The organism is Nitrospirota bacterium (assembly GCA_030684575.1).
In the GTDB taxonomy this organism is placed as follows: Bacteria; Nitrospirota; Nitrospiria; order Nitrospirales; family Nitrospiraceae; genus Palsa-1315.
The window spans coordinates 230,687-288,357 of record JAUXVD010000023.1 but is presented as its reverse complement, the minus strand read 5'-3'; the positions used below and the strand labels follow the sequence as shown (position 1 = coordinate 288,357).

Here is a 57,671-nt window from a genome sequence, read left to right as displayed (position 1 = left end):
CAGATAGAATTCCTCCATCTACATCGCTTTCAAAATACTGACCAAATAACCGCCCTCAAGATAGTCTGGATCCTTGGTCTGCTCATACACATCCAGAATAACTGCCGACGGGTAATAGACGGACGAGAGCAATGCAAAGAACTTCTGCGGCTGCAGATGGGACTGTTTCGCCCTCAGTGACCCTTCCTCGAACTTGGTCGACAACTGGTCGAAGCACTTCAAATCCCGCCTTCCGGCTTGACTATAGTCCACGCGCACACAGAGGCCCCCCTTGCGCAATAGAAGGCGCAGATTTCTCGATACCACACGGCTCATGAATAGGGAATCGTAGAGATTCTCGACATCCTCAACCTCCCCTTCCTGTTTCATCGCTAACAGACCAGCGAGGGCTCGATCTTTGGGAAAGCGCGTTTCAAACTGACGACGCTCGCTGGGGACTGCCACGATATTGGGAAAGGTGAAGGCAATGATGTCGGCCTTTGGTCTGGTCACGGAGAAGTCCGGCAGCTGTGCGCGGCGAAACTCGATGGGTGCGGGGCGGCCCTTTCGTGTGGCGCGAGCCCAGGCCTCCGCCTCACGCAGCATCAATTTCGACCCATCGATGCCGAGGAAGTCCCAGGCCGGGAGGAGATTGACGAGCTGTTTCATCAGAAGGCCGGTACCACATCCGTAATCGATGATCAGACCGCTCTCCTTTTTTGCGTACTTGGCCACCTGGCTCGCAATATTCGTATACGCGGCCGCATGCGCCGCATTACGCGTCTGATCCACCCACCATTGACCGACCTTTGAATTATAGGCCCCAAACCCCTCAGCCAATTTTTCCGTAAAATCTATCTGTGACATAGGTCTCCCAATCCTCAATGAGTGTTCGCAGGATGTTGTAATCGCCGGTCAATCGTCGAGGCTTGGACGGAGAAGGAACGGGCCATAGATGAGGGCAAAGAGTAGATAGGCGCCGCTCCAACTCATCGCGGCGAGTCCCAGCACAAGGTGGGAGGAGTCGAGGGACGGCCCGAAGACCCGCAACAACGCACCGAGGTTGACCAAGAGGTAGATGCAGATCGTCAGGGGCCCCGCATGTTTGGGGCGTCCCGTATGGCCCAGGCTGGCGCGAGTCATCACGGCAAGGGTCATCACACCCACGGCGCCGGCCGTGAGCGCATGTATCGCATCTGTTATTGGTAGGCCTACACCAAGAATGGCGCTTCCCATGACCAATAACGCGAACACCACCCACCCAAATCCCACATGTAGGGTCAGCACCAAGGGCTCACGCCAGGTCAGCCACCCGTACCAGCGTAATAGGCGAACCAGATTGAACAACCCGGCTGCACCCCACAACCAGCCTGTCATCAGAGCTTGCGGTTGAACAACCCAGCACAGAGCAGCAATCGCTACGAGCACAACCGACAGTCCATCAACAGGCGAAAAAGGCGCAGGCTGTTCGGCTCGCCCCTGTTCGATAAGAAAATCGCGAGTGAAACTTGGGGTAACGCGCCCACCGATGGTCGACAGCAATACCAGGACCAGAGCAATGCCCATTCGCTCGGCAGCGTCCGTCTCCTCGCTGTTCAACGTCCAGACATGAAACAAGACGTTAGCGCAGGCATAGAGGCTGACGAGCATTCCGATCGGTGCTTGAGGCCAACTCTTCCCTGCAATGATCTCTCGCCAGGCCAGCCCCGCCACGGCGACCAGGAACGCCCCATCAATGATTGAGGACAAGAGCGGCGAAAGAAACGGAACGGCCATCACCACCCGTCCGGCCAGCCACAAGGCCCACAACGACAACAGTTCGCTTCCTCTGATCGGCGTACGGTCGGTCCAGTTGGGAATGGCCGTGAGCAAGAAGCCTGTGATCACCGCAGGCAGAAAACCAAAGACCATCTCATGCACGTGCCAGTCCCGTACAGCAGAGAGGAGTTCCGGATCAGGAACTCCCATAAGAATGACGATCCAAGCCGGGATCGCCAGTCCAGCAAACAGCGCCGCACTCAAAAAGAACGGTCTGAATCCGTACGAAAAGAACGCTGGTCCCTGATACTGTGATTGGTCGTTCGTCTGGTCAGTCATAGAGCAAGAAGAGCATCCCTGAAAATCGCGGTAGTCTACGTGTTGTCAGGAGCCCGATCAACTGTCATCAGCTACTGACAGGGGATTTGCCAGACATGATTGTCAGGCCTACCTCGTCTGTGGTTTCATCACGACCATGGCTGCCTTCCCTACCCTCAGAACTGGACGTCTCTTGCTCAGACAATTTCATTCGAGCGATGCACCAGAGGTTCAACGGCTGGCCGGAGTAAAAGAGGTCGCGTCCGGCACATTTCTCCCCCATCCCTATCCAGCCGGCACCGCTGAGCAATGGATTGCGAGCCAGCAGGAGGAATTCGACGCAGATACATTCGTCAACTTTGCGATCGTGCTCCTCACGCAGGAGATCCTGATCGGATCGATCGGATTGGCCATCGTGGCCGAACACCAGCATGCACGCTTGGGCTATTGGCTTGGCCTGCCCTATTGGAATCACGGGTATGCGACGGAAGCGGTCGAGGCGGTGCTTGCCTATGGGTTCTACCAGCGACAGCTGCACCGGATCTACGCTCCGCACTTTCAGCGCAACCCCGCATCAGGCCGGGTGCTTCAGAAAGTCGGCATGACCTACGAAGGCAGGATGCGCGAACATTACAGGCGCTTCGGCGAGTTTGTGGAGATTGAGCTGTACGGGATACTTGAGCAGGACTTTCACCGCTGATAGATGGTCCAACCCTTTCGAAGTCCAGCTTCCGAATCGCTGGAAACATGAGTCTGCCGCCTTCAGTCATCGATTGAAAACTTATTCGGGAACTGAGCGGCCAATCCATAGTCAGGGTATCGACCACCACATACATATGTGACTTCATGCCCGTCCAGGTGTCACGCTCATGCGTGTCATCGCCTGCCTTCAATTGTTGAAACTGCTGGATGTGGTATGCGGCATGAGTCGTCAGCCGACCCATGACGGCATCCTGCGGCCAGTTTTGGTTGGGTCCACTCAAGAAACGTCGAGATCTCCACAGCATTAGCCGTGAGATATGTTGCCGCCGCTTCTTGCTGGAGACAGCATGTATCGCCCTAACTTCCGGCAGGTCCATCGCGCACAGATTTCTTGATGCTGTTCACGGAACCGCACCAGCGTTGACTTAACAATGATGTCAGACATATTTCTCGAACTAGCATCAGCGTATTAATTTAGAAGATTGTACTCATGCTGGCCCCTGCTTTACCGGCAATAGAAGCGTACTTCTTTGGCAGCGTTACCTCCAATTTCCGGCACAGGACCGGTCAGACAGGGACAATCGCCAGACAATTTCTGGCATCAAATCGTCAAGTCCCTGGATTATCGTGAGTATTAAAGACAACGAATCCTCGCACGATGGCATGGCGATTGCGACATCATGAGTTTCGTAACGAGAACGACCAGAACGTTGGAGGGGCAGGATGAAAGGAGTAATTTTCGTGGACCGAGGAAAGACCGGGGGCAGGCATCGATCGCCACCATGTTCACTCGTGCCACTTCCACATCTGGCATGGCTCCTGAGCCCAATGCTCATCACTGGGCTATGGGGTTGCGGGCCTGCTACGTCTGAGCACACCACGAATCAAGCGCCTCGCGCTAACGCGAGCCTGTGGTCACAGCCGCAACCAATTGTGCCACCAGCTCCATTGCCGGTCTCCGTGGTTCTCCACGTGCCTCCCACGTCGAACCTCGCGCCAGCACCAACAGGGCAAGAAGAGCCGCCACAGCCTGAACAACTGATCATGCCCGCCTGGATTGCGCAGGCCCTGGAAGATCCGGACGCCTCCGTGCGACTGCGTGCTCTGAACAAGTTGGCGCAGCAGGGATCTCAGGCACCTCTGGAACCGTTGATTGTAGCGTTGGACGACGAAGACGATGGCGTACGGACCAAAGCGATGGCGATCATCGAGCAGAACTGGGAGGCCGAGCAGGAGGGCGAGTTCGAGGCGAAAAGGTAAGACGGGATTGAGTGGTACGGGAATCGATGGACAAAGAAGCGGAAGAGACCAAGCGCGTCACGAAAGACGCGTGGGCCCAGTGTCTGTCAGTCAGTGCAATCACACGATCACCAAGTAGGAGGAGCATCATGATGCAATCTAGAGGAAGTAGATGGTTAGGTGGATTTGGAGCGGTGGTTCTCATCGGAGGCCTTGTCCTGTCGAATTACGGCGAGGGCGTCACGCCAGCAGAAGCACACAGCTACCAGAACCCTTTCAAGCAAATACTGGCCAAGCTTAACGAGATCCTGACAAAACTCAACAGTAGTGGCGGAAGCGGAACTGGCAATCATACGATGCGGTGGGACACTCAGAATCCATCAATGTCTCGTTTTACCGTCTTGACGGACTTTGGAGGCGCAGCGGTAAGGGATAATAATACCGGACTGGTCTGGGAGCAATCACCGACTATGCTCACGCCAGGGCCCACCTGGAGCGATGCCCGCCTTCAATGTGTCGACAAGAACGTCGGAGGCACAAGAGGGTGGCGTCTCCCCTCGGTGGTGGAGTTGGCAAGCCTGATCGACCCGTCGTTGCCGCCACCCTTCGTTCCAGCCGTATTTACAGGTGTCTACCAGGCTCCCTACTGGTCGGCAACGTCGAATGCAGAGAGCTCTACCACCAAGTTTGCCATAAACTTCCAGGATGGCCTCGTAGGTCTGAGCAGTAAATCCACTGGCAACCACCTCTGGTGTGTCCGCGGTTCGATGCAAGAGTCTGCCTACTGAACAATTATCATTGGATCTATCTGCTTAGGGGGCAGGGGGCATCTGCCCCCTGCCCCCTCGACGATCATCTCACCGCCTCAGGCCTTCGAGTGCATGACTGATACTGTAATATCTTACGTTTCTCTTGGAATTGCCTCTTCTCAGCTCCATAATACAGAAAACAATAGACTGAGGCAGACAGGGCCCAGGCGTTACTCACTATACTTGCTTGGTGCCGTTAGCTTTTCACCGAACATATCTATCTGATAATGCGGCATACCATCACTCTACGTACCCATCGTTGCTAGCTATCATACATTCGGAGTGTCTCGACCACAAAGGATCTTGAATCCCAGGCAATGGACTCCCCAAAAATACAATCTCGAAAGGCCCGTGTGCTTCTCCGTGTCCGGGTCGAATTCGAAGGAGGAGCCTCCGGCCAAGCGGTCAACGGCGAAGGCCACTCCACTGACCTGAATGTCACGGGATGCAGCGTGGAGAGTACTCATAGCCTCTCCCCTGGCATCTATATAGCCTTGCGCATCTACCTGCCTGATTCTGCTCAACCGGTGAACGTGACTCTGGCACGAGTGCGCTGGACCAATGACACCTCATTCGGCGTCGAATTCATTCAGTTGCCGCACAACGATCAACTACGCCTCAATGAGTTAACCCTGGACATCCTCGAGGAAGAGGCCACATCGTTACATCAGACACCGCTCAATCCTCAGATTGGTCGATACACGATCCTGCTCGTCGACGATGATCCCGCCATGCGTCACCTCTGCAGTACTTTGCTGGCACGAGATGGGTTCAACGTCTTACAGGCGTCCGGCAGTACGGAAGCCATGGCAATCTGTGCGGAATATGAAGGGGACATTCACATTGCATTGGTCGATGTGCTGTTGCAGCCACCAGCCGTTCAAAAGCTCGATAGCTCCCGGGTGCATGGCCATACCCTCGCCAAGCACCTCACGGCTACGCTCAAAGGACTCCGAACGATCATGATGTCGACCAATTCGAAAGCCTCACTCGCCAACAATGGCATCGATCTGAGTGAGGTGCCCTTTCTCCTCAAACCGTTCAGCCACGAAAAGATGATGGCCGTCATCCGGCAACAGTTAGAGAGCCGGACAGATTCTGTGGCTTCCTAGCCCGTCCCTATCGATTCCTACGACCCCCTCTCTTGCCTTCTACTCACCTTCCAACGAACAACACAGCTGACAGTGCGAGTCCTACGCAAAGACCGGCATGACCTATGCGGCCCTAGCGGGATGCCCAGGTTTCAAAAGAGTCTCCCCGTGATAGGTTCACTGTAGTCAGGCCTACAGGCAGGAAGACAATATAGTGCGTCCTCGCTCCATCCTCCTCATTGACGACAACGATCAGATCCGTACCCTCCTTCGTCGGGTACTGGAAGAGGCCGGGTACTTCGTCATGGATGCGGCCAATGGCCGTGAAGGCATTCAACAGTTCCGAGAAACTCCCGCCGAACTCGTGATCACGGACCTGCTCATGCCTGACAGCGACGGTTTGGAGGTCACGATGACGTTGCGGCGTGAATCGCCTCACGTAAAGATCATCGCTCTGACTGGCGGCGTGGGAAATCTCAACCTTCTTGAAGTGGCCAAACTTCTGGGCGCGCATCGCACGATGAAGAAGCCCTTTGAGATGACCGATTTGCTGGAAGCCGTGCAGCAGGTGTTACAGGAGGGACTACAGCACAAAGAACCTGGATCACAAGATATCCCGTGATCGACGCAGCCTGATGACAATCGGTGTTTGAGGAGACCAGACGCTAGCAGTCAGCGTCCCGCAGGTTCAATTTGCGGGCATGGACTGCAGTGGGAACGACCCCTCCCCCCCGCGCCCTACCGTACAACACAGGCTCACGATCCTTCTGTTTCTGTTTTTGTTTGCGAGCGAGAGCGGCAATCTGCTTCAAAACCGCCACTTCGTGCCGACGGCAAATGCCATGTGTGGCCATCGTATAGGGATTGGACTCGATCACGCCGATGAGTGCCTGCTTTCCTTCTTCTTCGCACCATGCACAGAGAATGTTCATCGCACCGCTGCTCCAAGATCAATATGTATGGACTCCACTACATACGGACTATGAGCAAGGCCGATGCCAACACTCGGATGCACAAATAGTGATGTAATGGAGGAACCCTAGGTCTGCTAACGAATGTGAGTTGTAACTTCGAAGGGTAATGAGTACAGGCACAAAGGAGAGTCAGACCTGCTCACTGGTCATACGAAGGGGAGAAGGGCTCTTCACTCAAGTACCGCATGTCAAAAGAAAAGAGCCTATGGAGTATGGTTGATCGTTTTCCAGCAGGACAAGTAGAGGATTGTCATCATCGTATTTACGCCATTCTGGATTAGTCCTACGTGAGACGAGTCTCATTTCCAGAGACAGAATGACCGCAGCTGAATTCACACAGGTATCGACGCTGACTCTTTTCCCCTCGTGATCACTCGTGCCGACATGTTCGTTGACGGTCTTCACGACGGCCCGAGGCTGTCATCAACCCGGGCAGAGAAAATTCACTTTCGCGATGAACTTCTCTCGCGCTTGTCGCTCCGAATGGAGCATTTGTCTTGCGTGTGCCCCTGCCTATTCAGCGAGTTTTGCCGGTCTTCTGACCCCTCTCCCGCGAGATCATGTTCATGCTCATGGCCGCCACGGCGAGGCGGTCGACAAGCAGCATTGATCCGTTCGATGTGAGCCAGCTCCTCTTCCCAGTAAGTCGGCAATCCATTCCAAGGATTGAGGCAAGAAGGCTGGCTGGGCCCGCAATCGGTCACGTAGACATAGCCGATGTTTCGCTCCACAGCGAGATCAATGGCATGCTTCATGTTCTTGATCCCTGTCACGTCATAGAGCAAGAAGGCAAAATTTTTGCGCGGGTATCGCCTCACATACGAATCGGGGATATAGGCCTCCCAGCCCAGGTTATTTTCGAAAATCACGGATGTCTCCGTCGCTGGCCTCGCAAAATACTCTTCATTCGTACGCGTACCAGGGCCGATCACCACCGACCTAAATTCTGGATTACTGAACGAGTGGATAGAGTCGTAGGCCAGCTTATAGTAGTTGGCAATCGCATTCGGATCAACACCAGTCGTGGGGTATCCGCTTGCGGCCTCATCAAGGAAAATCCCATCCACATTAAAGTGGTCATGATAGAGGCTCACGTCGGTATCCACCTGGCTCAAGGGCGCCAACCCATCACGATTCGCATAATTGGTGCGGACGTACCCCAACATCTTCACACCGGCCGCGCGTAAATCGCGCAGGCCGACAACGTAATCTCCGTTAGGGGGACCGCCGCCAGGCCCATTACTCGGATTGATGACAGCGGTGATCGGCACGCGACTATTTGCTGCGGCAATATCGTCCCAGATATACCTGTTGGGATCGTTGCTCCGAAGGCCCGCGTTATACCAAGTCGGATAGTTGTAAAGGGGAATCAAGAGCTCTGCTTGGGAAAGGCTTCTTGCGGGGACCCCGTATTCGACTCAGAACATGAAAGCACTGGAGTCACCAGCGCAAGACCGGCCATCAGTCTCGCAAACAGGTCTCCCCAATTCTTCCTGGCAATCCAGCTCATTCGCTAGCGGGTAGAACTCAAGACAAGATTTGCGTGAGACACTGCCATTGAATTAGCAGCACAGTCTTCCAGAAGCCTAGTCGTCAACTTGAAGTCCGTCAAAGCAAATGGCGGTTTCAGAGCAGTATTGGGATAGTGCCTCGCTAGTGGATTCGAACTAATGCCCTCATCAACGCTAGCCACGCCGATCTTCGCATTCTACCCGCCTGATTTCTTCTCAGTCTTCACCCAAATATGTACGGATCTGAAGAGCGTTCGACTGAGGCCCTCGAGTGAGGCCTTTCGAGGGCGCGCGGTGCCAGGCACAGGAGATCAACGGGCCTCCCTTCCCCGTAGTTTTCTGCCCTCCCAGATGATAAAACAGTAGCGACTCAGGTGTTCAGGCTGAAGGCTACAGGCGCTCAATTATCTCGCATCAAAAGCTTCAGTCTATAATCCTTCAGCCTATCTGCCTGAGCCGTTGCATAATAAAACAAACATCTCAGACCTCATGTAATAGCCGCATAAGAGAAGGACCGTCTATGTCTTTGCCGATCGAAAAGTCGTCGTCCGATGAACTGGCGCGGGAAGTCTCGCGGCGGCGCACCTTTGCCATCATTTCGCACCCGGACGCAGGAAAAACCACGCTGACCGAAAAGCTCCTCCTCTACGCCGGGGCCGTCCACCTCGCCGGAGCCGTGCATGCGCGGTCGAATCAGCGGGCCTCGAAATCGGACTGGATGGAACTGGAGCAGGCGCGCGGTATCTCCATCACCTCCACTGCCCTCCAATTCGACTATCAAGGTGTGCGAGTGAACCTGCTCGATACGCCGGGCCACCAGGATTTCAGCGAAGACACCTACCGCACCCTCATGGCCGTGGACAGCGCCGTCATGGTGCTGGACTGCGCCAAGGGCATCGAACCCCAGACCAAGAAGCTCTTCGCCGTCTGCCGCAAACGCAATATCCCGATCATGACCTTCATCAATAAAATGGACTTGCCTGGGCGTCATCCCTTCGAACTGCTCGAAGAGATCGAGCAGACTCTGAACATGACGGCGGTGCCCTTCAATTGGCCCATCGGGGAAGGCTCCGGGTTTCTGGGGCTCTACGACCTGCAAGACCCTCAAGTACTGTTCTTTCAGCGGACGCTCCATAACCAGAAACGGGCGCCGATGCGGGTCGAAACCTTCCCCCACCCAAGCCTGGCCGATACGCTCGGCGAGGCCTATGGCCCGCTGCAGGAAGAAATCGCCCTACTAAGCGGCGCCGGCACCAAGTTCGATCGCGATCGGTTTCTCGCCGGCCAGCTCACGCCGGTCTTCTTCGGCAGCGCCCTGACGAACTTCGGCGTCGAGCCCTTTCTGAACGGATTTCTCCAGCTTGCGCCTCTGCCTGGACCCCGCATGAGTTCGGAGGGACTGGTACAGCCGACGGAAGAAAAGTTCTCCGGATTCGTGTTCAAGATTCAGGCGAACATGGACCCACAACATCGCGATAGAATGGCATTTCTCCGTATCGTGTCAGGCAGATTCGAGAAGGACATGATGGTCCATCATGCTCGGCTGGACCGGAAGATCCGGATGACGCGACCGCATCGGCTCTTCGGGCGGGATCGGGAAACGATTGAGGAAGCCTACCCGGGCGATGTCGTAGGATTCGTCAACCCTGGTCTCTTTGCCATCGGCGATACCCTCTGCTCCGGCAGTCCCCGTTCCTTTGATGCCATTCCGCTCTTTCCCCCTGAATGTTTCGGCGTGCTTCGAAGCCAAGACCTCACGAAGCAGAAACAGTTTCAAAAGGGGCTCCAGCAGCTCGAAGAGGAAGGGGTCATGCAGGTGTTTTATTCCCCGGACCATGTGCGCCGTGAACCGGTCCTGGCTGCAGTCGGCGAACTCCAATTCGACGTGGTGGCCTCGCGCCTCGACAGCGAATATGGGGTCAAGACCACTGTCGAACGGATGCCTTTCGTCCTGGCCCGCTGGGTAACCGGCGATCCGGACGTGATCGCCCGCATATACTGGCCGCAAGACACGCGTCGGCTCGTGGACAAGGACGGCAGAATGGTGATGCTCTTCGGCTCGGAACGACTGCTGGCCTACTGCATGAAAGAATATGCCTCCCTCAAGTTTCAGCTGCGAGAGGAAGTTGGAAAGCCGGACAACGTACAATAATCCGTTGGAGCGCTTTCCTGCCTGGACGAATCCACAACGCTATCAACCCCTGGTAACCATATTTCCACTTGGATTTTGACCAAGACAATTTTGAAAAGGCTCGGTGTTTCAAATGGTTTCCCCGTTTCATACTTGAATACCGAGACTTAAGAGGATTCCAGCAGCTCAACCAATTTCAGCGGTTCTTATGGGTTCAAACAACTTTTAGCACAAACTTAGCATACACTTTTGGAGTGAACCCCTCGATTGAGACAGTTTGGAATAAGCACTCTTGGTGGCTCAATGAATGTTGATCCTCACACCCCTTCTGTTGCTTTAACATGATTTCTAGCTGCTGACGCCGCGTGAGCATGCGCTCAAGGCCTGAAAAGCCGCATGGTGGATCCGGTCGCAGTAGGCGCCGAATGCAACCGGTCGCGATTGTCGTACTGCTCGATGAACGCTGTCATGTTCGCATGCAGGTAATCGAGATCTCGACAGGTGCTGGCGTAGATCTCCCCCCGCTTAAACGTCTTCATCAAGCTCTCACAACTGGTGTGGTCATAGGGGTTGGCCGGCCGACTCATGCTCGGAATTATGTGGTGCGTCCGCAGCAGGGTCACGTACTCCTCGGACGCATACTGCACGCCACGATCGGAATGATGGACCAACCCAGGAGGTGGAGACCCCCAGCGTCAGTCAACTGGAGAGATTCAGATACACCTTTGGAAACTTTCCCACGTGTTTCTTAGCCACCGGCATCCCCTCCTGATGCCAAGTGTCCCAATTCGACGTGTCTCAATCTAGGGGGCAGTCCATGTCTATGTCGCAGAATCTCGCAATAATCATCAACGTATCCCCCCAGAAGCTGGTTGCAGCGAGGCAGGCGCGCTGACCCAGCGTCCGATGATTTCTTCCAACACCTTGAGTTGCACAGGCTTACTCACATAGTCATCCATGCCGGAGGCGAGGCAGCGGTCTCGATCCTCCTGCTGGGCGTTTGCCGTCATGGCGATAATGGGAACATGGCGAGAGGCTAAGGGCGTGAGGGCGGAAATTAAACTTCCCTCTAGTTTATTGTTCTGATATGCCAGCGCCTCACGTCGTCTGATTTCGGTCGTGGCGGCGAACCCATCCATCTCCGGCATTTGGCAGTCCATCAAGACCACGGCATAGGAAATGCGCTGCAGTGCCTCGAGTGCCTCCAGACCGTTCGCCACGAGATCCACTCGATAGCCCAACTTTTCCAGCATGTAGACGGCGACCTTCTGGTTGACGAGGTTGTCCTCGGCGAGCAGAATCCTAGCGGTGGACCGTGCGTTCGACTCAGCTAAACTATGACGCGTAATCAGCGTGGGTCTCGGGGACGCAGCGTTGGCCTGCGCGGGTGGTTTGAGTACGGTGATGAGACTCTCATACAGTTGCGCTTCACGCACCGGCTTGGTGAGATACGCGGCGTAGCCGGCCATCTGTGCCGCCTTGGCATCACCACGCTGGCCTTGGGACGTCAATAGAACCAGCCGGGTTGACGCCAGTGCAGGATCAGCGTTGATTGCTCTGGCCAGTTCCAGGCCATCCATTCCCGGCATCTGCATATCAATGATTGCGAGGTCGCACGCGTCATCATCCGCTGCCGCGGTGCGCAAGCGTTCCAGGGCTTGGTGGCCATCCTCTGCCAGCAGGCATCGGACACCCCATCGCTCGGCATAGAGTTCCAGGATGCGGCGGTTGGTGGCATGGTCATCCACAATGCACAGATACCGCCCCCGCAAATCCTGGGAGGCCAGGTCCAGTCCTGACTGTGCGCCCTGCAGCTGTGTGCCGAGCTGCACTGTGAACCAGAACGTGCTGCCGCCACCCAGCCGGCTGTCTACACCGATCTGGCCAGCCATGAGCTTCGTGAGCTGCTTGCAGATCGCGAGCCCCAACCCCGTGCCCCCGTACTTGCGCGTGGTCGAGCTGTCAGCCTGGCTAAAGGACTGAAACAGGTTCCCTTGCGCATCAGGAGACAGGCCAATGCCGGTATCTTGCACCTCAAACCGTACCGTGGCATCGTTCTCAGTGTGGTGATCCAGCTTGACGGAGACCACAACTTCGCCCTGCTCTGTAAACTTGATGGCGTTCGATACGAGGTTCAGCAGGATCTGACGGAGTCGTCCGGGATCGCCACGGAGCACTGTAGGCACGTCCGCGTGCACCAGACAGGCTAGATTCACCCCTTTGCCGAATGCGCGTTCAGCCACCAGATCCACGGTCTCGGCCACCGTGGTGCGAAGGTCGAAGTCGATGATTTCCAGGGTCATCTTGCCGGCTTCGATCTTGGAAAAGTCGAGGATGTCGTTGATGATGGCGAGCAGGTGTTCACCAGAACTGCGGACGATCTCGGCGAACTCCCGCTGCTCGGCCGTAAGGTTTGTATCGAGGAGGAGGCCGGTCATGCCGATCACCCCGTTCATGGGGGTACGAATTTCGTGACTCATCGTGGCCAAAAACGCGCTCTTTGCGCGACTTGCGGCTTCAGCTATGTCCAACTTCATCTCTAACGTTTTAACCGAGTATCGACGATCCACGGTTGAAGTTAACACGGAAACTATGAGAACGAACATTGTGCTGAGCGCAATACCCACTGTTCCAATCAGCGAAATATTCACTGAGTACGACAAATCAGAGATCTGTTCAGAAGGCAAAAAGGCAGCTGCTGCCATTCCAGTATAGTGCATCATGGGAATTGCGGCACCCATAACTATGGCGCTTATAAGCTTCCGCTTAAACGTTTTCTCGCTATCATCTCGAACTCGAATTGCCAGTTGAATTGCCACGAACGAAATGGCTATTGCCAGTCCAACGGACATAGCTACGGTGGCTAAATTATAGAGACAGATTGCTGCTAGGCGCATGGCCATCATGCCAATGTAGTGCATCCCAGCGATCCCGGCGCCCATACAAATGCTGCCTAGAACGGTGTGCCAGAATGTGACATTAGGACGACTCACGACGAACAATGCTATTCCCGACGCCAGCATTGCCGCGAGGAGAGAGACGAGGACTGTGGGCCAATCATAGAACACCACAATGGGCAGCCTGAACGCCAACATTCCGATGTAGTGCATAGACCAGATTCCTAGCCCCATCACGGCTGCCCCGCCTGTCAACCAATAGATCTGTGGCCTGCCGTGCGCAGCCGTTACTCGGCCAGCGAGCTCCAGTGCAGCATAAGACGCACAAATTGCAATAGTGACCGATACCCCCACGAGACGATAGTCGTAGGAACCAATGAGAGGCGCATTCTCAAACATTGTTCAGCTCCCGCACGTAAAGGTGGCCGTTAGCCGGAATGCCTAGCGGATCAGGTACTACCTGGGCGCTATAAAAGATCGACTGCAGCGGCATCTGTTCCGGCAGTCCGTGATGTTGCGTTTCTGAAACTCTTCCTGGAATTAGCACGTTGTACTCCGGATGCTCTGTCGAGCATAGAAGCTTACAGGAAATGCTCGACACCGACGGTGCTCGTCGTCAGCTGAACTATTCGTCTAAGGGAAGGTGTTGAGTGCGGTATTTAGAAAGGTTCGGGTAACGACTTAACCCACTGTAGTATACGCACAACGTCTTCTCGGTACTTTCCTGGTTAACTTGAGCTAGTGCTTGGGCAAAGGCTGGAATTTTTATTTCTTCAGGGTGCAGGATTATTTGGAAAGTATCTTAGTGATTTAGGGGCGGCAAAACCTCTCTGCCATGTTCATGTCACCTGGGGATGGACGGTCGGGTCTCTGTTCCTTCATCAGTTAATAGCGAATGCCTCGGTCCTCCCTGAGGCCCTAACCTCCATGTGCCTCTTCAAGAAACATGGGGCAGCTCAACTCTCTTCAATCATCACGCGACGCGTATCATGGTCGGCGCCAAGAACGATGTGGCCACACCGACTATCTCCTCAGGAATTCAGCTGCAAATTTCGGGTCACACCTCGTGCCATTCGAAACAGGCCACTTCATGATGGCCGAAGACCCTGAAGGTTTCCGGAGAGCCCTGGGAGGATTCTTTCACGATCTCAAGAAGTACGCATCATGCCACCAATGTTCTCCTGAGCGGTGACCTTTCACCACTACACAGGATGCGACGTCTGCATTTCGAATGAATCACGGGCTGAGTCACCGCTCTCTGCCTCTTTCTTCCCTGTTCTACCTGTATGCAAGCAACTTCAGCCCCTATCCTCCCATAATCATTAAGATTATCGCGGCAATCCTCTGTAGTGCCCTACAGTCTATCAGGTGAACCTTGGCACCTGTATTCCCGTATCCGATGATATTGCTGGTATTTCCCGTTCAGTCATTTTTTTCACCGCGGCACATACCTTGCGTAGTACCCACAGTGAAGGGGTGCACAGTCCCCTCATCTATTTCTCCTCGTGTGGCCGAGTCCGTTGAACAAACCGACATCGTCTGAAAACGAGAGAAGAAACCTTCTCCGGGAAAGATATGTCTGCTGCCGAGAAATACAAAATTAGGAGTCTCTGTATGAACTGGGGAAGCGCTTTTGCTGGCATACTACTACTGTGGTCGACTCCTGCATGGAGTGCCACGTTGACGTGGAATGCCAATCTCGAACCAGACTTGGCGGGATACCGTATCTATCAATGCAGTCAGCAGCCGTGCACTCGCGTATCTAGCAACGCCTCTCTTCTCGTCATTTTGGGAACGGCGACGAGTTTCAATATCGGGACTCCGGCGCTCACGCAGTACTACTTCATTACAGCCTATGACTTTTCCAATAATGAGTCCTTCGCGAGCACCCTCGCGATCTACACACCGGCTGGTGCACCCGCACCTGGCCCCGCACCCACACCCACGCCCACACCGACGCCCACACCGACGCCCACGCCGACGCCCACATCTCCGGTGATTGGGGCGAGTCCGACAAGCCTGTCCTTCGCTGCAACAATTGGTTGGGCCAACCCCGCGCCCCAGACCTTGAGCATCAGCAACATGGGGAGCGGCACGCTCTCGTGGACCGCCAGTGACAATGCGGCCTGGTTGACGGTGAGTCCGGCCTCGGGGACTGGAAACGGCGCCGTGACGCTGACGGCAACCAACGGCACGCTGGGCGCCGGTATCTACAGTGCCACGGTCACCATTACGGCCCCAGGGGCCGCCACGCGCATCGTGCCGGTGACATTCACCCTCACGACAACTGCCGGGGCGCCGCCCGCGGCATCGGCCATCGGAGCGAGTCCGGCGAGCCTGTCCTTCGCTGCAACAATTGGCTGGGCCAACCCCGCGCCCCAGACCTTGAGCATCAGCAACACGGGGAGTGGCACGCTCACGTGGACCGCCAGTGATAATGCGGCCTGGTTGACGGTGAGTCCGGCCTCGGGGACTGGAAACGGCGCCGTGACGCTGACGGCAACCAATGGCACATTGGGCGCCGGTACCTACAGTGCCACGGTCACCATCACGGCCTCCGGGACCGCCCCGCGCACCGTGCCGGTGACATTCACCCTCGCGACAACCGCCGGGGCACCGCCCGCGGCATCGGCCATCGGAGTGAGTCCGGCGAGCCTGTCCTTCGCTGCAACAGTGGGCGTCGCTAACCCCGCGCCCCAGACCTTGAGCATCAGCAACACGGGGAGTGGTACGCTCACGTGGACCGCCAGTGATAATGCGGCCTGGTTGACGGTGAGTCCGGCCTCGGGGACTGGAAACGGCGCCGTGACGCTGACGGCAACCAACGGCACGTTGGGCGCCGGTACCTACAGCGCCACGGTCACTATCACGGCCCCTGGGGCCGTCACGCGCACCGTGCCGGTGACATTCACCCTCGCGTCAACCGCCCCGCCTGCCATTGGAACGAGTCCGGCGAGCCTGTCCTTCGCTGCAACAGTTGGTTGGGCTAACCCCGCGCCCCAGACCTTGAGCATCAGCAACACGGGGAGCGGCACGCTCTCGTGGACCGCCAGTGACAATGCGGCCTGGTTGACGGTGAGCCCAGCCTCGGGGACTGGAAACGGCGCCGTGACGCTGACTGTCACCAACGGCACGCTGAGCCCCGGTATCTACAGCGCCACGGTCACCATCACGGCCCCCGGGGCCGCCACGCGCACCGTGCCGGTGACATTCGCCCTAAGGTGACCTGGTTCTTAGGTACGATCTGCCTGTTGAAGCCAAGAATGGCTTGTTAGCGGGATAGCCGAGCGAGACTAGCGGGAAGGCGCGACGAGACAGAAATCCAATCTGTCCACGTTGCGCCTGTCTCGTATCGCTTACGCTTCACGCGGAAGGGCCTGCAGACTCTGCATAGCTATCGAGGCGGGTTAGACTCGTGCTCGCCCGCCGTCGAAGCCAGAATCCCGCCACTTTTCCAGTAGCACAATACGGCGGGCCAGTTGCGCGACGGTCGCTTGTTCGACCCGCCCGCCTGTCCGCTTGATGAGTTCCGCATTGAGTTGTCGATGGTCGACGCCGGTCTTTCGAGACACCGAGCCGACGAGGGAACGGTGCTGGTCTCGCAGTTCGTTCTTTTTATCATGCAGTGCCACCGGCGGCTCGACGAACCCCTTGCCATCAAGAGCGGGCTCCCCCTCATCCCCTCCGATCAGCGTATCCATTCGAGCGATCCCATGGAGGGGGATGTATTCTTTCAGCGATGTGGCCGCCGTCCCGAAGAGTGTTCGCTGCGCGGAGGGCATGATCTCTTCCAGCACATGGTCGCGCTCCGCCTTGATCCGCTTAGCATAGTGAACGAGGGTGGCGTCCTTCGGCAGGTAGAGCCAGGCCCGCTGCGGCTTCGGGATCCCCTCCTGCATCCGGACGAATCGGCCGACGACCTGACGGAAATACATCTCGGTCAGCACGTTTGTGGCGTAGACGCCGACGCGGAGCCTTGGAATATCGACGCCTTCGCTCACCATGTTCACAGCCACGAGCCATTGCTGAGTTTTATGTTGCGAGAAGGCCTCGATCGTCTTCGAAGCCGACGGATCGTCCGAGATGGCGACATGAGCACGGCTGCCCGTGATACGCCCTACCAGTTCTGCGACCTGCCGGGCATGGTCCTGATTCATCGTGACAATGAGTCCCCCGGCATCGGGCTGTTCTTGTTTGCGAAGCCGGCGTAACTCGGCATGGGCATCCGTAATCACCGGGCCCAGCCAACTGTCTTGCAACAGCGCAGTCTTGAGCCGTTCCCGTTGCAACTCGAACGTGAGTCCATCTTCAAATGTCGCTCGATGTTCGCGTCCCTCTGAAAGCCACGTCAGTTCCCCCTCGTAACTCGGAAAGAGAATCGGACGGCAAACGCTTTCGCGAATCGCCTCGGCATAGCCATAGGTGAAATCGGCCTGACTCTCACCCTGCTCGTACCGCACATAGGGAATCGGATTGTTGTCGGAGCGAAACGGGGTTCCGGATAAGGCCAGGCGAAACACCGCATCGTCGAACGATTCCCGCAGGGCGTTGCCCCAATCTTTCCCCTCGCCTGCATGGTGCAACTCGTCGAAGATGAGCAGCGTGGGCCGATTCCGGCAGGCACGCTGGAACACGCCAGGCGCGAGACAGACTTGCTGGTAGGTCACGACGGCGCCATGATAATCGCGCGCTTCGATGCCTTGCTCGTTCGTCAACGCCGGATCCAGTTGAATCCCCACCAGGCCGGCTGCGGTCGCCCATTGCGTACGCAAGTGATTCGTCGGACAGATCACCAGGATACGGGTCGCCACCCGATCTGCCAGATATTGATGGGCAATGCGCAGGGCAAATCTCGTTTTCCCCGCAGCGGGTGTGGCCGTTGCAAGAAAGTCAGGACGCGTATGGGTCAGGACGCTGGATACGGCGCGAGCTTGCCACTCGCGCAGTTTGGCCGTCCAAGGAGACAGGGTCACGACAGCCTCTTTCTACTGGTCATTGCAGTCTGAAGATAGGCACAAGGATGTGGGAGCTCGGGTTCATGTGCCCCCTCAAGGCTCATCATATTTAGACTGATGTTGTCTCATAATCTGGAGGGTCTGGTCGACCCCTCCGAATGCCTCGCCGAACCGGTTCGTCTATTTCATCACATCCTATTGTAATCAGTGGCACTCTGTGCCTCTCGCTCTCATCAGAAAGTGACCGCTTTCTTGCCATACACCATCTTTACTTTAGGATGGAGCAGTGACAGGCAGCCATGCATTCAGCATGATCGACACCGGATGGAGAGCTAGCCTCACATCGCCGACAGTCGCGACATTGGCTTGGATTGAATGACTCGCTTGAATACAGAACGTCGATCACCATTTACGGCAAACCGCTTCCCCGACTGGATGGACCGCCATCACATTCGGCTCCTGTTCCTGTTCGCGATCATGACGATGGTGACGCTCCTCTGCCTGGGTTGGGCCATCCACACCATCCACCAGCGGTTGATCCAATCCAGTGGCCATAGCCTTGTGCAGGCTGCCACGGATGCCGCCAGTAAACTGGACATGATGATCCTGGAGCGAGCGAGCGATATTCAGCTGCTCTCCGCGGCTCCGATCGCTCAAGGCCAGAATCCTGAGGCCCTGACACAATATCTCCGCAAATTGCTGCATGCGTACCCGGCCTATCAGTGGATCGGCGCGACAGACTCACGGGGTAGGATCATCGCCGCAACTGATTCGTCGAACACCGCCCTCGATCAGAGCCAGCGCCCCTGGTTCCAGGTAGTTCGCTCCCTCACGAGCGTCAGGATTCTGGATGCGCAGATGCGTGAAGCATCAGATGTGAGCTCGGCGATCACGGTGATCGCGCCTCTGCGCAGTCCAGACGGTCGTTTTCTCGGTGCCGTCAAGGCTGTCGTAGGCATTCCTTCTCTCATCACAATCCTTGACGACACGATGCTGGTACTCAAGGATATCGAATGGACCGAAGAGTCGCACCTTGAATATCAGCTCCTCAACGAAAACGGCGATCTGCTCGCCGATTCAGCGCTACGACAAGGCGGCCACCTCAACCTCAAACGGCTTGGCGTCCCTTCCGCCACATTGGTGTCCAGCAACGCTCGTGGATTTGTCGAGGAAACGCACCTTCGCCGAGGCGCCTCCGTCATCACCGCCTATGCGCAACTGACCATCCCCCATTCCGACCCCATCCTCCGATGGGGCATCTTAATTCGCGTAGACCGGGGCAGCATTCTTACCCCCATTCGATCGTTTCTCTGGAAACTCTCAGGGCTGTCACTACTGCTCCTTCTGCCGCTCGCCGGGCTTGTGCTGTGGATGATTAAGGCCCGCCATGAAGAATGGAGCAGCGCGAGTCGAGAATCTCAGCGAGCGAGCGACGCGGAATCAGCCCTCACGAAACGAACGGAGGCGCTTCAAGCCTTGGTCGTGGCCACACAGACATTGTCTGCGCAGCAAGAACTCGACGAGCTGCTTGAGCAACTCCTCAGTATTGCCAGGGGAATCACCAGCGCGCGCTACGCGGCGTTAGCCGTCTCACGCAATGACCAGCGAACAGCAGGGCAGTTCTTCAGCACCGGAATCGATGATGCGGCGGCTGACGCCATCCGAACACTTCCCCTCGAACTGGGAGCGCGAAAATCAATTGGCCAGGAGAACGAGGCACTGTCCCTGAATCATCTTACGACATACTGGGCCTCCCTAGGGCTTCCAGCAGACCATAGGCCCATGACGTCATACCTCGGAGTATCGATCCGGTGCCATGACCAATTCTTCGGTCGACTGTCGCTCGCCAACAAACTGACGCCGAACGGCCTCATCACTGACTTCAACGAAATGGACGAACAGATTGTCCTGACTTTGGCCGCCCAAGCCGGCACCGTCATTCAAAATCTAGAACTGCTTCACGAATCAAAGGAGCTGGCTAAGCACGATTCGTTGACGGAATTATTAAACCATTCGGCCATCCTCAACGCCCTGGAGCAAGAACTCTCACGGGCTGAGCGAAACCATCACCCCGTGGGAGTCCTGATCGCTGACCTGGACCATTTCAAGCGGGTCAATGATACCTATGGACACCAGGTTGGAGACACCGTCCTTCGAGAAGCCGCAGAAAGACTCCGTGAAACCGCACGGGGCTACGATCATGTTGGTCGCGCGGGAGGTGAAGAGTTCTTGATTGTAGTGCCGAATTGCGATCTAGAGGCGTTGAGAGAATGTGCCGAACGTTTTAGGACCGCCATCAGCGACATGCCCTTTGAGACACCAAGTGGCCCGCTCACCATTACCGTGAGCATCGGGGCGACGGTCTGCTCACCCGAATATCCCTTGAGCTCTGAACTGTTGAGGAAAATGGCCGACTACGCGCTCTATCGTGTCAAAAACCATGGCAGAAATGGGGTCGACATCGTTCCCCATCCCCACGTACTGGTGGGAGAGCAGATGAGAAAGACCGCCTAACGGCGTTGCCGACGCGCAACACATCATATTGTGGATGAAGAAGATGGGACAGGGAAAGCGGAGATACCGTCAAAATCGATAGCTGACCTCGATCATATGGCAATCGAATCCACGACCATCGCGCCCATAGAGACCAGCATCGGACATATGATGAAACCAATAACCCAGGCCGATGCCACCGTAGACTTTGGCTCTGAGCGCGGTATCCCAGACAAACTGGAACGTGCCCCCCAGATCCTGATGTGCAAATTTATGCTGGCTGAGAAGCGCGCCCCCTCCTCCAACTTCTAATGAGAGCCATCCGTCTTTTTTCCCGAATACAAACCCTGGAACCAACGTGGCCACAAATGCGGTATCCCCCGATGCCCGTATTGCGCCGGCACTGCCCATTAATCTTGTCCCAACACCCCACCCAGACTCGGAATACCACCCCCATGGCATGGACCAGTTCGCCATCAGGTCATACTCCTGAAAGTATTGCGTCTCCTTCTTCCCGATCGGAGAGCTTCCGCTGGCTCCCCCACGAACCCCGATGCTGTTCAAGCGAATCTCTTCTGCCTGACTGAGACAGGGAACGAGAAAGACGAATACGAGGGCGACCACGGCGAACAGAAATTTCACGCGTGACATGATCATTGTTCTCCACCCCTCATAGAGAGACATCGCACAGACTGACCTCAACCCGCGACTACCGGCCTGCAAACATACCAGATCTTTTCAAGTCTGGTCCATTGTCATAGCGTTCTTACGCTTTCTTCAATTAGGAACGCAGCCCGAGTGATCTTCCTCTGCACGCGTCCAACGAGGGTCTTCTGAGGCCGTGCGTTGCGCGAGCACGGAGGACCGGCGAGGCAGTCTGGCTTGGTCCCCCACTGTGCACGTCGAACGACCACCGTTACCCGTGGGCGTTCCGTGAGCATAGGGGAACCAACCAGGCCGTCACTCCGTTACCCCCACCGCATTTCCAACTCAGGGAACTTCGCCTTGTAATCCTGATGGCTGGTCCGGATAACCTTCATGGCTTCCTCGCGACCATAGATGCTCGTTATTTCGACCTTATGCTGGGTGCTGCCTGGCGCACTCTTATAGGTCAAGAAATAATGCTGCAGACGATCGATCAGCGCCATGGGAACCTGGCTGATATCTGTATATCCTCCATAGGTCGCATCGTCTTTCATGACGGCGATGATCTTATCATCCGCTTCGCCATCGTCTGCCATGCTGAGCCCACCGATCGGCAAGGCCGTGAGCAGAATGTCGCTGTGTGGAATCGTTTTCTCCGTGAGGACACAGATATCGAGGGGATCGTGGTCACCCACCATCCCTGGCCGTTTAGCCCGTGCAGCAAACAACGCCGCCACGCCGTCTCCGCAATAGGTTTGCGGAACCAGTCCGTAATACACAGGGCAATAGTTCGAGAATCGCTGGGGCCGATCGACCTTGAGGAATCCGCTCACCTTATCGACTTCATACTTCACCGTGTCGGTCGGTACGATTTCAATATAGGCCGTCACCACCTCAGGGGCCTTCTCTCCGATGGAGACTCCATGCCAGGGATGGGCTCTGAACATGAGGCTCATTAGTCGCAGCATGGAATCGGCTTGGTTGCCGCTCATCAGGTCTTCCTCCAATAAATGTTATGAAAATAGGAGCTGAATAAGTAGGACGTCTACCCTAACACCTGATATGAAGAGGATATCGGGGATCGCTCACCACTCCACGTAAAAACTGTTTTTCATCTTTGATTCAATTCTTGGGCAATCGATTATTTATAGATAATCCTTCCAGTTTGCTCGTTTACTTCTCACCGAGGGCGTGGCCAAGCTGCCCTGTACTGCGCGCATCGAACGAGCACCTTCCTAGCGTGCGCGTTCTGCAAGCAAGAAGGGCACTTGGCTATGCCCGCCCACCCCTTGGCTGCTCCAGAAACAATCGCACGCCGACCTTCTGTCCCTTAATCCTGGTGCGGCTGAGGGTCTCGATGATCTCGCGCGCCATCACTTCAGGCACTTCCACCAGCGAGAATCGATCCATAATTTCGACGGCGCCGATCGAACTCGAATTGAGTCCCGCCTCGTTGGCAATCGCGCCGACGAGATCGCCCGCCCGGATACCTGCCTCACGGCCTGCGCCGATGTAGACCTTTGCCATACCCGGCGTTCGTCCGCCACGACCAGACGGGTTGAACGGTCTGCCCTGTCCTTCTCTCGGCATCATGGCTCCGGCCCTCCCGCGAGGGTCCGACCGAGAATCCTCCATGGGGCGGCGCCCCATCGATGGACGCTCTGGTGGCCTGTTCGACACGGCCGGAATATCGTATTCCTTCCGCTCACCACCCTGCAGACGAAACACGAGCTTGAGGGCGGCCGCCGCCACTTCCACCGGGTCTCCCTGTTCAGCCATCGAGGCCACCACGGCCCGAAACAGATCCAGCTCACCGGCCGCCAGCACTTCTTCGAGCGCCGCTTTGGTTCGTGCAAGCCGTTTCGTGCGGAGGTCGGCAATGGTCGGCACTTGAGTCACGACAATCTTCGCCTTCGTCAATTGCTCAATATTCCATAACAATCGCTGCTCCCGCGGATCGAGAACGGTAATCGCCGACCCTTCACGTCCCGCCCGCCCTGTTCGTCCAATGCGATGGACATAGACCTCAGAAGACATGGGCAGATCGTAGTTCACCACATGCGACACGGAGGGAATGTCCAATCCACGGGCAGCCACATCGGTCGCCACGAGGAGTTCTGTTTGACCGGACCGGAACGACGCCATCACACGATCGCGCTGGGGCTGATTCATTCCGCCATGGATCGCTTCGGCCTTGTGTCCGCGGCTGGTCAACATCGCGGTGAGTTCATCGACTTCGATACGTGTGCGGCAGAACACGAGGGCGGATTTCGGCGCCTCCATATCCAAGATGCGCGCCAATGCCGCTACTTTATGCGGTCTGGTGACGATATAGGCCGTTTGGTGCACACGTGGAGCGGCGCCCGCCTTCAGCGGTTCTTTCGCAATTTTGATCTCGACCGGCTCCTTGAGGTGGCGCTTGGCAATAGACGCAATCCTGGGTGGCATGGTCGCGGAGAACAGAGCCGTCTGCCGCTCTTTCGGCACCTGTTCAAGAATAGCGTCCAGGTCGTCGGCAAAGCCCATGTCCAACATCTCATCGGCTTCGTCCAACACGACCATCTGAATCGTTTTGAGTTGTAGCGTTTTGCGGCGAATATGGTCCAGCGCACGCCCAGGCGTCGCCACGATGACGTCGACCCCGCGCTTCAGTGCATGAAGCTGGGGACCGATGGCCTGTCCACCGTAGACCGGGAGTACGGTGATCTTCAGTTCCTTGCCGTAGCGTGTGACGGCTTCACCGACCTGCATTGCCAACTCTCTCGTCGGGACCAGGATGAGCGCGGAGGGACAGCGCCGAGCCGAATGGGCGATGCGTTGGAGCATCGGCAACGTGAAGGCCGCCGTCTTACCGGTTCCGGTTGCCGCTTGGCCCAAGAGATCGCGGCCTGCCAAAAACGGAGGAATCGCTTCACGCTGGATCGGCGTGGGCTCTTCATAGCCCAGCGTATCGAGCGTAGTGAGCAGCGCCGCTTCCAGGCCCAACGCGGCGAAACCGGGAGAAAACCCTTTCGCCGGCGTTTCCGCCGGTGGGTTGGTGCTATCGTGTTTCATAAAATGTATCGACTGCCTTTCTGGATAGGATCTCGAATGGTGTGTAAGTGCTCTACCCCTCGCCCTCTCACAGCAAGGGGGATGGCCTCAATAAGACACAATAGGCACCGGCCCTCAGGCCATAGGCGCATATTGGTCTCTACGTTAGATGGTAGCTCAACGCGCGATCACGATCACGTGTCACGAGCGAGAGAATGTCATTCAGAGACTCGGGGGAGAGAATCGTATCAGGCCCGTTTAGAGGGCTGCGGAATCCACTGGCAGATACCTTCTCACCGAACAACCATCAATCAAGTACGCATTATACACCTATTCGGTGTATCCCTCGCCACTTATTCCTTCGGCTCTTCGATAGGCCCCGCCCATTCCCCTTTGGCGAGTATCGCCTCTTGAAACCCGCCATCAGGCCATTGAAACTGGCCGACCTCGTCCACTTGCACAATAAATGGATCTGCCTCATGGGCCAGGCCCCGGAACCAATACCAGCCGGCTGTAATGGGTTTCGTGTGGGTCCATCGATACTCGGCCATCTACCCGCTTCCTTTTCGTTCTGACCTCGACTCTGCTACAGTCCTGGCAGGACACTGAAAAATGCCGCCAGCTTCGTTCTCGCGTCGTTCAGACCCTCAACGTACCCAGCGGGTACGCCTCGGCCCCTCACTCGCTGCGGCCTCGCTGAACGGCCTTTTTGAGTGTCCTGCTATCTATATGTAAGTTCATAACGTACCATGTCTACCCTCCCAATAGAAGATGTCCTGCCTACTCTCTGTCGCACACTGATAGAAGGATGCAATGCCCTCTTGACCGCGGCGCCTGGCGCGGGCAAAACGACAAGGGTTCCCTTAGCCTTGCTCGATGCCCCCTGGCTCGACGGGAGAAAACTCCTCATGCTGGAACCTCGGCGGCTTGCCGCCCGTGCCGCAGCCCATCGCATGGCCGTCTCGCTGGGGGAGTCCGTAGGCGAAACAGTCGGTTATCGCATGCGACTCGATACAAAAGTGGGACCTACGACGAAGATCGAAGTCGTCACGGAAGGGATCCTCGCTCGATTATTACAAGACGATCCTGCCCTCAGCTCCTATGCCATCGTCCTGTTCGATGAGTTCCACGAGCGGAGCCTGCAAGCCGATACAGGCCTGGCCCTCTGTCTTGAATCGCAACGGCTCTTCCGCCCGGATCTCCGGCTGCTCGTGATGTCTGCTACGTTGGACTGTGGTCCGGTCTCGGAGCTCTTGGGGCAGGCGCCGGTCATTGCCTGCGAAGGCCGCATGTTTCCGGTCGAGACACGCTATCTCAAGCAGCCCCTCTCGGGCCATCTGGACGTGGCCGTCGTTCAATCCATCAAGCAATCACTGGCTCAGGACCAGGGCAGTCTCTTGGTCTTTCTACCCGGTATGGCGGAAATTCGCCGCGTCGAACGAAAACTGCTCGATCTGAACTTGGCGCCGAACATCGTAGTCGCCCCGCTCCATGGAAACCTCCCTCAAGAGGCCCAAGACCGCGCGATCGCTCCTGCTCAGGCGGGCATGAGAAAAATCGTGCTGGCCACGTCGATCGCCGAAACCAGTTTGACGATCGACGGGGTCCGTGTTGTGATCGATGCTGGGCTGTTGCGTGTGCCTCGCTTCGATCCGCGATCGGGACTCACGAGACTGGACACGATTCGCGTCACCCAGGACTCTGCCGAGCAACGGCGTGGCAGAGCCGGCCGTCTCGAACCAGGCGTCTGTGCTCGCCTCTGGACATCCGGGGAGCATCACTCGTTGGCCCCTCGCCGCCCGCCGGAAATGCTCGACGCCGACCTGACGCCGCTCCTCCTCGAATTAGCCCTTTGGGGCACGGCCGATCCAGCCAAGTTGTCCTGGCTCACGCCCCCACCGGCCGGTGCCGTTGCCCAGGCGAGAGAGTTGCTCACAAGCCTTGGCGCACTCAATGGAGAGGGGCAGATCACGGCTCATGGAAGACAGATGGCAGAGCTGCCGCTCCATCCCCGTCTCGCACATATGCTGCTCAAGTCCGTGCCCCTGCAACTCGGCTCTCTGGCCTGTGAACTGGCGGCCCTGCTCAGCGAGCGAGATATTCTGCGTGGCCCCTCCGGCTGGCGCAATGCCGATCTGCGGCTCCGTCTCGATGTCTTACATGGACAACATGACCATGCGGCCGGTGCGACCCTCGATCGAGGAGCCTGTCAGCGAGTGGCCCGTACCGCCGAGCTCTGGCAACGACAACTTCCACGAGTGGCTCGTTCAAATCGACAGGGCAGCCTCGACGAAGTCGGCCTCTTGCTCGCACTGGCCTATCCCGATCGCATCGCCCAACTCCAACAGGGAAACAACTCCCGTTATCTCATGGCCAACGGACGTGGTGCCCTCTTTCAAAACCCCGATCCCCTCGGATCGGAAGAATATCTCGTCATTGCTGACTTGGACGGCGGCCAGCAATGGGCGAGGATCGATCTGGCCGCACCGGTCAGCCTTCGGGATCTTGAAACCCTCTATGCGGACCAGATTCGAGTGGTCGATGCAGTATGGTGGGATGACAGCGCGCATGTGGTACGGGCGACAAGACAACGCCGACTGGGGTCACTGGCTCTGTCTGAGCAGGGTCTCTCGAAGCCTGATCCTTCGATGATATCGGCGGCATTGTTGCAGGGCATTCGTCGGGCGGGACTCGACCGGCTGGCCTGGACTCCGGAGCTTCGTCAGTGGCGGGCGCGAGTGACATTTCTCCGCAAGATCGAGGGACAGGAATCACGATGGCCGGATCTATCAGACGAGGCCTTAACACAGACCCTCGACGACTGGCTCGGCCCCTACCTATCAGGGCTCACGACGCTCGACCGCGTCACCCGGCTCGATCTTACCCAACCCTTGCAGGCATTCCTCTCCTGGGAACTGGCGCGCCAACTCGACCAATGGGCTCCCACCCATCTGACCGTCCCCAGTGGATCGAACGTGCGCGTGGAATATGAGACGCCCGATCTGCCTATTCTGGCGGTACGGTTACAAGAAATGTTCGGCTGCAAAGAGACACCGCGCCTCGTCGATGGAAAGATTCCGGTCATGCTGCACCTCCTATCACCGGCACGCAGACCCGTCCAGATCACGAAGGATCTCTCCAGCTTCTGGAAGTCTGCCTACGTCGAAGTCAAAAAAGAGCTCCGTGGCCGATACCCCAAACATTCCTGGCCCGACGATCCTCTTACCGCTCTGCCAACGGCGAAAGCCAAACGCCGCGTGCAGTAGCAGGATGATGAAACAGTCCGCCAGCATCGTTCTCGCATCATTCAGACCCTCAACGTACCTCAAGGGTACGCCTCGGGCCTTCACGCGCTGCGGCCTTGCTGAACGAACTGTTTGAGCATCCTGCCCAATCCCATCCTTTTGTGGGATAGACCAGCATCCCTCTGTCCCTCTATCGTGACACCTATGCGTTATCTTCTGGCACTGATCCTTGGCATGACGTTGACCGGGCTCACTCCCTCCGCCTGGGCCAATTCATGGGATGTCCTTCCGCCGCCGACGTTCACGATTCCGTTCGATGAGGTAGACGAAGCCACCTTACAAGCGGAGGTGACGAAGCAGGCCCTGACTTTTTTAGAAACGGTACAGGCCCATTGGGGGCAAGAACAGGAGGCCCTTCGCCTGTCGGTAGCAGGAGCCGTCGAGAAAGATGAAGAAGGTAAGCTGATCTACCTGCGTAACCTCTCCGACCATGGCGTGCTGGAGGGCTATGAGTTCCGTCACGAATCGCTGGTCCGAGGCCAATACGTCCTACTGCAGCGGCCCCTCAATGGACTGAATGAATTTATCGGCTACTATCAGGCGCTGAAAGATCAGCTCACCCTTACATATGGGAGTCCGACGAACGACCAAACTGTGTGGGACAACGACCTCTACCAGCCAGTCCCCAGCTACTGGGGCGTGGCAGTCCTCATCGGCCACCTGCATTACCATGCGTCATGGGAAACCGGCGACGGCACGATCACGCTCGAACTCACCGGCAACCGGCACAGCAAACTATTTTTGGAATATAGAAGCAGTCGCGAAGGGGCTAGCACCTAACCTCAGGATGCTGAAAAATCTCGTCAGCTTCGTTCTCGCATCGTTCAGACCCTCACCGTACCGTAAGGGTACTCCTCGGGCCTTCTCGCGCTGCGGCCTTGCTGAACGAGCTTTTTGAGCATCCAGTTAAATTGGAATATCTCTCGTGCCGTCATACGACGTCATACCCTGGTGGGAAAATTTCACGATATCGCCATCCTTGACCACCGTATCCTCTGAGCTCACTTTCTTATTCACCGCGATCATCACTTCACGGTTTAAGATAAACTGCAACAAGGGTCCCATGCGATCGTAGTTTGTCTCCACGAGTTTCCTGACTGAGGTCGGTTCCGACACATTAAGTTCGAACTCCGTATCTCCAACTGCATCGCGAAGCGTCAATCCAAACACCAGCACTGTAACCATAGTTTCCTCGCTCCTCGTCTCTCGTATCCCGTTTCTCGAATAAAAGCCCCATCGCAACATGCTTCATGAACGACGCTTCACGCTCCCCGTGCATGACAACGGAAACAATCCTGCCGTCTGGGATGTCGTTCCGGTAGAGGCGTACTGCCGGTAGAAGCATGACAAGAGATACAGGCCTGCTCGGCCCTGATCTCCAGATGTATGGCATCGGTCGGAACCGGTGGATTTCGGTCTTTCGGAGTCGGCAGCATCGACACACCGACGACGACGGCCACCGCAAACAGAATGAAGAGCGCGTCGACTTTTCGAAATTTCATGCCGGTCCTCTACCCGTCTGCTGGTCTGCGGCCTCGTAGGCCTCCTGAATGAGCTGCGCCACATGTTTCACCTCCGCCGCTCCCTGTAATCCCGTGCGCAATTGAATCATACAGGCCGGGCAACTCGTCGCCACAACTTCTGCGCCGCTCTGCTCGATGGCCCTCCGCTTGCGCTCGACGATGCGCTGCGAGGTCTCAAAATCCTTTACGAGATAGGTGCCGGCTCCGCCCGCACAGCGGTCGGCGTCCGGCATCTCCACATACTCGACACCCGGCAAACCTGCCAGAATCGCTCGAGGCTCCTTGGTCACTCCCGCCGCTCGCAGATGGCAGGAGGAATGGTAGGCCACCTTGCAGGTCTTGAGCTGCTGACTGGCCATGGCAGGCTTGACGGGCGATTGTGACACAAACTGCGAGATATGGGTGACTCGTGTGGCCAAGGCTTGAGCCGCTTCCTGCTCAGGCTCTCCGGCGAACAGCGTTGGATAGTCCTTCAGCATGAGGGTGCAGGAGGCGCACCCGGTCACGACGGTCTCGTATCCTGCCATGGAGGCCAGATTGACCCGTGCACCTTCTTTCGCCAGCGCCCGATGGCCGTAGGTTTCGATCGGCGTCCCCGAGCAGCGTTGCGGCGGCAGATCCGGTTCAACGCCATGCTTCCGCAAGACCGCAATCACGGCATCCCCCACCCCATCGTCGAAATAGTTGGCCGCGCAGCCGTGGAAATAGGCCACCGGGGAGCGGGCCGGTTGCCCGGCCTTGGCAATCAACTCCGGATATCGATCACGAAGTTGCCGTTTGGCCAATCGAGGGATCACCAGCTTCGGAGAGAGCCGTGCGGTCTCGGCCAGAAGATGCATGAAGGGTTTCGTCACCAGATCGAGCAGCCGCCGCATCAAAGGTCGATCCCAGATCGGCTGACAGACTGCGAGGAACTTCAGACATCGTTCAAACAGCACTGTTCGTGCATGGAAACGAAAGATAAGACCCGCCATCTTGTTCGGGTGTTCGGCGCGCCGGTCCAGGATGAGTTGCGACACATCGACTCCGGCCGGACAGGCCGTCCGACAGGACTTGCAGTTGAGACAGGCCTCCACGACTCGCTTCGAATTGAGATAACTGTAGTTCTTGTCGGTGACGATCTCGAACCAGCCCCGCGAACTCATGTCTTCCGATTGAAAGACATCGTAGACCGGACAAACGGCGTTACACTTGGCGCAGGTCGCGCAGGGTTTCGACAATCGCACATAGTCGATATGGTCCGTGAAGGGCCGGTCGCTGATTTTGATCCCAGGGTTGAGCATCCCGGTGGGATCGAAACTCTGCTTCACCTTCACGAACAGGTCATACAGCTCAGGACCGAACATCGTCTTCACATATTCGGCTCTTACCCGGCCATCCCCATGCTCCCCGCAGATCGAACCGCCGAATCGGCTCAAGACCGTCTGGTGAATCTCGTGATAGCCCTGCACCATCTTGTCGAAATCGCCCTGATCGTTCACATCGAGTAACGGAATAATATGGGCGTTCCCGTTTCCGATATGACCGAAAATCGCCACCGGCACATGTTGCCCCGCGAAGAACTCTTCCAGATACCGGATGAGTTCGCTGATCCGTTCAGCCGGCACCACGACATCGTCGACAAAGTTGATGGGCTTCTTCTTGGGATCGAATCGATAGAGCGTCGGATAGAGGGCTTTCCGCGCCTTCCACAATTGGTCCCGCTGCTCAGGATCGAAGGCGATGACGGGATCGGACGTGAGACGATACCGGCGACAGATTCCGGTCATACGTTCGGCCTGTGAGCGGAGATCGATCCCTTGATCATCAGCATCCAGTTCGATCAGGAGAGTGGCGGCCGCATCGGCCGGGATGCCGTGCTTCGCCCGCCCGATCAAATTGAGCGTATTGGCATCCATCACTTCCAACGCGCTCGGACGCAACTCCAGCAACTTCGGCACCGCATCGCCCACATCTTCCAAACGGTGAAAATGGATGAGGGCTGTCAGGGTGGATCGAGGCTTCTCCACCAGCCTGATGGTCGCTTCACTGAACAGCCCGAGCGTGCCCTCGCTGCCGACGAATAGCTTGGGAAGATCGTAACGGCCTTGCGCCAGCCCATCGACAAGACCGAAGAGATTGTAGCCGCAACTGTTCTTGCTGACAGTCGGACGTTTCTGCGCGATCAGGGCAGCATTGCTTTCTAACAACGACTTCAGATCGTGAAGCGGCCTATGCGTCTGTAGTAGTTGGCGGCATTCTGGATCGTCGAGCCCATACGACTTCGCATCCAGCCATTCGCCGGACTGCAAACAGACACGGAGCGCGTTCACGTTATCCTTCACGGAACCATAGCGCAGCGTGTGAGGACCGGATGAGTTATTCGCTAACATTCCCCCAAGCTTGCACATGTCGCCGCTGGAGGGATCGGGACCGAAGAGGAGACCATCACGCGCCAGCCGCTTGTTGAGTTCAGCCAGCACGATTCCAGGCTGCACCCGAGCCCAGCGCTCTTCGCAATTTAACTCCAACACCCGATTCAGGCGCGACACATCCAGGATAATCCCGGCCCCGATCGCCGAACCGGTCAGGTTGGTTCCAGCAGCCCTGGGCGTCAGCGGAATGCCTCGCTGTACAGCGTAACGCACCGTGGCGTCGATGTCTTCCTCAGACTCCACCAGTACGACGGCCTTCGGCATCATCCGATAGATGCTCGCATCCACCGCATAGGCCGTCAGCGTCGAATAGTCGTCTTTGACCTTATCGACGCCAATCGCCGCCCGGAGATCGGAGGCAATAGCGTGAGAACGTTCGGGCAGAATGAGGGTTGGTGAGGTCATAATTGAATGGGTTGCGCATTCTAGACGGACTGTTGAGACCGGCACAAGTCCGGTTGTCCCGCCATGCACGACCGGCTAATATAGGCGCCTCATTGAGGAGTATGCATTGTGGTCGATATACGCCCCACGCTTTACGTCTCACGCCTCCTCCCCGATCCCATCATGGCCATCGTGCGTGAACGATTCCAGCTGGTGCAGGAGCCGGTGGATGTTTTACCGACTCCATCGGCTCTCCGTGAAGGTCTCTGCCAAGCAGGCGCCGCAATTGTGACCCTGGGCGATCATATCGACGCCGAAACCATTCAGACTGCCACCAGGCTGAAAATTCTGGCGAACTATGCCGTCGGATATAACAACATCGACCTGGCTGCCGCACAGCGTCGTGGCCTGATCGTCACCAATACTCCGGACGTCTTGACGGATGCCACTGCAGATCTGACATGGGCTCTGATTCTGGCGACGGCACGTCGCGTCGTTGAAGGCGATACCCTCGTGCGATCAGGCCAATGGACCGGCTGGAGCCCCACACAACTCTTGGGGACGGGAGTGTCTGGGAAAACTCTGGGCATTATCGGCATGGGACGGATCGGCCAAGCGGTCGCCCAGCGTGCGGTAGGATTTCGGATGGCGGTGCGCTATCACGCACGCCAACCGATGACCGCCTCGTCTCTCTCTCATGAATGGGAGCTCCGCTCGCTGAGAAATCTCCTTGAAGAAGCCGATATCGTAACAATCCATGTTCCGCTCACAACAGCCACCCGCCATCTGATCGGAGCCCGTGAATTAGCCTGGATGAAACCGACTGCCTTCTTGATTAATACCGCTCGTGGTCCGATCGTCGATGAGGGCTCGTTGGTCGAGGCTCTCAAGAAAGGGACCATCGCCGGCGCGGGACTCGATGTCTATGAACAGGAGCCGGCGCTACACCCCGAGCTGGCTCAGCTGAAGCAAGTGGTGCTCCTTCCACATCTGGGCTCAGCCACAGTACAAGCGAGAATTAAAATGGGATTGGTCTGTGTGAAGAATATTGACGCGGTGTTAGAGGGGCAGCCCGCCCCGAACCGCGTGCAGTCTTAGAATAGACACGCAAGTCTGACAGGATTTACGGGAAAGATCCGACGCGAATCGATGGCGGCTTGTTTCGACGACCTGTTAGTTAGCGAAGCGTACCGCGGGAGTCGGAGCCTGAGTCAGTTCGAGACGTGCACGAACCGAGTCGAGTCGTTGCGGTACATCGTGGAAGGTCGGAATCGATTGATAGATGGCAGCAGCCTGACTCCACTGTGCCTGCGTTTCGTAGAGTAATCCGAGCTCATAACTGATGGCTTGCGCCTTGGCTCCCTGACAGGTTGGGTCCTGCAGTAGGCGCTCGAGTTGTACGATCGCTGACTGACCTTCCCCCTGCTCTTTCAAGCAGACCGCAATCATGAGACAGGAGTCCAGGAAAAACGCTGACCCCTTCATCGAGAGGCCAAACTCTTCTTTCGCTTCCTCCCAAAGCCCCATATTTTTGTATGCGACACCTAGCGTGTAGTGCGTCTCGTGGTCAACTGGGTCCGCCGGTTCTGCACAGACCTGAGCCTCAACGGTCGGCACTGTTACGTCTGGCTTCTTCGGTGAAAACGTCGCGGCCCATTTGGCGACTAACGGACTGGCAGGAGCCAGCTCTTTAACCTTGGCATAGAGAATCGCCGGCTGCGGCGCATCCTTCTTCTCGGGATCTGCCAGGAGCAATTCGAGGGCTCGTGAATATTGCAACGCGGCACCGGCGGTATCGCCCTTGATTTCAAGCAAGTAGCCAAAGAGTTCCCGGGCCTCTGAATCGTCCGGCTGTGCCGTCACGAGATGACTGAGCCATTCCTCCGCCTCAGCATGTTGACCGGCCGCTACATAGGCTTGGAACTGCTCGCTCGTGGAGAGGAGAGGCTCGATGGACGCAACCCCCTCAGGCTCGGCCTGCAACAACGAGCACTCGCTGTCCTGCGTCACTGGTTCCGGTTCTACCGACGCCGACTGGTCAGATACTGGTGCCTGGTCCGACTCGGCGAGCGAGAAATGTCTATCCTCTTGCGGAGGGATCTTCGACGTCTGGTTCCAGGCATCGTCTGGAGCGGTATCGGCAATCGAAGTTATGTTCGGTTCCTGAGCCGGGATCGATGGAACGGCCACTGTGGCAGAAACAGATGGATCGGTCTGCACGGTAACAGGCGGTGCTTCCGTTGGAACGCCATGCATCAGCGCCGTCAGTTTCTTCGCCGTGAGACTGTCTGGCGCCAGCGCCGTGACTTTCTCGAACAGTTCCTCATGCAGAGTCGGCATCCCGGGCTCGGGATGTTCCAACAGTAGCTCAATCGCCTTCCCATACTGGACCACGGCGTTGGCGGCATCGCCTTTCTCTCCGTAGAGTTCTCCGTAGAGTTCAAGCATCGCCACCGACTGCGGTTCGACTGCCAGAAAATCGGTGATCAGGGTTTCAGCCTGTGCGTAGTCCTGTGCGCGTAAGGCTGCGCCAGCGAGGTACCGGTATTCGCCGAGCGCGATCTGGAGATCTCCGCGTTGGAGATGCAACTTCGCGAACAATTGGCAGACGTCAGGATTGCCTGGTTCCTTGGTCAGCAATTGATTGAGAATGGCCTCCGCGCCGGCAAACTGGTTCTCTTCGATCCGACGAGTAGCCTCCGACAGCAGGTCGAGCGGCTCGGAACTCTTTGATTGGTCTCCGGACTGAGCCGCACCCGCCTTCGCGGGTTGCCCTGAGGCACCACCGGTCTTTTCAAAATGGTCAATGAATTGAGCTGCCTCGCTGTTGGCAGGATCGATGCGTAACACCGCCTGATACGCGTCCTTGGCCTCCGCATACCGCTGCTGTGCCGACCGTTCGCGCCCCAGTTGCAAGTAGACTTTCGTGGCTTCGTCCTGCATGTTTTCTTGCAGGCACAATTCCGCCACCCGCTGCTGGGCATCCAGATTCGAGGGATCTTGCGTGACAATCCGCCGATAGATGTCCAGCGCGTCTTTGCTTTTCCCTGCTTTGAGATAGTGTTTCCCGAGGGTGAGATAATCCTGTACGGCGCTGCTCAGCAAACCTCGCTCGGCATTGAGATCTCCGAGGTGCCGATAGACATCGTACCGAGACGGGTCCACCTTCAAAATTTTCTTGAATGTGGCAATGGCCTTCAGCGTGGCACCTTCTGCGCGAAAGGCGTTGGCGGCCTGCAGAAACGCCGCGACGGCATCATTGGTCGCATTGCGCTTGAGATGCAATTCTCCAATTGAATTGAAGATGCTCCCGTCGCCTGGGGATTCGACGGACAGCTTCTTCCATTCATTGATGGCGGCGTCGAATTGCCCTCGTGACGCAAAGAGCTGTGCGCTATGCAGAATCTTACTGCGATCAATCGCCAAAACGAACCTCCACAACGATCAAACGCTAACAGTGTCAATGGTTATTGTCAACGAAATGGGGCTTTCCGGTGTGTCGCGCACTCCGCAAAAATACGAAGGCCTGCTCCTGATGAGGAGCAGGCCTTCATGTTCAAATTTCTCTACGGGAACTTATGCCAATTCGGCGCCGGCTGCTTTCAATACGTTCGACGCCTGAGGCCCCTTTGCGCCTTGCACCACTTCAAACTCAACGTTTTCTCCCTCTTTCAACGTCTTGAATCCTTCTCCTTGCAGGGCGGAATAATGTACGAAGACATCATCTCCACTCTCCAAGCGAATGAACCCAAACCCTTTACGATCGTTGAACCACTTCACCGTGCCTTTTGCCTTCACAGAAACCCTCCTTTCCTCAACGGACACGTGTAGTTACGTGACCGATCCCGGAGCCAACTGAGTGACACATGTGATGAAAAAAAGACAGGACAACGAGCGGGGTGACCATGACGGGTTCATTGGAGAGACAAAATCAGTCACAAAACCCATCTTGGTTATAAATCGCGCAGCATGTACCATGGCGTTTCCAATCTTGTCAAGCCATTCATTGCCGATCGTCACGATGGACCTGTCGTCTGTCCGCTAGACAAGCCTCGCCTGCTCACCTATAGTGTCGCACCGTGCGAGGAGCATGATTGGTCGAATGTTTCTACGAACGCTGCTAGATCGTTACATCTTCACCGAACTCCTGTCCCCGTTTAGCTTAAGCCTCGGAGCCCTGTGCTTTGTGATGCTCACGCGGGAACTCCTGCGTCTCGTGGAACTGCTGGTCTCCAAAGGTGTTGGCATCGTGGCGGTGTTGCAAGTCTTCGCTCATCTGATGCCGTCGTTCCTCGTGTTGACCCTCCCGATCGCCGGGATCATCGCCTCGATCACCGCGTTCGGGCGACTCTCCTTCGATAAGGAGTTGGTGGCGATGCAGGCCGCGGGCCTGAGCCTCATGCGGTTGACTCGCCCAGTCCTACTCTTTGCCCTACTCGTGTTCGGATTGACCTTGTGGCTGGCGCAGTGGGGGCAACCCTGGAGTTCCACGAATCTCAAGAAAGTGGCGCTGAATCTCCTTCGAGATCAGCTCGTGCTGGCGTTGGAACGGGGAACCTTTAACGAGCCCATCCCCAACATGATGATCTATGTCCCGGATGGGGACCCCAAACAAGCCACGACTGGGATTTTCGTCTCCGATGAACGAAATTCAGACAATCCCCGTATTATCGTGGCGCAACAATATGAGGTCTTGATCGACACCGCCAACAATCAAGTCGCCTTACGCCTGCAAGAGGGCGTGATTCACAGCCGACCGGGACAAGCCGGCGAATACGAGCAGGTAGCCTTCACGAGTTATGACTTGAAGCTCTCCTTGAATCAGAGCGGTTATTCTTCGGCAGAAGAGCGTCCGTCGTACGAGGCTATTACCGCCCAACTCGCACAATCCCAATGGCGCGACCCCACCGCACTCCGACGATTGATGGAGTACTATAAAGACCTGGCCTTTCCCACTGCCTCGCTGGTGTTTTGCCTGCTAGGCGTGCCGGTCGGCATCGTCTCAAAACGATCAGGAAGCATGGGGGGATTTGCGGTCGGCGTGGTCGTGGTCGTCGTCTACTACATACTGAATGTCGCCTGCGAATTTCTCGTCACGACGGCGAGCCTGCCGCCCTTTGCCGGAGCCTGGCTCCCGAACGGCGTCTTTGCAGTGACCACGGTCGTGTGGTTTTACATCATGAGCCGCCGGTAAACCGATGCCTATTCTCTTTCGTTATCTCCTTCGCGAATACGGCAAGATCTTCACGATGTGCTTCAGCGGATTGATGACCATCTATCTCGTCATCGATTTCTTCGAAAAGGTGCGCCGATTTTTGCGTTACGACGCCAACTGGCTCGACGTCCTGACCTATTTTCTGCTCAAGGCTCCCGCAATTTCCTTCCAAATTGCGCCGCTAGCCATTCTGATGGCCACCCTCCTCACGTTTGGCCTGCTCTCCCGTGGACATGAAATTACGGCGATGCGCAGTTGCGGCATCAGTTTACCCTGGATCACCGCTCCCTTCATCATCTTTGCCGCAGGGATTTCTCTGGTGCTCTTACTCTTCAGCTCCACCGTCATCCCGTTGGCCGCGAGCAAGTCCGAAGAGATTCGAACCACGCGCATCGAGAAAAAACCTCCCGCTGCGGCCATCAAACTCCAGCAGCCCTGGGCAAGAGTGGGAGCCGGCGACCTGATGCAGGTGACGAGCGTCTCTGTCGACGGGGAACTCTTGAGCGGCGTACGACTCTTCCAGTTCGATCACCACTTCCAACTGATCGAGATCACAGAGGCCAACGAAGCCCGATATATCGATTCTACGTGGACCTTGTATCAGGGACGGCACCGGCGGTTTTCCCCAGAGGGCGCCGTCGCAGTGACCGATTTCGACCGCCAGGCTATTGCGCTGAGGCTGATTCCCGCTGATTTCACCGTCTGGCTCGCCGGCGATTCCGAGATGATGACGTTCCACGATATTCGAGGATATGCCAGACGTCGATACCAGCAGGGCTCCCAAACCGCACGGCTCAAGACCGACTATTACAGTCGGATCGCCTTCCCGTTCGTTACCGTGATCATGGTGCTGGTCGGCATTGCGCTGAGTCTGCGCCGAAGCGGCACGCGAGGGGGCAGCATGGCAATGGGTATTGGGCAGGCGCTTGCCGTCGGTTTTTGTTATTGGACGACGCACTCCATTGCGATCGCGCTCGGCCGCGGCGGGGTCTTGACGCCGCTGATTGCCGGATGGATGGCGAATATGCTCTTTTTGAGTTTTGGCCTCTATTTAATGCTCAAAGTACGCTATTAGAGCGGGATGCTGAAAAATCCCGCCAGCTTCGTTCTCGCATCGCTCAGAGGCTCAACGTACCCAGAGGGTACGCCTCGCCTCTTCGCTCGCTGCGGCCTTGCTGGGCGGCCTTTTTGAGCATCCCGCATGATATGCTCCTGCTTCCATGGACAGGCCAGCCAGTAAATATTTTGTGGACTCCCAGAATGACTCAGCAGTCTGCTACCCTCTCGGATCAGCCGGTTGACTGATCCAGGCGCTTCCGGTAAGTAGAAGCAGTTCATTTGCAAAAGGATTTCAAGAAGATGCGCGCGCGTGTTGTCGTCACAGGGTTAGGGGTCGTATCTCCGATCGGTATCGGGGTCGGTGCGTTTTGGAAGGCGGCCCTCGCCGGCCAATCCGGAATCACGGCGATTACGTCGTTCGACCCATTTCCCATGGATGGTTATCGCTCGAAAGTCGCCGGCCAAGTGCGTGACTTCGCGGTCGAACGGTTACTCGACAACGCCTATGGCGATCGGGTCGACCGGTATGCCCAGTTTGCCCTTGTGGCGGCAAAGGAATCGCTGGCCGATTCAGGACTCCAGATGACGAAAGAGAATCCTCACCGCGTCGGCGTGATCGTGGGAGCCGGCATGGGTGGAATGGTGATGGGCGAACGTGAAATCACGCAACTCTACCAGCACCAGAAGCCCCATCGCGTCCATCCGAACTTCATTCCTACCATCACCCTCAATTCTGCCTCCGGCATTATCGCGATGGCCTATGGCGCCAAAGGTCCGAATCTGACGATTTCCACCGCCTGCTCCTCCAGCGCCCATGCCCTCGGACAAGCGCTCCATTGTATCCGCGAGGGCCGGGCCGATGTCGTCATCGTCGTCGGAGCCGATGCCAGCATCACCCCGCTGGTCTTCGCAGGCTTCTGCTCCCTGCGTGCCCTCTCGTCTAAATTCAACGACCAACCGGACAAGGCTTCACGGCCGTTCGATCGGTTGCGCGACGGCTTCGTGATGGGGGAAGGCGCCGGTTCGCTGATCTTGGAATCGGCCACACATGCCAAGAAGCGCAAAGCGAAAGTCTATGCCGAAATTGCAGGGTATGCCGCGACCAGCGAGGCCTATCATATGGTCATCCCTCGTGAAGACGGCCTGGAAGTGGCCAATACGATGAAGCTGGCTCTCGCGGACGCCGGCATGACCCCCGGGCAGGTGGATTACATCAATGCGCATGCCACGTCGACATCGATCGGCGACGCCGTCGAAGCCAAAGCGATCAGGCAACTGTTTAAATCGCGCGCGGATAAAATCGCGATCAGCGCCACCAAGTCGCTGATCGGCCACACGCTGGGTGCCGCCGGTGCCATCGGAGGCATCGCCTCGGTATTAGCCCTCCACACTGGGCACATTCATCCAACCGCCAACTATGACGACCCGGATCCGGCCTGTGCCTTGGCAGGACTCTCCCGCTCAGCACAGGAACGTCGCGTGAAAGTCGCTATGCTGAACGCCTTTGGATTTGGCAGCAACAACGCCGCTGTGGTATTGAAGCAGGCGTCCACCTAAGTACACCATCAAGAGAATCGACCTATGGCAACCGACCCCATTGTATCGCTCAAGATCCGCACCTCTTTGGGTGAGTACTTAAAACGCGATCCCGCAACGATCCTCATCACCCAACATCTGCGTGACGATTTAGGTCTCGACTCAATGGCCGTGATCGAACTGCTCTACCGTATCGAGGAGGCCTTCGATCTCCAGATTCCTGACCAAGACCTTGTGGGACTGACGACCGTGGGCCATGTCGTGGCTTACGTTGAAAAACGGTTGGGGAACGCGCCCTCCGCAGCCCCGACAAAAAAACCGGCGAAGCCGTCTAAGCCGAAAAACAAAAAGAAATCGTAACACCATGGCCACGCGTCCACGTACCCCCGTCACATTGGCACAGATCCACCACGTCGTCGGCGGAGAACTTGTGGGGTCGCCACAAGCCAGCATCACAAGCCTGGCCAGTTTTGAAGAAGCCGGCCCGAACGACCTGACCTTCGTCACAGGGGACCGGATGCTCAAGGTGGGCGGTCCCACCGCTGCCGGGATGCTCCTTTCCCATCGGCGCCTGGCTGAAATTTCCAATCCTCATATTGTCGTCGCCAATCCGACCTTAGCGTTTGCGCAAGTTGCCCACGCGTTCTTTTGCCCGGTCGCCCCACCGCGAGGCATCGACGCGACCGTGGTCCGTGGTCTCGATACGCAGATCGGTCCCGATGCCTCAATCTGGCCTGGAGTCACCCTTGGAGACCGTGTACAGATCGGAGCGCGAGTGAGGCTCTACCCAGGCGTGTTTGTCGGGGACGACACCACCATCGGGGACGATACGCTGCTCTATCCCAACGTCGTCGTCAGGGAAGGCTGCACCATCGGCGCAAGGGTCATCATTCATAGTGGCACGGTCATCGGGAGCGACGGATTCGGCTATGTGCAGGATCAGGGACGACACTATAAGATTCCTCAACTCGGCGGGGTCACGCTTGAGGATGACGTCGAACTCGGCGCCAATGTCGCGATCGATCGATCCACCATCGGCCAAACCGTGATCAAGCAGGGCACCAAGGTCGATAATCTGGTCCAGATCGCCCATAACGTGACGATCGGCGCCCATTCAATTCTCGTCTCACAGGTCGGGATCGCCGGCAGTACTCGTGTGGGACATCATGTCATGATCGGCGGACAGGCAGGAGTGGCTGATCACATCGTCATCGGCGATCACGTCATGGTCGCCGCTCGTGCGGGCGTGAACCGTAACCTTGAACCGAATCAAATAGTCTCAGGGGCTCCCGTCATGCCCCATGAAGTGTGGGTCAAAGCCCAAGCCGTCATTCCACGGCTTCCTGAACTCCGACAGGCGGTTCGCACATTGGAGGAAAAGATGAAGCAGATAGAGGCCCGAGGCAAGGTGCCTCGAACCTCAAAGCCGAAGCCCAAGAAGCGAACCAAATAACGGATCGGCCGTCCACCCCTACCCGATAATTCCACGCCACCCAAACAGCTTAGCCCAGTAGAATCCTGCCCAGGGAATCAGCACAGCCGGGAACGGGTCGAGGTCCCCCTGCAGCATGGCTGCGGCCGATGCACTGAAGATTAGCGCCACTCCGGCGACGGTCAGTATCGGAACGAAGCCTCGTCCGGCATGGGTGATTTCCGGCATCTCCGGCGCGGCCTTGGCCTTCTTGCTGCCTTGTACCACCGCCGTTCGCATCCGCGCAGCATACACCTCCGGAAAGGCAGCCAACAGATACCGGTGATACCGCGTCTGGCCCCACCCGAACAATGCGCCGACCACAAGGAGACCCGAGCTGGCGAGAAACGTCAACGAGGTATAGGTATGGTTCGCCAGAAGTTGATAGCCGAGCGATCCCAGCCCTCCAATCATACAGACCAGTCCGACCACCCCGGACGGCATGAGGATATATGACCGCACATAAATACGAGCTTGCTCCTGAATTTTCTCGGGCCGCAAGACTGTCACAAGTTTTGGCATCAGCCGTTCCCCCACCTCATTACGCTGACAGGCTTCTCGTCCTCGACGAAGAAAGACCGTAAATCGGCGGCATCATACCATCCTTCTGTTGTTTGTCGCATGCGAGGAAAGAGGAGAACGATCTTTTCTGCCGAACTGATGCGCTGGCCGTCCAATCCACGCGACTAGATAAGGGATGGTGGATGACACCAGAGCAACCGCAGGCGGGATAGCTGATTGTGAGAAGCTGGCTACCCAGCGACTGAGTCCACGGGATGAAGGCAGATGTCGACAGCGAAGCGACCTTCTCCCAGCGGTCGTTCATTGTCAGTCCCATGGAGTTCCGCGCTGGGAAAGGCCCGATGACATGAGGCCGTTGGGATCGACAGGCTCGGTGTCCACAAAACATGTGCACGGCCTGTGGATAACCATGTGGATGAGCGGCCAATACGATGTTGGAACAGCCCACCACACTGATTGCCCAATCGGTAGGCAGTACAATCCGTGCAATTCCATGGAGATGCGATGATGTCGAAGAAATATACAGAGAGGACAGTCACCGTTTGCTGACGATCGAAAATATTTTCTCGCAACAGTCGTACAGAACTGTGCAAATCTGCAGGACGAAACTAGACTGGCAAAATATTACCGATGGCCGATCGTTCGATCCGCCCGATATTGACCCATTGCTCCGCCATGGGAATCAACGCATGAATTCGACCCTGGACCGTCTCCAGTCGTTGCGGCAAGGTCGAGGTCTTCCGATAGACCGCCACCATGAGAAAGGAGCGCAGCCCTTGCAAAAACATCGTGATCATCGTCGCTTGTACATGGTTGGCCATGTCGTGGAGGACCTCGATCTGCTGGATAATTGGATCGAGCTGAGACGCCGCCACAAAATCCATCTGCCCTCGCGCTCGTAATTCTTCAAGCGTACGACTCATGATCGGGACCAGGCGACAGACTTCGTGAAGAAACTCATCGTCGAGTCGATCGAGCTCCGTCAAAATCTGTCCAACGGTAGTCACATCGAGATGATCGGATTTCTGCTCGGCTCGATGAATTACGGCCTCCAGAACATCGCGCGCTGGCTGCATCGACCGGGCACGAGCCTGTTGCAGATCCCGTAGTGCATGAAGAAGGGGTGGGCTGGAAGGTCCGGTAGCGACAGGGGACAGTTGTAAAGAGGCCGCAGAATCATCCATTGCCAGCGCAGGAGATATCTCCTGCGTGTCTTCCACCGGTCCAACAGAATCGCCCTCCTGCTCAAAGCAATCGTCCGCTTGATCTCCTGCTAATCGACGCACCGCCACATTGATCCGATCCAATCCCTCTTGAAGCGACAGCAGCGCTGCCGTCATCGCACGCGGTTCCTGACGTCCCACATCGTGGAGAATGGGAAGCAGGTTCGAGGCCATTTGCGCAATCGCATGGAATTGCACCGTTGACGCGGACTTGGCAAGATTCGTAATTCCGTGCAAGAGAATCCCGTAGAGCTTCGGACGCATCGTTTCGTGCGTCCCTTCACCCAGTTGTCTCAACGCCGCTTGAATTTGAGCTAGCCATTCATGGGCTTCGAGGGCAAAGAGCCCGATCACTTCCTTCTCAAAGCTGGGATCCGTCAGATCCTGAGCAGAAGAATCAACAGTCCATCTCCGCTCGTCCAACAACGCCGTCGACTCCTGTTCTCGTCCAGGAGTCTTCGCCTCGACCGCGCCTTGAATCGCGCTGGCCAGCGCATCCAACCCCTCCAACAACGACGTGAACTGATCGGATGCCGCGGGAACGATCGCAGATGGCTGTGGACTTTTCTCAATCGTCGAAAAGGACAAACGCGCGACGTCAGGAGGTTCAAGCGTTTGAACGATGGACACGAGCGGGGTCAGGCTCAAATCAAGCTGCCGGGATTCCTGGCCGAGGACTGGATCATCCTCGATCCAGACGATCGGACGAAGCGGGTAGTTCGTATTGATGTGCTTCACGGTCCCCACCTCTCCGGTGGTCAACCTCACCGAGGTGCCGAGCGGATAGGCAGACAGTTGTTCGACTAAGGCCTTCAGCACCTCGCGCGGGAATGCCGTTCGTTCCGCCACCATCAATTCTCGGACCGCTTCATGCGGAAAATATCGACGGCGATAGCCCCGTGGGCTCACCAGGGCATCGAAGACATCCACCACCCCGATGATTTGGGCAAACTCGCTGATCTGCCGCCCCTTCAGCTTGTTGGGGTATCCCTGCCCGTTCCACCGCTCATGGGCTTGACGCACCACTTGTGCCAGCCACTCGTATTGTGGACCGGCCTTACGAATCGCCTCATAGCCGAGATCCGGATGCTGTTCGATCAACATCCGTTCATCTTGGGTCAACCGGCTGGATTTACTGATGACCGACTGCGGCACGGCAAACAGACCGATGTCATGCAGGAGCGCTGCGAACGTCAACCGCTCCAACTCTTTCCCGTGGTAACCCAATCCGGCACCGACCTTCGTCGCGACAATGCCGACATTCACGAGATTTGTAATCAGCGGAGAACCGGCGGGCCCACTCATCGCCTGCACGAGTAATTGATCACTTCTCTTGAGTGCCTCCACAATACCTGTCGCCAGCGTAGATACGGGATCCAAGTCGAGTGCGTCCTGCCGCTGGACGGCCAAGGCCACGCTCGTCAGGTGCTCCTGTGCAATCTGATACAAATCAGGCACGTTGTATTCCTTCATGGTCTTCGGTCGTTCTTCTTACACATTCAACAATAGATCATCGGCATTGACCGACCCGCTGAACAAGTCTGACATCGATCTCTACCATGTTTTCGAGGGATCCGGCAAAGAGACACTGATCGCAGAGGGCATTGATCAGCCGCCCAATCCCTTGCGTCTGCTCATAAATGGCTGCCACGGCCTCCTTCGTAAAGACATCTGTCCGATGAGTGGCGATACCCATGCGAGCCTTCATATATGACGCCGTCTCCTCTGCCGTGAAGGGGCCCAAGTGGGCACGAACCGCAATTCGCTGGTTCAGTTGTGGAATGTTCGCCACACGATGACGCAATTCAGGCTGCCCGATCAACACCACGGTCAACAAGAATCGGTCATTGAGTTGGAAGTTCGTCAGTAATCGCAGCTCCTCAAATCCTTTGACGCGTTCAATCGCTTGCGCCTCATCCACGATCAAGACCGAGCTGATTCCACGTTGGGCATTCGACTGCAGTCGTTCATTGAGCTGCTGTAATCGTCCTGCTTTGGATCGCACGGGATCGAGTCCAAACTGCGACAACACCTCATCCAATAATTCTGATGGAGACAATGCGGGATTGGCAACGAGCGCGATATCATACTGTGCAGACGACAGCCCGCTGATCAGTCGGCGGCTGAGCAACGTTTTTCCGCACCCGATGTCGCCGGTGAGCAGGAGCATGCCCTTGCGGGTCTGAATCCCATAACTCAACCACTGATAGGCCGTATCATGCTGGGTGCAGGGCACATAAAATCGCGGGTCCGGCACATTGTCGAAGGGAAGGGTTTGGAGCCCCCAATACTTCGTATAATCCACGTCTGTCGTCATTGGGCCATCATCTTCGCTCGTCTATTTTGACTTCCGTGAGCATCCAACGAAACTCTGTGCGGGGCTCTGGCACATGATCATGACTGGCTGGAGGGAAGCAACTGATTGATTGCGGCACGCTGAGCGCGCCCATGCTCCGCCCATTCGCGGATCGCTGTACCCATGCTGTGAAGCCGTGCCTTCACAGTTTCCACCCGTGCGGCAGCCAGATGCACTCGACGCTGCGCCATCACTGTCAATAAACTGTGCAAGCCTGTAAAGAACAGCATGGCCACCCCCGCATTCACCTGTTGCGCTTCGATTCGAAGCCGTGCCACGTCCTGGAGTGACCCGTCGAGGGCTGCCATACGCGAAGTGGGCTCCTGTACGTCTTGCCCGAGAACATGTAGCTTCTCAGAAATCGCTGGCACCTGCGTGCCAATCGCTTGCAGAAACAACTCTTCCGCGTCGGACACGCGCGTCAGATAGCCCTGGATCACCGTGGCATCCACTTGCCCAACACCGGCCTGAACCTGCCCTTCTATCTGCTCGATCATGGCCCGAATCACGTTCCGTCCGGACATGGCCACCGAGGGCTGTCTCTCCTCTAATGCCTGTAAGGCTTGCAGGAAATCAGCAGATGAGAGGCTCGTGTAGGCGGCCTCAGCCGCGGCGCCACTCCCGTCATCTTCAAAGGAGATGCCCGTGGCCTGGGTCAAGGCCGTATGAATCTGTCCTAACTGCTTGCAGAGGGAGAGAAAGTCCTGAACGGAAAGCGATTTGTTTGGATCCCGGATAGCGTCGATGAAGGGAATGGCGTTGAAACTGGCCTGCTCGACATCCGGGAGATTGATTGTGGCCGCGGATCCTCCGAGATTCGTCACTCCTGCTGAAATGATCCCGATGAGTTTGGCATGCCGTTCAGGCGCTGGCCCCTGTTGCAATTCATCAAGGGCGACGTGGATGTTCTGAAGCCATTCTTGTGCCTCCTGCACAAAAAGATCGATCAGCTCTTTCTGGAAATCATCTGTCGTCTCAGCAGCCATAACCTCAGTCCTTCACGACTGTGACAGTTCTTACGCGAGGCCTATCGATTCAGGACCGCCGTTTCCCACTCCCCAGCTGAGAGGCCAACCCTGCGATCTCGCTAAGCTTGGTCGCCATTTCTTCAAACCGTTTGGTCGCCTGCTCGGCGGCCTGCTCAGTGTCGGATGCACGCTTGGCTAAAAGGCTATTCCGTTCTCGCTCGGTCTGAAGCAACGATTCAAACTCCTGGACTCGTTCTGCTGCACGTTGGGACTCGGAAAGGCGTGCAGCAAGGTCGTGATTCTTTTCCTGTTCGGCAACCAATGTTTGTTCCAACAGGCCCATCCGTGCGACAACCTGTTCTTGCTCAGCCACACGCCGAGAAAGTTCCTGCACTTGCGCTTGCTCCTGCGCCAGTTGAGCAACTGCCTGGCGTTCAGCCTCATCAGCCCGGCGCGTCACGTCGCTCGTACGTTCCTGTTCTTGTGCCAATTGCAGCGCCAGCTCTTGAGACAGGGCTACGGTCTTTTCCATCGCTGTCATCTGTTGAACCAGTTGTGTGGCTGCCTGGCGCTCGGCATGCAACGTCGCCTCCATCTCCTGGACACGACTTGCACGTTTCTGCACCTCGGCGAGACTTGAGGCCTCTTGTGCCCGGTCCTCGCGTTCTTTCTGAAGCGCCTCTTCCAGTTCCTGCACATGGGCCGTCAGACTCTCAACCACGACTCCCTGTTTCTTGGCCTCGGCCGCCTGCTCTCGCTCACCTTTTAATTCAGATTCGAGCGCCTGCACCCGAACAGTCGCCTGCTCGGCTTCTGCAAGTTTTTCCTTCAACTGAGCCGCCTGCTCGCGCTCTCGGGCCAGCATCGACTCGAGTTCCTTCATGTTGCCAGACTGTCCTTCAAGCTGCGTTACGCGTTGAGTCAGTTGTGCCGATCGATCTCGTTCAACCTGAAGTTCTTCCTCGAGCGGTTTCAACCGCGCAGCTGTCTGCCGATATGTTTCCAATTGTTCGTCACTGACACGCGCCGTCTGAATCGGTTCAACCGTCTCTGGCACCGGCTCAACAGGCTTCTGAGCATGAGCAACAGGCGCTTGTCTCTTGGCCAATAACTCAAGCACGCGATCCTTGAGAGAGGTACCCTGGAACGGTTTTTTCAGCACTCCGTCTGCGTGGCAGGATTCAGCTTGCCTGGTCACCTCCTCGTTGACGATACCGGAGATCAAGAGCACCGGGGTGTTTGCCAATCCGCTCTGCGCACGCACAAAGGCGCAGACTTCGTACCCGCTCTTATCCGGCATGATCACGTCGGTGACGACCATGTCAGGCTTCTCTTTGGCCAAATAGGCCAACGCCTCTTCACCATTCGCAGCAAGCGTGACTCCAAATCCAGCCTCGGTCAGCAACCGCTCCGCGACTTTCCGAACGGCAATACTGTCATCGGCAACCAACACGTTTGGCATCTCAGCTTCCTTTCCCCATTACCGTGAACCTCGAACGAGGTCCTACCCTAACCGTCCCAGTCGTTGCAAGGCCACGATCGTCACGTCGTCCCCACCAATCGTGACTGACCCGAGCGTTTCAAGATCACCGCTGATAGTGGGTCGAATCGCTGCAGCATCTACCATTTCGAGAGAAGGTACCGCCGCATCAATACAGATCGCCATCGGACCATCGACGTGACGAGCGACCAGGCACAGCAAGGGATCTCCCTCCACGGTGCGGCTCAGCCTGTTCGCCAATTCATACACCGGCATCACCTGATGGTCCCGTTTCAGCATCGCCTGCACGAACGGTGTCTGACTCGGCACAGGAATACTGTCAGTCCAGGGTGACACGCCCCCCACATCTTCCGTCCGTGCGGCCAACTTCATCCCGCCAATGGAGAAGACCACCACATTCCACGACCGTTTTGTGGCCTGAGTCTGCTGCTGTCCTCGAGCCGCCCTCAGCACGACCCACCAACTGTGAGTGGACCAGCGGTGACCAGCTGCGAGGTCTCCTTTGCGCCCACAGAGACCACCTCGGCCAACTCGCCCAGCATCCAGGCAGGATTCACGATCAACACCAGAAGGTCCTCGTATAACATCATTCCCCCAAACCACCGACGTTCATCGCATTGAAATTGCGGCGGCAACGGAAGACAGTTCTTGCGTTCCACGTCCGTCAAGCCGACCACCTGCTCAACGCGAATCGCGCCATGCGAATGGCCGTTCGAATACAACACCGTCCGCATCTCGTGACCGGATAGGTCGACGATTACAGAAAGTAACTGCGCGAGGTCAACCGATTGATAGATAGCTCCCGTCGCCGTGACGGCTTGTTCGTGACCGATCTCTTCTGGCGTCAGCACGCCGCGAACTCCATCGGCAGGCAATGCCAGATACGTGCGCCCCAGGCGAACGACCAAGAAGCTGGCCGTCTCTACAAGCACATTCGTCGATTTAAGATGACCCCGTAAACTCATGATCGTTCCAATTCTGACAATGGCTCGCTACCAAGAACCGCATGACGAATCTCTACCGCGAAATCCTATTGACGCACGGTGGCCTCTTTACCGATCCAGCGCTCAATTTCCTGAATCAATGCCCGCTCTTCTACCGGCTTGGGAATATACGAGCTCGCCCCGATATTCAGCGCCATTTGCCGATGTTTATCACCGGCTCTGGTCGTCATCACGATAATCGGCGTCTCCTGGGTCTGCGCCCGGCTGCGTAACCCCTGGATCACTTCATAGCCATTCAGCTTCGGCATCTCAAGATCGGTGAGGATTAGCCGGTAGTTATGCGCCGATGCTTTACGGAGACCCTCTTCTCCATCCACTGCGGTATCGACTTTATACCCGGCGGACTCCAGCATTCGACCGACGAACTTCCGAATGCTCAAGGAGTCGTCGATTAAAAGAATCAACGGTTCCAATGCCTTCGGCTCTGGCGCCTCCACGTAGGGGATCAAGGCCGCTGCTGAGGATGCCGCGTCAAATGACAATTCCGCTCCAGCTGCGACCGGCGTTTCTCGCGCCAACAGCCGAGCCGGGTCTAACACGAGGACCACGCGACCTTCCGGATCGATGGTTGCGCCACCAAAGTTGGAACGATCCAACGACTTAAACGATCCTAATGGTTTAATGACGATTTCCTGACGACCGAGTAATTCATCAACCAGCAACCCGATCATACCAGCGGCCGTTCTCACGATGACCACCGGTCTCCCGATTTCTACCGGCACACGATTCCGAGTGAGCAACTGTTGGAGCGGCTGTACTTCGATCGCCTCATCACCGACATGCAAGATGGATCGCTCACCCATCCGTTGATGCGAGTTGGCCGTTAACATGGTGACTTCGCGGACCGACGGCAACGGAATCGCATACCGTTCGCTCCCGGCCTTCACCATGAGCGCCGTGGCAATCAGCAGGGTCAGCGGGAGACTCAACGTGAACTTCGTCCCCACACCTCGAATGGATTCGACATCGATGTGGCCGTTCATGCTTTCGATGACGCGCTTCACCACATCCATGCCGACCCCTCGCCCAGCCTGATCACCGATCTGATCAGCCGTCGAGAATCCCGGCATGAAAATAAACTTGACCACTTCTGATTCCGGTAACACGCGGGCCACTTCAGGGCGAATCAACCCTCGCTCCACCGCCTTGGCCCTGATCTTTTCAACATCAAGCCCCGCTCCATCGTCTTCCACTTCGATCAATACGGCATTCCCGCGATGCGCCGCATGGAGATAGATCGTCCCGGCCGCAGGCTTGCCCTTCGACATGCGAACCGCCGCAGGCTCGATTCCGTGATAGACCGCGTTGCGCACGAGGTGCACCAACGGATCGACCAGCCGCTCCACGACGCCCGTGTCCACTTCGGTATGTTCACCGGAAGTGACTAATGTCACCTCTTTCCCTGTCGCCCGTGCCATCTCCCGTGTGGCGCGACGGAATCGGGTGAACGGGGTGCCGACCGGCACCATACGGGCCCGGGCAATTTCATCACGCATCCCGAGGGTGAGTTGTGCGAGGTGACTCATGTCTTCATGCGAACGACGAATCGATCCGCTCAGCTGCGTCATCGATTCGGTAATATCTGCCGTGACCTCACTGATTCGACGGGCCAAAATATTGAAATCGTCGTACTTGTCGAACTCAAGACTGCCAAAATCGCTGAGACCGGCCATACCCTGAGAGGGGACGGACGCCGGGCTTGAGGAGGCAGCCGGAAGCGTGAAGGTATGTTTCTCCTCAAACGAACGAACCGATTCGACCAAACGTCCTTTGCACGCTAACACTTGCTGAGAAAGATTCTCCAGCATATGCAGTCGTTGCTCGAGCCGTCCTCGGCCGATCACGAGCTCACCGACCAGATTCAATAGTCGCTCCAACCGATCGCGGCTCACACGGATGACTTCGCGATCTTCTGCCGCTTTCCCGTCCACCGTCTTGGCAGGTTCGGCGTCTTGCTGATCCTGTGCCTCTTGCTCCACCGGCGGCGCGACTGACTGAACGGTAGGCCGTGCCTCAACGGCCTGATCCGCCATAGGCTGATCGAGCTGCTTGAGTCCTTGCAAGGCGACCGCGAATCGCTGGCGCAGCATGTCGAGGGATGAAGAATCTCTACGCATCAACAAGCGAACCACATCCACCGATCGTAACAATACATCCGTATGCCCTGGGAGAATCTTGACACGCCCCTCCCGAACCGAGCCCATAAAATCTTCGACGTAATGCGTCAGATCGCCAATCGACTGGAATCCAACCGTATAGGCAGACCCTTTCAGCGTATGCGCGGTCCGAAAGAGCTGATTGATGACTTCAGGATTGTGCTGTTCTTTTTCAAGGCGAAGTAATTGCGCTTCAAGTGACTCCAGATACTCCTGGGCTTCAGGAGCAAAGTACGACAGCACTTCAGCATCCAGAAGCGGCAGCAGATACTCATCCGTCAATGGGTTCGAGCCGGGTGACGGTTCCGCTTCTGGAATGGCCGATGGCTCGGGACAGTCGACGACGGCCGCCGCAACCTGCACCACTGAGACGATCGGAGCAACCGCTGGAGCCGCTACCGCGATACCTTCCCCCTTGCGGATCCGTTCAAGCGCTTGAATGACTTCGGGCACAGCATGCTGTAATTGCACGATACTGTCGTCGTCTCGGCGCATGAGCAACCGAGTCACCTCGACCGCCCGACTGATCGCCCCGATCAACGTAGCCGACATGGCCACCTGGCCTTCACGCACCGCGATCATGCAGTCTTCGACCGGATGAGCCACGTCCCCGACCACCTTGAACCCGATCGTGTGAGCAGACCCTTTCAAGGTGTGGGCCGTGCGGTAGAGCGTCTGAATCGTTTCTCTATCCTGAGAATCATGCCGCAGTCGATGTAGGAGCGATTCGATGGTCTCTAGATACTCCTCCGCTTCCGGGGAAAAATACGACAGAACCTCGATATCGAGAGTCGGCACGAGATAGTCTGCTGTGAGTACAATCGATTCATCAGAATGAACGGTTTGAGGCACAACGGGAAACAATCCAGCCACTTCGGCTTTCCATCGCGCACCCACGGATGGGTCTTCAGGCTCGCCTTGCGCAACAACTTTCAATTGAGACTCGAACGAAGTGACCATCCCGCGTAAGATCTCCAAGGCCTTCGGCCAGAGTGAGGCCTCTATCGATGGCGCCTCTTCCAAGGTGGATTCCATCAAGGCCCCCATCAGGGCTAACCCCTCGTATCCGTAGAGTCCTGATGCCCCACGAATTTTATGTGCCCACACATACTGTTCTTGCAGTTGTGCGGGAGTCGGCGTCGTCCCATCGGACGGATGGAAGGCCTTGGTGAGGATGTCCATCGCTTCCGTCGCTTCAGCGACGAATATATCGACGAGGTCGTCTCGGTCAAGTTCGGAGCTCATCCCTATCCTTTCTTACCCGGAGCATCCAGAGGATGCTCCGGGAAGCCGACCTAGACCAATTTAAACTGGGCGACGGAAGACGTCAGCCCTTCGGCGAGCTTCGCCATATCTTCGACGGTCACGCGCGCAGAGTCCGTCACTTTTTGCGTCGCCGCGGCACCGCCGGAGAAGTCCTTAATCGAGCGACCCACCTGATCCGTCGACGCGGTCTGGGTGACCGCCGCGCTGGCGATGGTCTGTGCCAACTCCGACGAACGTTGGGCAATTCCTGAAATTTCGTTGAACACTTCACCGGTACGTAGCGCAGAGGCCGACCCGGCTTCCACCGCCTGTGTTTCCTGCTCCATCGCGACCACCGCGTCTTGCGTTTCCGTCTGAATCACCTTCACAAGATCGGCGATTTCGCGCGTCGCTTGCGTCGAACTTTCGGCCAGTTTTCTGACCTGATCGGCAACGACGGCGAATCGAGCTCCGGCTTCACCGGCGCCGGCCGCCTCGATGGCGGCGTTCAACGCGAGCAAGTTCGTCTGATTGGCAATATCCCGAATCGTCGACACGATCTGTGAAATTTCCAAGGACCGGTCGCCCAGCGCTTTGACCTGCTTCGACATACGTTGCACGGCTGAACGAATGCTGTGCATGTCCTGCACGGTTTCTTCCACGGCCACTCGTCCACGTTCTGTCGCTTGCAACACTTGCTTCGCCGATTCCGAAGAGGCACCGGCGGTTTCTGCAACCTGACGCATGGAAGTGGCCAATTGTTCGACCGCGCCTAACGTCTTGGTGGATTCGTCCGCCTGATGCTTCGCGGTTCCAGCCATCTGTCCTGCGCTTTCCCGAAGGGTCCCGGCTGATTTGTTGACGCGTTCGGCAGCCTCTCGAACCTGCTTCAACAACTGTCCGAACCGGGTCACCATGAGGTTGAATCCGTCCGCAAGGTTGCCGAACATATCTGCCGTCACCTCACCGCGTTTCGTCAAATCTCCTTTACCGACGTCCGAGACCAAGACCAGAAAGCTCATCAACCGTTTTTGCATGTCGTCGCGCTCGGACTCCGACGTCACGAGGGCCGTAATACGATCCAACATGGCATTGAACGACGCGGCCATCTGTCCGAGTTCGTCCTTTGACGTGATCTTGGCGCGAGCTTGGTAGTTACCACTTGCCGCCAACTGTGCGACGTGCGCAACCTGTCCAATACCCAGCGCCAGTTTATGCGCCACCCAGTAACCGATCGATAATCCCAACAGCACCGCGAGCGCTCCGCCGATCACCAACGCGAGGGTGGCATTTGCCGCAAGCGACTTCGCCTCATTACTAAGATCCTTGGCAATCTCTTGCATCGTCTTAATCTGTTCTGAGTGGCGGCTGCTGACTTCATCGAAGGCCGGTGCAATACTCACCGTCAAGGCAAGCTGTCCCAATTCTCTCATCTGTTGTGCCTGTCCAGGCGACAATGACTTCGACTCAAAACTTTCAGCAATGGCGGCGACCCCAGCCTCCGACTGTTGAAAGAATGTGGCAATCGCGCCTTTGAGCTGAACAAGGTCCTTGGCTTCATCACGACCGGAACTCGAGGTACGTAAACTTGTCGCCTCGTATTTGGCAATCAACTGATCGATCTGTTGTCGATACGGCCCGATCTTGGCGACGTCGACTTTAAAATCCGTGGCGCGAGGCGCTCGAGCCAGGTCCTGGAGCGTCTCATGATACTTATTGAGATTGAACAACATCGTATTGAAGTCGATCAGTGGAACGGTGTAATCGACGTAGATTGCGTCAGTCTGTTGGCTGATGCGTTTATTGGTCCACACACCCAACGAGCTCATGATCACGATGATGACGCTGACGACGCCGAAGGCCGTCAGGAGTTTCGTTTGTGTTTTTAAGTCTTCAAACCGTTGCAGTACAGTAGGCCTCACCATGGGGAACCTCCTCCTTCTATCTAGCTAGCGATCGATGCATTCATGTCGTGAACTACCTGGCATGTGACGTTTCCGCATTCTTATCCCGCGCTCTCGAAATGCGAGAGCACCGCTGCCGTTTCTAACACGCCCCGTAACCGGTCCTCGAGTTTGACTACCGTCGACACAAAGGGAAATTCGGCCTCCCCCGTGCCGGTTGGGGCCGGCATGAATTGGTCCTTTGAGAGGGTGCGGATTTCTGGCACCGTATCGACCAATACACCCACTTGCCAATTCCCATGTTTCACGACGACGGCATATTGCAGTGTGGCTTCTGCGTTGAGCGAAAACATCATCCGCAGGTCGAGCAACGGAATGACCGTTCCGCGCAGGTTCGTGACTCCCACCAAGCCGGATGGCATCCCGGGAACCGGTGTGATGGATTCCACGACAAACACTTCGCGTACGCTTCGTAGGTCGATCGTGAAGAGTTCCCCTCCCATGGAGATGATGGCGGCACGAATGGTCGCCGATCCAGACGAATGACCAGGGCCGGCTCCTGAGCTTGACGTGCCAGGCGCTGGCCTGCTGGAATCCACGGTCATGACATGCGGCATCGATGCCATTGCCTTAGCCCATCACTCGCTTAATGGCCGCAAGCAGCTCTTCGTTTTTGAATGGCTTCACAATGTGGCCGTTCGCCCCTTGCTGCTGCCCCCAGAATTTATCGCTCTCATTGCCTTTCGAGGTGCAGAGAATGATCGGGACATTCTTGCACCGCTCATCGCCCTTTAAATCTCGACAGGCTTGGAACCCGTTGCGGCCCGGCATCACGACGTCCATCACGATGAGATCAGGCTTTTCGCTGGCCACTTTGTCTTCGAGCTTCTCGGTATTCGGGAAGGACACCACGGTGTAGTTGGCCGCCTTGAGGCATCCTTCGATCAACTGCAGCTCGGCGTACGAATCATCGACCACGACAATCTTGCTCATCTTGCGCGCTCCTTTGGTGATGTAACGTGAATGCGTGCTATCTCATCTCTCCGTCAGGCTCAATCTCTAGTCGCTATTTCAGCGGCAGCACCACGCTGATCGCCCCGGCTAACTCCCCTTCTTTCCATCCCTCTTTCTTCATGCCGGTCACATCGCGCTCGCCTTTCGGTGAACCATGACAACCCAGGCAGGTCGGACCGGCATATTCCGGGTCCATCATGCGAAGTACCGGCTTGCCATCCACCATCGTATTCCGGACATAGGATTGTCCCTTGGGGTGACGCGGATCGTTGAACATCCGCAAGACTTCCGACTCAAAGTCATCCGGCTTATTATTGGCATTTCGATAATCGATTCCCGTGAGCTTCATACGGACACCGGACTTCTTGTAAAACTGCTCTCCAACTCTCCTGGCAAACACGGCAGGGATGAATCCCTTGAAAGAAATCCCTGGCTTGTTGATGATCGGCTGGGCTTCGTCCACCACTTCCTTCTCCGCTTGGACTAAGGCGAGATAGAGATTCGCTTGCGGCACGACGTTGGGAATCCGCAGATCGAGTTTGGTCGATTTCTTAAACCGTTCCACGACCTGGCTGGACATGTAATCGCCGGTAAAACCCTTGTCGGCCTTGGCCGGGTCATTGATATTCTTCATCTGCTCCGACAAGACGCCACGGCCGATCTTGACCAACTCGATCAAGTGCTCTGCCACTTCCGCTTCATTCCCAGCCATGACCGGACTCGCATAGAGTGCCAGGGCCGCCACAGTCACCCCGCTTACCATTCGCCAGCTCAAACGTGTCTGTATCATGCCCGTTCTCCTCCTTGATGCCTCGGAATACGATTCCATCCCAACACTCGCCATCCTGTCCCCTTGGTGCAAAGCCGCCACCGTTCGCACTCACATATTCTTCGGGAAACATCGCTACTCGAACGCTTCATCACGCGGCGACAGTGCAAAGGTTGTGCTCAACTGAATGCTTATGCAGTCACCACGACAGATCCCCTTGAATTACCTTGTAGTTTTGAGATCTGCCCACACATGTTTTCACAGACATCCTTCCTGCCACTCCAGCACCGAACTGTTCACCTTGTGACAAAATGATGTCGTCCTGGCAAAAAATGACCATCACACATCACAAGCACAGACTTCGGCATCACCATCTCTTCGATGGAGCGGTCCCTTCCCCATCGTGTGAGAATCAGCATCATTCTGCTCATGCCTCACGTCTATGGTAAAAAGTGTAGCAGACAATATGGATTTGGCATTTCATTCTCGATATTCCGGCCATGCCATCACCAGACCCTACGCGCAGAGCTGATACCTCGAAGCCGCACCCTCCCTATGGTCCTCTATCAACTGGATGTTCGATGGCTCACGATCAGAAGGACAGACAAGACGACATGGGCTTGACCCCTGAGGCCACCGCGTGGCACCGATGAGCAAAGGGCATCCTCACCGTCCTGAGTGGTCGAGGTCGCGAGAAGCAGAAACAGAAGAAGGTTCAAACAAGGATAGGAGGCAAAGAAGATGGGGCCGCTGGCCCCACGGTCATAGATGGGAAATCGTATTGCAGGAAAGAATCAACAGTCCGGAAATGAATACCGAAGTCACAGGCAGGAGAGCCAAGGTGGATGTGCTGCTGGCGGAGGGCGTTCCTCCTACTCACCCATCCCAGTGTCTATCCACCATGCATCCTGGCGAGGCAAATAATAGGACATGCTCGTGCTACGGTACGGCTAACGCAGCATAGACCAGATTCATATTCAGGTGCTCTTGAAGGTGGTCTGCCCAGCGGTCCAGCTCAGCACGAAGTTGTGTCGTCACGAGTTCAGACTCACGCGGCGAAATAGGAGTGAGGCCCTTTCGGCCTCGCGAGCGGTTTAGCCAACTCCGACGAAACTCAGGTTGATCGAACAGGCCATGAATGCTGGTGCCCCAGACTCGACCATTCTCACTGGCCGCGCCTTCATCACTCACAGCCTGACCGGACCAGGCTTCACCAACCTCGATTTGAAAACAGGGCGTGACGGCTCCTCGGCTGGTGCGTCCCATATGGATTTCATAACCACGGATCGGTGAATGCGGCGCAACGCCATGAAGCAGCGACGACGCATGGACTTGCCTGCAGATCTTTGGCGCATCGAGCTCCGTCTTGACATCGAGAAACGCAAACCCCGGTGCGGTGCCTCCCCCCTCCAATCCCTTTGGGTCGGAGATCTCCTGCCCCAGCATCTGATATCCGCCACAAATCCCGAGGAGTTCTCCCCCTTCGCGAACGTGAGACTCCAAGATGCCAGGAAATCCTGCCTTCACAAGATACGCGAGATCTTCCAGCGTATTTTTGCTTCCTGGA

The 57,671-nt window shown here is 56.7% G+C and carries 45 protein-coding genes (1 of these 45 cut by a window edge); 16 read left to right on the top strand and 29 right to left on the bottom strand.

Annotated features, from left to right (window positions below):
- Nucleotides 1-18 precede the first annotated feature (18 nt).
- Together Q8N00_18185 and Q8N00_18180 are read right to left on the bottom strand one after the other, a co-directional pair.
- Nucleotides 19-846 carry a class I SAM-dependent methyltransferase gene (locus Q8N00_18185; protein ID MDP2384716.1) on the bottom strand — a complete coding sequence of 276 codons (828 nt, stop codon included), beginning with the start codon at nucleotides 844-846 and terminating at the stop codon, nucleotides 19-21.
- A gap of 48 nt (nucleotides 847-894) precedes the next feature.
- The gene (locus Q8N00_18180; protein ID MDP2384715.1) at nucleotides 895-2,076 is read right to left on the bottom strand and encodes an NnrS family protein; all 1,182 of its coding nucleotides are present in this window, start codon (nucleotides 2,074-2,076) and stop codon (nucleotides 895-897) included.
- 172 nt (nucleotides 2,077-2,248) lie between these two features.
- On the opposite strand from Q8N00_18180, the gene Q8N00_18175 reads away from it, so the two are divergent.
- From Q8N00_18175 to Q8N00_18155, 5 genes are all read left to right on the top strand, one after another.
- The gene (locus Q8N00_18175) at nucleotides 2,249-2,755 is read left to right on the top strand and encodes a GNAT family N-acetyltransferase (protein ID MDP2384714.1); all 507 of its coding nucleotides are present in this window, start codon (nucleotides 2,249-2,251) and stop codon (nucleotides 2,753-2,755) included.
- 935 nt (nucleotides 2,756-3,690) lie between these two features.
- The gene (locus tag Q8N00_18170) at nucleotides 3,691-4,017 is read left to right on the top strand and encodes a HEAT repeat domain-containing protein (GenBank protein ID MDP2384713.1); all 327 of its coding nucleotides are present in this window, start codon (nucleotides 3,691-3,693) and stop codon (nucleotides 4,015-4,017) included.
- A 128-nt stretch (nucleotides 4,018-4,145) separates the two neighbouring features.
- Nucleotides 4,146-4,784, top strand: a complete 639-nt coding sequence (locus Q8N00_18165) for a DUF1566 domain-containing protein (protein MDP2384712.1) — start codon at nucleotides 4,146-4,148, stop codon at nucleotides 4,782-4,784.
- 338 nt (nucleotides 4,785-5,122) lie between these two features.
- Nucleotides 5,123-5,917, top strand: coding sequence for a response regulator (locus Q8N00_18160; GenBank protein ID MDP2384711.1), 795 nt, complete (start codon nucleotides 5,123-5,125; stop codon nucleotides 5,915-5,917).
- A 193-nt stretch (nucleotides 5,918-6,110) separates the two neighbouring features.
- On the top strand, nucleotides 6,111-6,518 hold the full coding sequence (locus Q8N00_18155; protein MDP2384710.1) for a response regulator: 408 nt from the start codon (nucleotides 6,111-6,113) through the stop codon (nucleotides 6,516-6,518).
- A gap of 43 nt (nucleotides 6,519-6,561) precedes the next feature.
- On the opposite strand, the gene Q8N00_18150 is transcribed toward Q8N00_18155, so the two are convergent.
- A complete protein-coding gene (locus Q8N00_18150) occupies nucleotides 6,562-6,828 on the bottom strand; it encodes a hypothetical protein (protein ID MDP2384709.1) in 267 nt (88 codons plus the stop codon).
- Nucleotides 6,829-7,313: 485 nt separating this feature from the next.
- Entirely contained in the window at nucleotides 7,314-8,243 is a 930-nt protein-coding gene (locus tag Q8N00_18145) for a spherulation-specific family 4 protein (GenBank protein ID MDP2384708.1), read from the bottom strand.
- 658 nt (nucleotides 8,244-8,901) lie between these two features.
- Here Q8N00_18145 and Q8N00_18140 point away from each other — a divergent pair.
- Nucleotides 8,902-10,533 carry a peptide chain release factor 3 gene (locus Q8N00_18140; GenBank protein ID MDP2384707.1) on the top strand — a complete coding sequence of 544 codons (1,632 nt, stop codon included), beginning with the start codon at nucleotides 8,902-8,904 and terminating at the stop codon, nucleotides 10,531-10,533.
- A gap of 356 nt (nucleotides 10,534-10,889) precedes the next feature.
- On the opposite strand, the gene Q8N00_18135 is transcribed toward Q8N00_18140, so the two are convergent.
- The gene (locus tag Q8N00_18135) at nucleotides 10,890-11,099 is read right to left on the bottom strand and encodes an integrase core domain-containing protein (protein ID MDP2384706.1); all 210 of its coding nucleotides are present in this window, start codon (nucleotides 11,097-11,099) and stop codon (nucleotides 10,890-10,892) included.
- Between the two features lie 261 nt (nucleotides 11,100-11,360).
- Complete coding sequence (locus Q8N00_18130) at nucleotides 11,361-13,049, bottom strand: response regulator (protein MDP2384705.1); 1,689 nt, start codon at nucleotides 13,047-13,049, stop codon at nucleotides 11,361-11,363.
- A gap of 1,974 nt (nucleotides 13,050-15,023) precedes the next feature.
- On the opposite strand from Q8N00_18130, the gene Q8N00_18125 reads away from it, so the two are divergent.
- Complete coding sequence (locus tag Q8N00_18125) at nucleotides 15,024-16,634, top strand: BACON domain-containing carbohydrate-binding protein (protein ID MDP2384704.1); 1,611 nt, start codon at nucleotides 15,024-15,026, stop codon at nucleotides 16,632-16,634.
- A 182-nt stretch (nucleotides 16,635-16,816) separates the two neighbouring features.
- Here Q8N00_18125 and Q8N00_18120 read toward each other — a convergent pair whose 3' ends face one another.
- Nucleotides 16,817-18,382 (bottom strand): DEAD/DEAH box helicase family protein, encoded by a 1,566-nt coding sequence (locus tag Q8N00_18120; protein MDP2384703.1) that lies wholly within the window; start codon nucleotides 18,380-18,382, stop codon nucleotides 16,817-16,819.
- Nucleotides 18,383-18,748: 366 nt separating this feature from the next.
- On the opposite strand from Q8N00_18120, the gene Q8N00_18115 reads away from it, so the two are divergent.
- A complete protein-coding gene (locus tag Q8N00_18115; GenBank protein ID MDP2384702.1) occupies nucleotides 18,749-20,878 on the top strand; it encodes a diguanylate cyclase in 2,130 nt (709 codons plus the stop codon).
- A gap of 69 nt (nucleotides 20,879-20,947) precedes the next feature.
- Here the strand turns inward: Q8N00_18115 and Q8N00_18110 are convergent, their stop codons facing one another.
- The 4 genes from Q8N00_18110 to Q8N00_18095 form a co-directional block, all read right to left on the bottom strand.
- The gene (locus Q8N00_18110) at nucleotides 20,948-21,508 is read right to left on the bottom strand and encodes an acyloxyacyl hydrolase (GenBank protein ID MDP2384701.1); all 561 of its coding nucleotides are present in this window, start codon (nucleotides 21,506-21,508) and stop codon (nucleotides 20,948-20,950) included.
- Nucleotides 21,509-21,825: 317 nt separating this feature from the next.
- Entirely contained in the window at nucleotides 21,826-22,494 is a 669-nt protein-coding gene (locus Q8N00_18105) for an inorganic pyrophosphatase (protein MDP2384700.1), read from the bottom strand.
- 280 nt (nucleotides 22,495-22,774) lie between these two features.
- Nucleotides 22,775-24,556, bottom strand: a complete 1,782-nt coding sequence (locus Q8N00_18100; GenBank protein ID MDP2384699.1) for a DEAD/DEAH box helicase — start codon at nucleotides 24,554-24,556, stop codon at nucleotides 22,775-22,777.
- A 332-nt stretch (nucleotides 24,557-24,888) separates the two neighbouring features.
- Nucleotides 24,889-25,086: a hypothetical protein gene (locus tag Q8N00_18095; GenBank protein ID MDP2384698.1), complete on the bottom strand. Its 198-nt coding sequence runs from the start codon at nucleotides 25,084-25,086 to the stop codon at nucleotides 24,889-24,891.
- Between the two features lie 198 nt (nucleotides 25,087-25,284).
- Between Q8N00_18095 and hrpB the strand changes: the two genes are divergently transcribed.
- Together hrpB and Q8N00_18085 are read left to right on the top strand one after the other, a co-directional pair.
- Nucleotides 25,285-27,801: an ATP-dependent helicase HrpB gene (hrpB, locus tag Q8N00_18090; GenBank protein MDP2384697.1), complete on the top strand. Its 2,517-nt coding sequence runs from the start codon at nucleotides 25,285-25,287 to the stop codon at nucleotides 27,799-27,801.
- 183 nt (nucleotides 27,802-27,984) lie between these two features.
- Entirely contained in the window at nucleotides 27,985-28,620 is a 636-nt protein-coding gene (locus Q8N00_18085) for a hypothetical protein (protein ID MDP2384696.1), read from the top strand.
- A 126-nt stretch (nucleotides 28,621-28,746) separates the two neighbouring features.
- Here Q8N00_18085 and Q8N00_18080 read toward each other — a convergent pair whose 3' ends face one another.
- The 3 genes from Q8N00_18080 to Q8N00_18070 form a co-directional block, all read right to left on the bottom strand.
- Nucleotides 28,747-29,025 (bottom strand): MoaD/ThiS family protein, encoded by a 279-nt coding sequence (locus tag Q8N00_18080; protein ID MDP2384695.1) that lies wholly within the window; start codon nucleotides 29,023-29,025, stop codon nucleotides 28,747-28,749.
- 77 nt (nucleotides 29,026-29,102) lie between these two features.
- Nucleotides 29,103-29,342: a hypothetical protein gene (locus Q8N00_18075; protein ID MDP2384694.1), complete on the bottom strand. Its 240-nt coding sequence runs from the start codon at nucleotides 29,340-29,342 to the stop codon at nucleotides 29,103-29,105.
- Nucleotides 29,339-32,182 (bottom strand): FAD-binding and (Fe-S)-binding domain-containing protein, encoded by a 2,844-nt coding sequence (locus Q8N00_18070; protein MDP2384693.1) that lies wholly within the window; start codon nucleotides 32,180-32,182, stop codon nucleotides 29,339-29,341. The genes Q8N00_18075 and Q8N00_18070 overlap by 4 nt, the downstream gene beginning before the upstream one ends.
- A gap of 162 nt (nucleotides 32,183-32,344) precedes the next feature.
- Between Q8N00_18070 and Q8N00_18065 the strand changes: the two genes are divergently transcribed.
- Complete coding sequence (locus Q8N00_18065) at nucleotides 32,345-33,259, top strand: D-glycerate dehydrogenase (protein MDP2384692.1); 915 nt, start codon at nucleotides 32,345-32,347, stop codon at nucleotides 33,257-33,259.
- Between the two features lie 75 nt (nucleotides 33,260-33,334).
- Here the strand turns inward: Q8N00_18065 and Q8N00_18060 are convergent, their stop codons facing one another.
- Together Q8N00_18060 and Q8N00_18055 are read right to left on the bottom strand one after the other, a co-directional pair.
- Entirely contained in the window at nucleotides 33,335-35,587 is a 2,253-nt protein-coding gene (locus Q8N00_18060) for a tetratricopeptide repeat protein (GenBank protein ID MDP2384691.1), read from the bottom strand.
- A gap of 150 nt (nucleotides 35,588-35,737) precedes the next feature.
- Nucleotides 35,738-35,959, bottom strand: a complete 222-nt coding sequence (locus Q8N00_18055; GenBank protein MDP2384690.1) for a cold-shock protein — start codon at nucleotides 35,957-35,959, stop codon at nucleotides 35,738-35,740.
- A gap of 304 nt (nucleotides 35,960-36,263) precedes the next feature.
- Here Q8N00_18055 and lptF point away from each other — a divergent pair, with 304 nt between their 5' ends.
- The 5 genes from lptF to lpxD all read left to right on the top strand — a co-directional run bounded on the left by lptF (nucleotide 36,264) and on the right by lpxD (nucleotide 41,424).
- On the top strand, nucleotides 36,264-37,355 hold the full coding sequence (gene lptF, locus Q8N00_18050; GenBank protein MDP2384689.1) for an LPS export ABC transporter permease LptF: 1,092 nt from the start codon (nucleotides 36,264-36,266) through the stop codon (nucleotides 37,353-37,355).
- 4 nt (nucleotides 37,356-37,359) lie between these two features.
- Nucleotides 37,360-38,451, top strand: a complete 1,092-nt coding sequence (lptG, locus tag Q8N00_18045) for an LPS export ABC transporter permease LptG (GenBank protein ID MDP2384688.1) — start codon at nucleotides 37,360-37,362, stop codon at nucleotides 38,449-38,451.
- A gap of 284 nt (nucleotides 38,452-38,735) precedes the next feature.
- Nucleotides 38,736-39,992 (top strand): beta-ketoacyl-ACP synthase II, encoded by a 1,257-nt coding sequence (gene fabF / locus Q8N00_18040; protein MDP2384687.1) that lies wholly within the window; start codon nucleotides 38,736-38,738, stop codon nucleotides 39,990-39,992.
- Between the two features lie 24 nt (nucleotides 39,993-40,016).
- Nucleotides 40,017-40,331, top strand: coding sequence for an acyl carrier protein (locus Q8N00_18035; protein MDP2384686.1), 315 nt, complete (start codon nucleotides 40,017-40,019; stop codon nucleotides 40,329-40,331).
- A gap of 4 nt (nucleotides 40,332-40,335) precedes the next feature.
- On the top strand, nucleotides 40,336-41,424 hold the full coding sequence (gene lpxD / locus Q8N00_18030) for a UDP-3-O-(3-hydroxymyristoyl)glucosamine N-acyltransferase (GenBank protein MDP2384685.1): 1,089 nt from the start codon (nucleotides 40,336-40,338) through the stop codon (nucleotides 41,422-41,424).
- Between the two features lie 18 nt (nucleotides 41,425-41,442).
- Here the strand turns inward: lpxD and Q8N00_18025 are convergent, their stop codons facing one another.
- The 13 genes from Q8N00_18025 to Q8N00_17965 all read right to left on the bottom strand — a co-directional run.
- Nucleotides 41,443-41,964, bottom strand: a complete 522-nt coding sequence (locus tag Q8N00_18025; GenBank protein MDP2384684.1) for a hypothetical protein — start codon at nucleotides 41,962-41,964, stop codon at nucleotides 41,443-41,445.
- A gap of 608 nt (nucleotides 41,965-42,572) precedes the next feature.
- On the bottom strand, nucleotides 42,573-44,645 hold the full coding sequence (locus Q8N00_18020) for an HD domain-containing phosphohydrolase (GenBank protein MDP2384683.1): 2,073 nt from the start codon (nucleotides 44,643-44,645) through the stop codon (nucleotides 42,573-42,575).
- A 52-nt stretch (nucleotides 44,646-44,697) separates the two neighbouring features.
- Complete coding sequence (locus Q8N00_18015) at nucleotides 44,698-45,504, bottom strand: AAA family ATPase (protein MDP2384682.1); 807 nt, start codon at nucleotides 45,502-45,504, stop codon at nucleotides 44,698-44,700.
- 77 nt (nucleotides 45,505-45,581) lie between these two features.
- Complete coding sequence (locus tag Q8N00_18010; protein ID MDP2384681.1) at nucleotides 45,582-46,529, bottom strand: hypothetical protein; 948 nt, start codon at nucleotides 46,527-46,529, stop codon at nucleotides 45,582-45,584.
- A gap of 49 nt (nucleotides 46,530-46,578) precedes the next feature.
- Nucleotides 46,579-47,973, bottom strand: coding sequence for a response regulator (locus Q8N00_18005; GenBank protein ID MDP2384680.1), 1,395 nt, complete (start codon nucleotides 47,971-47,973; stop codon nucleotides 46,579-46,581).
- Nucleotides 47,974-48,015: 42 nt separating this feature from the next.
- Nucleotides 48,016-48,465, bottom strand: a complete 450-nt coding sequence (locus Q8N00_18000) for a chemotaxis protein CheW (GenBank protein MDP2384679.1) — start codon at nucleotides 48,463-48,465, stop codon at nucleotides 48,016-48,018.
- The gene (locus Q8N00_17995; GenBank protein ID MDP2384678.1) at nucleotides 48,459-48,977 is read right to left on the bottom strand and encodes a chemotaxis protein CheW; all 519 of its coding nucleotides are present in this window, start codon (nucleotides 48,975-48,977) and stop codon (nucleotides 48,459-48,461) included. The genes Q8N00_18000 and Q8N00_17995 overlap by 7 nt, the downstream gene beginning before the upstream one ends.
- A gap of 65 nt (nucleotides 48,978-49,042) precedes the next feature.
- Complete coding sequence (locus Q8N00_17990) at nucleotides 49,043-52,417, bottom strand: Hpt domain-containing protein (GenBank protein MDP2384677.1); 3,375 nt, start codon at nucleotides 52,415-52,417, stop codon at nucleotides 49,043-49,045.
- A gap of 50 nt (nucleotides 52,418-52,467) precedes the next feature.
- Nucleotides 52,468-54,342 carry a methyl-accepting chemotaxis protein gene (locus tag Q8N00_17985; protein ID MDP2384676.1) on the bottom strand — a complete coding sequence of 625 codons (1,875 nt, stop codon included), beginning with the start codon at nucleotides 54,340-54,342 and terminating at the stop codon, nucleotides 52,468-52,470.
- Nucleotides 54,343-54,422: 80 nt separating this feature from the next.
- On the bottom strand, nucleotides 54,423-54,938 hold the full coding sequence (locus Q8N00_17980) for a chemotaxis protein CheW (GenBank protein MDP2384675.1): 516 nt from the start codon (nucleotides 54,936-54,938) through the stop codon (nucleotides 54,423-54,425).
- 13 nt (nucleotides 54,939-54,951) lie between these two features.
- Nucleotides 54,952-55,314 (bottom strand): response regulator, encoded by a 363-nt coding sequence (locus Q8N00_17975; protein ID MDP2384674.1) that lies wholly within the window; start codon nucleotides 55,312-55,314, stop codon nucleotides 54,952-54,954.
- A 73-nt stretch (nucleotides 55,315-55,387) separates the two neighbouring features.
- Nucleotides 55,388-56,125 (bottom strand): DUF3365 domain-containing protein, encoded by a 738-nt coding sequence (locus tag Q8N00_17970; protein ID MDP2384673.1) that lies wholly within the window; start codon nucleotides 56,123-56,125, stop codon nucleotides 55,388-55,390.
- A 918-nt stretch (nucleotides 56,126-57,043) separates the two neighbouring features.
- On the bottom strand, nucleotides 57,044-57,671 hold the 3' end of the coding sequence (locus Q8N00_17965; protein ID MDP2384672.1) for a cobyric acid synthase. Its footprint extends 911 nt past the window's final position; the window shows 628 of its 1,539 coding nt (coding positions 912-1,539); the start codon falls outside the window, past its right edge — the gene reads right to left on this strand; its stop codon occupies nucleotides 57,044-57,046.

Coding starts and splice junctions, on each gene's coding strand:
- Q8N00_18185 (MDP2384716.1), bottom strand. CDS start 846: ATGTCACAGATAGATTTTACGGAAAAATTGGCTGAGGGGTTTGGGGCC.
- fabF (MDP2384687.1), top strand. CDS start 38,736: ATGCGCGCGCGTGTTGTCGTCACAGGGTTAGGGGTCGTATCTCCGATC.
- Q8N00_18105 (MDP2384700.1), bottom strand. CDS start 22,494: ATGAGCGGCAACCAAGCCGATTCCATGCTGCGACTAATGAGCCTCATG.
- Q8N00_18035 (MDP2384686.1), top strand. CDS start 40,017: ATGGCAACCGACCCCATTGTATCGCTCAAGATCCGCACCTCTTTGGGT.
- Q8N00_18010 (MDP2384681.1), bottom strand. CDS start 46,529: ATGGCTGCTGAGACGACAGATGATTTCCAGAAAGAGCTGATCGATCTT.
- lpxD (MDP2384685.1), top strand. CDS start 40,336: ATGGCCACGCGTCCACGTACCCCCGTCACATTGGCACAGATCCACCAC.
- lptG (MDP2384688.1), top strand. CDS start 37,360: ATGCCTATTCTCTTTCGTTATCTCCTTCGCGAATACGGCAAGATCTTC.
- Q8N00_18125 (MDP2384704.1), top strand. CDS start 15,024: ATGAACTGGGGAAGCGCTTTTGCTGGCATACTACTACTGTGGTCGACT.
- Q8N00_18135 (MDP2384706.1), bottom strand. CDS start 11,099: ATGAGTCGGCCGGCCAACCCCTATGACCACACCAGTTGTGAGAGCTTG.
- Q8N00_18005 (MDP2384680.1), bottom strand. CDS start 47,973: ATGCCAAACGTGTTGGTTGCCGATGACAGTATTGCCGTTCGGAAAGTC.
- Q8N00_17985 (MDP2384676.1), bottom strand. CDS start 54,342: ATGGTGAGGCCTACTGTACTGCAACGGTTTGAAGACTTAAAAACACAA.
- lptF (MDP2384689.1), top strand. CDS start 36,264: ATGTTTCTACGAACGCTGCTAGATCGTTACATCTTCACCGAACTCCTG.
- Q8N00_18130 (MDP2384705.1), bottom strand. CDS start 13,049: ATGAAGTTGGACATAGCTGAAGCCGCAAGTCGCGCAAAGAGCGCGTTT.
- Q8N00_17970 (MDP2384673.1), bottom strand. CDS start 56,125: ATGATACAGACACGTTTGAGCTGGCGAATGGTAAGCGGGGTGACTGTG.
- Q8N00_18015 (MDP2384682.1), bottom strand. CDS start 45,504: ATGACGACAGACGTGGATTATACGAAGTATTGGGGGCTCCAAACCCTT.
- Q8N00_18110 (MDP2384701.1), bottom strand. CDS start 21,508: ATGTCACGCGTGAAATTTCTGTTCGCCGTGGTCGCCCTCGTATTCGTC.
- Q8N00_17995 (MDP2384678.1), bottom strand. CDS start 48,977: ATGAGTTTACGGGGTCATCTTAAATCGACGAATGTGCTTGTAGAGACG.
- Q8N00_18025 (MDP2384684.1), bottom strand. CDS start 41,964: ATGCCAAAACTTGTGACAGTCTTGCGGCCCGAGAAAATTCAGGAGCAA.
- Q8N00_18065 (MDP2384692.1), top strand. CDS start 32,345: ATGGCCATCGTGCGTGAACGATTCCAGCTGGTGCAGGAGCCGGTGGAT.
- Q8N00_18140 (MDP2384707.1), top strand. CDS start 8,902: ATGTCTTTGCCGATCGAAAAGTCGTCGTCCGATGAACTGGCGCGGGAA.
- Q8N00_18150 (MDP2384709.1), bottom strand. CDS start 6,828: ATGAACATTCTCTGTGCATGGTGCGAAGAAGAAGGAAAGCAGGCACTC.
- Q8N00_18100 (MDP2384699.1), bottom strand. CDS start 24,556: ATGAAACACGATAGCACCAACCCACCGGCGGAAACGCCGGCGAAAGGG.
- Q8N00_17975 (MDP2384674.1), bottom strand. CDS start 55,314: ATGAGCAAGATTGTCGTGGTCGATGATTCGTACGCCGAGCTGCAGTTG.
- Q8N00_18070 (MDP2384693.1), bottom strand. CDS start 32,182: ATGACCTCACCAACCCTCATTCTGCCCGAACGTTCTCACGCTATTGCC.
- Q8N00_18160 (MDP2384711.1), top strand. CDS start 5,123: ATGGACTCCCCAAAAATACAATCTCGAAAGGCCCGTGTGCTTCTCCGT.
- Q8N00_18085 (MDP2384696.1), top strand. CDS start 27,985: ATGCGTTATCTTCTGGCACTGATCCTTGGCATGACGTTGACCGGGCTC.
- Q8N00_17980 (MDP2384675.1), bottom strand. CDS start 54,938: ATGCCGCATGTCATGACCGTGGATTCCAGCAGGCCAGCGCCTGGCACG.
- Q8N00_18075 (MDP2384694.1), bottom strand. CDS start 29,342: ATGAAATTTCGAAAAGTCGACGCGCTCTTCATTCTGTTTGCGGTGGCC.
- Q8N00_17990 (MDP2384677.1), bottom strand. CDS start 52,417: ATGAGCTCCGAACTTGACCGAGACGACCTCGTCGATATATTCGTCGCT.
- Q8N00_18080 (MDP2384695.1), bottom strand. CDS start 29,025: ATGGTTACAGTGCTGGTGTTTGGATTGACGCTTCGCGATGCAGTTGGA.
- Q8N00_18180 (MDP2384715.1), bottom strand. CDS start 2,076: ATGACTGACCAGACGAACGACCAATCACAGTATCAGGGACCAGCGTTC.
- Q8N00_18095 (MDP2384698.1), bottom strand. CDS start 25,086: ATGGCCGAGTATCGATGGACCCACACGAAACCCATTACAGCCGGCTGG.
- hrpB (MDP2384697.1), top strand. CDS start 25,285: ATGTCTACCCTCCCAATAGAAGATGTCCTGCCTACTCTCTGTCGCACA.
- Q8N00_18165 (MDP2384712.1), top strand. CDS start 4,146: ATGATGCAATCTAGAGGAAGTAGATGGTTAGGTGGATTTGGAGCGGTG.